The sequence below is a fragment of the Reyranella sp. genome, from assembly GCF_965229815.1.
Taxonomy (GTDB): domain Bacteria; phylum Pseudomonadota; class Alphaproteobacteria; order Reyranellales; family Reyranellaceae; genus Reyranella.
Genome location: NZ_CBDDJN010000002.1, coordinates 1,175,913 through 1,232,630 on the forward strand (window position 1 = coordinate 1,175,913; position 56,718 = coordinate 1,232,630).

50 protein-coding genes and 1 tRNA gene (1 of these 51 cut by a window edge) are annotated in these 56,718 nt (G+C 69.8%); 19 read left to right on the top strand and 32 right to left on the bottom strand.

Going from position 1 to position 56,718, the window contains the following annotated elements; all coding sequences use genetic code 11:
- Window positions 1-94: 94 nt before the first annotated feature.
- Together ACO073_RS06090 and ACO073_RS06095 are read right to left on the bottom strand one after the other, a co-directional pair.
- Window positions 95-2,128 carry a M10 family metallopeptidase C-terminal domain-containing protein gene (locus ACO073_RS06090; RefSeq protein ID WP_421996261.1) on the bottom strand — a complete coding sequence of 678 codons (2,034 nt, stop codon included), beginning with the start codon at window positions 2,126-2,128 and terminating at the stop codon, window positions 95-97.
- A gap of 120 nt (window positions 2,129-2,248) precedes the next feature.
- Window positions 2,249-2,791: an NADAR family protein gene (locus ACO073_RS06095; protein WP_421996262.1), complete on the bottom strand. Its 543-nt coding sequence runs from the start codon at window positions 2,789-2,791 to the stop codon at window positions 2,249-2,251.
- 155 nt (window positions 2,792-2,946) lie between these two features.
- Here ACO073_RS06095 and ACO073_RS06100 point away from each other — a divergent pair, with 155 nt between their 5' ends.
- Both ACO073_RS06100 and ACO073_RS06105 read left to right on the top strand, forming a co-directional pair.
- A complete protein-coding gene (locus tag ACO073_RS06100) occupies window positions 2,947-3,987 on the top strand; it encodes a thioredoxin family protein (RefSeq protein ID WP_421996263.1) in 1,041 nt (346 codons plus the stop codon).
- Window positions 3,988-4,026: 39 nt separating this feature from the next.
- Window positions 4,027-5,124, top strand: coding sequence for a hypothetical protein (locus ACO073_RS06105; RefSeq protein WP_421996264.1), 1,098 nt, complete (start codon window positions 4,027-4,029; stop codon window positions 5,122-5,124).
- 9 nt (window positions 5,125-5,133) lie between these two features.
- Here the strand turns inward: ACO073_RS06105 and ACO073_RS06110 are convergent, their stop codons facing one another.
- The 10 genes from ACO073_RS06110 to ACO073_RS06155 form a co-directional block, all read right to left on the bottom strand.
- Window positions 5,134-5,682: a hypothetical protein gene (locus ACO073_RS06110; protein WP_421996265.1), complete on the bottom strand. Its 549-nt coding sequence runs from the start codon at window positions 5,680-5,682 to the stop codon at window positions 5,134-5,136.
- Window positions 5,683-5,881: 199 nt separating this feature from the next.
- Window positions 5,882-6,544, bottom strand: a complete 663-nt coding sequence (locus ACO073_RS06115) for a CoA transferase subunit B (protein ID WP_421996266.1) — start codon at window positions 6,542-6,544, stop codon at window positions 5,882-5,884.
- 26 nt (window positions 6,545-6,570) lie between these two features.
- On the bottom strand, window positions 6,571-7,272 hold the full coding sequence (locus ACO073_RS06120; protein ID WP_421996267.1) for a CoA transferase subunit A: 702 nt from the start codon (window positions 7,270-7,272) through the stop codon (window positions 6,571-6,573).
- Between the two features lie 51 nt (window positions 7,273-7,323).
- Complete coding sequence (locus ACO073_RS06125) at window positions 7,324-8,139, bottom strand: alpha/beta hydrolase (protein ID WP_421996268.1); 816 nt, start codon at window positions 8,137-8,139, stop codon at window positions 7,324-7,326.
- Window positions 8,140-8,176: 37 nt separating this feature from the next.
- Window positions 8,177-9,052 carry a DMT family transporter gene (locus ACO073_RS06130; RefSeq protein WP_421996269.1) on the bottom strand — a complete coding sequence of 292 codons (876 nt, stop codon included), beginning with the start codon at window positions 9,050-9,052 and terminating at the stop codon, window positions 8,177-8,179.
- A gap of 129 nt (window positions 9,053-9,181) precedes the next feature.
- The gene (gene gltB, locus ACO073_RS06135; protein ID WP_421996270.1) at window positions 9,182-13,726 is read right to left on the bottom strand and encodes a glutamate synthase large subunit; all 4,545 of its coding nucleotides are present in this window, start codon (window positions 13,724-13,726) and stop codon (window positions 9,182-9,184) included.
- A gap of 117 nt (window positions 13,727-13,843) precedes the next feature.
- On the bottom strand, window positions 13,844-14,026 hold the full coding sequence (locus ACO073_RS06140; protein WP_305192414.1) for a 4-oxalocrotonate tautomerase: 183 nt from the start codon (window positions 14,024-14,026) through the stop codon (window positions 13,844-13,846).
- 17 nt (window positions 14,027-14,043) lie between these two features.
- The gene (locus ACO073_RS06145) at window positions 14,044-14,655 is read right to left on the bottom strand and encodes a glutathione S-transferase family protein (protein WP_421996271.1); all 612 of its coding nucleotides are present in this window, start codon (window positions 14,653-14,655) and stop codon (window positions 14,044-14,046) included.
- A 5-nt stretch (window positions 14,656-14,660) separates the two neighbouring features.
- Entirely contained in the window at window positions 14,661-16,097 is a 1,437-nt protein-coding gene (locus tag ACO073_RS06150; protein WP_421996272.1) for an NAD(P)-dependent oxidoreductase, read from the bottom strand.
- 253 nt (window positions 16,098-16,350) lie between these two features.
- Window positions 16,351-17,301 carry a complex I NDUFA9 subunit family protein gene (locus ACO073_RS06155; RefSeq protein WP_421996273.1) on the bottom strand — a complete coding sequence of 317 codons (951 nt, stop codon included), beginning with the start codon at window positions 17,299-17,301 and terminating at the stop codon, window positions 16,351-16,353.
- 109 nt (window positions 17,302-17,410) lie between these two features.
- Here ACO073_RS06155 and ACO073_RS06160 point away from each other — a divergent pair.
- The 4 genes from ACO073_RS06160 (at window position 17,411) to ACO073_RS06175 (ending at window position 20,527) form a co-directional block, all read left to right on the top strand.
- Window positions 17,411-17,495 (top strand) — tRNA-Leu (locus ACO073_RS06160).
- Window positions 17,496-17,521: 26 nt separating this feature from the next.
- Window positions 17,522-18,133, top strand: coding sequence for a ribonuclease D (locus tag ACO073_RS06165; RefSeq protein ID WP_421996274.1), 612 nt, complete (start codon window positions 17,522-17,524; stop codon window positions 18,131-18,133).
- A 270-nt stretch (window positions 18,134-18,403) separates the two neighbouring features.
- A complete protein-coding gene (rpoN, locus tag ACO073_RS06170; RefSeq protein ID WP_421996275.1) occupies window positions 18,404-19,942 on the top strand; it encodes an RNA polymerase factor sigma-54 in 1,539 nt (512 codons plus the stop codon).
- 114 nt (window positions 19,943-20,056) lie between these two features.
- Window positions 20,057-20,527 carry a PTS sugar transporter subunit IIA gene (locus tag ACO073_RS06175; protein ID WP_421996276.1) on the top strand — a complete coding sequence of 157 codons (471 nt, stop codon included), beginning with the start codon at window positions 20,057-20,059 and terminating at the stop codon, window positions 20,525-20,527.
- Between the two features lie 40 nt (window positions 20,528-20,567).
- On the opposite strand, the gene ACO073_RS06180 is transcribed toward ACO073_RS06175, so the two are convergent.
- Window positions 20,568-20,786, bottom strand: coding sequence for a hypothetical protein (locus tag ACO073_RS06180; RefSeq protein ID WP_421996277.1), 219 nt, complete (start codon window positions 20,784-20,786; stop codon window positions 20,568-20,570).
- 20 nt (window positions 20,787-20,806) lie between these two features.
- Window positions 20,807-21,274, bottom strand: coding sequence for an Hsp20 family protein (locus ACO073_RS06185; protein WP_421996278.1), 468 nt, complete (start codon window positions 21,272-21,274; stop codon window positions 20,807-20,809).
- Window positions 21,275-21,463: 189 nt separating this feature from the next.
- On the opposite strand from ACO073_RS06185, the gene ACO073_RS06190 reads away from it, so the two are divergent.
- Window positions 21,464-23,215: a heparinase II/III family protein gene (locus tag ACO073_RS06190; protein WP_421996279.1), complete on the top strand. Its 1,752-nt coding sequence runs from the start codon at window positions 21,464-21,466 to the stop codon at window positions 23,213-23,215.
- Window positions 23,216-23,345: 130 nt separating this feature from the next.
- Here the strand turns inward: ACO073_RS06190 and trpS are convergent, their stop codons facing one another.
- The gene (gene trpS, locus ACO073_RS06195) at window positions 23,346-24,410 is read right to left on the bottom strand and encodes a tryptophan--tRNA ligase (protein WP_421996280.1); all 1,065 of its coding nucleotides are present in this window, start codon (window positions 24,408-24,410) and stop codon (window positions 23,346-23,348) included.
- A 310-nt stretch (window positions 24,411-24,720) separates the two neighbouring features.
- Between trpS and ACO073_RS06200 the strand changes: the two genes are divergently transcribed.
- From ACO073_RS06200 to ACO073_RS06215, 4 genes are read left to right on the top strand one after another with little or no spacing between them, the layout of a single operon-like run.
- Window positions 24,721-26,511 carry a peptide ABC transporter substrate-binding protein gene (locus ACO073_RS06200; RefSeq protein ID WP_421996281.1) on the top strand — a complete coding sequence of 597 codons (1,791 nt, stop codon included), beginning with the start codon at window positions 24,721-24,723 and terminating at the stop codon, window positions 26,509-26,511.
- Window positions 26,512-26,554: 43 nt separating this feature from the next.
- Window positions 26,555-27,250 (top strand): HAD family hydrolase, encoded by a 696-nt coding sequence (locus ACO073_RS06205; protein WP_421996282.1) that lies wholly within the window; start codon window positions 26,555-26,557, stop codon window positions 27,248-27,250.
- 25 nt (window positions 27,251-27,275) lie between these two features.
- A complete protein-coding gene (locus ACO073_RS06210) occupies window positions 27,276-28,124 on the top strand; it encodes an SMP-30/gluconolactonase/LRE family protein (RefSeq protein ID WP_421996283.1) in 849 nt (282 codons plus the stop codon).
- A 36-nt stretch (window positions 28,125-28,160) separates the two neighbouring features.
- On the top strand, window positions 28,161-29,102 hold the full coding sequence (locus ACO073_RS06215; RefSeq protein ID WP_421996284.1) for a succinylglutamate desuccinylase: 942 nt from the start codon (window positions 28,161-28,163) through the stop codon (window positions 29,100-29,102).
- On the opposite strand, the gene murJ is transcribed toward ACO073_RS06215, so the two are convergent.
- From murJ to ACO073_RS06255, 8 genes are all read right to left on the bottom strand, one after another.
- Entirely contained in the window at window positions 29,071-30,654 is a 1,584-nt protein-coding gene (gene murJ, locus ACO073_RS06220) for a murein biosynthesis integral membrane protein MurJ (protein WP_421996285.1), read from the bottom strand. The genes ACO073_RS06215 and murJ overlap by 32 nt on opposite strands.
- 159 nt (window positions 30,655-30,813) lie before the next feature.
- Window positions 30,814-32,064: a flavin-dependent oxidoreductase gene (locus ACO073_RS06225; RefSeq protein WP_421996286.1), complete on the bottom strand. Its 1,251-nt coding sequence runs from the start codon at window positions 32,062-32,064 to the stop codon at window positions 30,814-30,816.
- Window positions 32,065-32,071: 7 nt separating this feature from the next.
- On the bottom strand, window positions 32,072-32,488 hold the full coding sequence (locus ACO073_RS06230; protein WP_421996287.1) for a gamma-butyrobetaine hydroxylase-like domain-containing protein: 417 nt from the start codon (window positions 32,486-32,488) through the stop codon (window positions 32,072-32,074).
- Entirely contained in the window at window positions 32,485-32,703 is a 219-nt protein-coding gene (locus ACO073_RS06235; protein WP_421996288.1) for a Trm112 family protein, read from the bottom strand. Before ACO073_RS06235 ends, ACO073_RS06230 begins: the two co-directional genes overlap by 4 nt.
- Before the next feature lie 61 nt (window positions 32,704-32,764).
- Window positions 32,765-33,478, bottom strand: coding sequence for an LON peptidase substrate-binding domain-containing protein (locus ACO073_RS06240; RefSeq protein ID WP_421996289.1), 714 nt, complete (start codon window positions 33,476-33,478; stop codon window positions 32,765-32,767).
- 13 nt (window positions 33,479-33,491) lie between these two features.
- Window positions 33,492-34,421, bottom strand: coding sequence for a thioredoxin (gene trxA, locus ACO073_RS06245; protein ID WP_421996290.1), 930 nt, complete (start codon window positions 34,419-34,421; stop codon window positions 33,492-33,494).
- 105 nt (window positions 34,422-34,526) lie between these two features.
- On the bottom strand, window positions 34,527-34,922 hold the full coding sequence (locus ACO073_RS06250; RefSeq protein ID WP_421996291.1) for a VOC family protein: 396 nt from the start codon (window positions 34,920-34,922) through the stop codon (window positions 34,527-34,529).
- Between the two features lie 47 nt (window positions 34,923-34,969).
- Window positions 34,970-35,302, bottom strand: a complete 333-nt coding sequence (locus tag ACO073_RS06255; RefSeq protein ID WP_421996292.1) for an Mpo1-like protein — start codon at window positions 35,300-35,302, stop codon at window positions 34,970-34,972.
- 164 nt (window positions 35,303-35,466) lie between these two features.
- Between ACO073_RS06255 and ACO073_RS06260 the strand changes: the two genes are divergently transcribed.
- Together ACO073_RS06260 and ACO073_RS06265 are read left to right on the top strand one after the other, a co-directional pair.
- Window positions 35,467-36,138 carry a hypothetical protein gene (locus ACO073_RS06260; protein ID WP_421996293.1) on the top strand — a complete coding sequence of 224 codons (672 nt, stop codon included), beginning with the start codon at window positions 35,467-35,469 and terminating at the stop codon, window positions 36,136-36,138.
- Entirely contained in the window at window positions 36,116-39,187 is a 3,072-nt protein-coding gene (locus ACO073_RS06265; protein WP_421996294.1) for a cytochrome P450, read from the top strand. The genes ACO073_RS06260 and ACO073_RS06265 overlap by 23 nt, the downstream gene beginning before the upstream one ends.
- A 438-nt stretch (window positions 39,188-39,625) precedes the next feature.
- On the opposite strand, the gene ACO073_RS06270 is transcribed toward ACO073_RS06265, so the two are convergent.
- The 4 genes from ACO073_RS06270 to ACO073_RS06285 form a co-directional block, all read right to left on the bottom strand.
- Window positions 39,626-42,895 (bottom strand): adenylate/guanylate cyclase domain-containing protein, encoded by a 3,270-nt coding sequence (locus tag ACO073_RS06270; RefSeq protein ID WP_421996295.1) that lies wholly within the window; start codon window positions 42,893-42,895, stop codon window positions 39,626-39,628.
- Window positions 42,896-43,052: 157 nt separating this feature from the next.
- A complete protein-coding gene (locus tag ACO073_RS06275) occupies window positions 43,053-43,442 on the bottom strand; it encodes a VOC family protein (protein ID WP_421996296.1) in 390 nt (129 codons plus the stop codon).
- A gap of 6 nt (window positions 43,443-43,448) precedes the next feature.
- Window positions 43,449-44,666: a CaiB/BaiF CoA transferase family protein gene (locus tag ACO073_RS06280; protein ID WP_421996297.1), complete on the bottom strand. Its 1,218-nt coding sequence runs from the start codon at window positions 44,664-44,666 to the stop codon at window positions 43,449-43,451.
- Complete coding sequence (locus ACO073_RS06285; protein ID WP_421996298.1) at window positions 44,663-45,874, bottom strand: CaiB/BaiF CoA transferase family protein; 1,212 nt, start codon at window positions 45,872-45,874, stop codon at window positions 44,663-44,665. Before ACO073_RS06285 ends, ACO073_RS06280 begins: the two co-directional genes overlap by 4 nt.
- A 121-nt stretch (window positions 45,875-45,995) precedes the next feature.
- Here ACO073_RS06285 and ACO073_RS06290 point away from each other — a divergent pair, with 121 nt between their 5' ends.
- From ACO073_RS06290 to ACO073_RS06305, 4 genes are all read left to right on the top strand, one after another.
- Window positions 45,996-47,396 carry a sulfatase-like hydrolase/transferase gene (locus tag ACO073_RS06290; RefSeq protein ID WP_421996299.1) on the top strand — a complete coding sequence of 467 codons (1,401 nt, stop codon included), beginning with the start codon at window positions 45,996-45,998 and terminating at the stop codon, window positions 47,394-47,396.
- A gap of 20 nt (window positions 47,397-47,416) precedes the next feature.
- Window positions 47,417-48,391: a Bug family tripartite tricarboxylate transporter substrate binding protein gene (locus tag ACO073_RS06295; RefSeq protein ID WP_421996300.1), complete on the top strand. Its 975-nt coding sequence runs from the start codon at window positions 47,417-47,419 to the stop codon at window positions 48,389-48,391.
- Between the two features lie 155 nt (window positions 48,392-48,546).
- Window positions 48,547-49,560, top strand: a complete 1,014-nt coding sequence (locus tag ACO073_RS06300; protein ID WP_421996301.1) for an aspartate-semialdehyde dehydrogenase — start codon at window positions 48,547-48,549, stop codon at window positions 49,558-49,560.
- Window positions 49,561-49,630: 70 nt separating this feature from the next.
- The gene (locus ACO073_RS06305; protein ID WP_421996302.1) at window positions 49,631-51,055 is read left to right on the top strand and encodes a tetratricopeptide repeat protein; all 1,425 of its coding nucleotides are present in this window, start codon (window positions 49,631-49,633) and stop codon (window positions 51,053-51,055) included.
- Here the strand turns inward: ACO073_RS06305 and ACO073_RS06310 are convergent.
- From ACO073_RS06310 to pdxY, 5 genes are read right to left on the bottom strand one after another with little or no spacing between them, the layout of a single operon-like run.
- Window positions 51,045-51,641: a TIGR04282 family arsenosugar biosynthesis glycosyltransferase gene (locus tag ACO073_RS06310; protein WP_421996303.1), complete on the bottom strand. Its 597-nt coding sequence runs from the start codon at window positions 51,639-51,641 to the stop codon at window positions 51,045-51,047. The two genes, ACO073_RS06305 and ACO073_RS06310, sit on opposite strands and share 11 nt — an antisense overlap.
- Window positions 51,638-52,327 (bottom strand): TIGR04283 family arsenosugar biosynthesis glycosyltransferase, encoded by a 690-nt coding sequence (locus tag ACO073_RS06315; protein ID WP_421996304.1) that lies wholly within the window; start codon window positions 52,325-52,327, stop codon window positions 51,638-51,640. Before ACO073_RS06315 ends, ACO073_RS06310 begins: the two co-directional genes overlap by 4 nt.
- Entirely contained in the window at window positions 52,324-53,262 is a 939-nt protein-coding gene (locus ACO073_RS06320) for a radical SAM protein (protein ID WP_421996305.1), read from the bottom strand. Before ACO073_RS06320 ends, ACO073_RS06315 begins: the two co-directional genes overlap by 4 nt.
- Before the next feature lie 60 nt (window positions 53,263-53,322).
- Entirely contained in the window at window positions 53,323-54,018 is a 696-nt protein-coding gene (locus tag ACO073_RS06325) for a LysE family translocator (protein ID WP_421996306.1), read from the bottom strand.
- Window positions 54,019-54,024: 6 nt separating this feature from the next.
- Window positions 54,025-54,888 carry a pyridoxal kinase PdxY gene (pdxY, locus tag ACO073_RS06330; protein ID WP_421996307.1) on the bottom strand — a complete coding sequence of 288 codons (864 nt, stop codon included), beginning with the start codon at window positions 54,886-54,888 and terminating at the stop codon, window positions 54,025-54,027.
- A gap of 68 nt (window positions 54,889-54,956) precedes the next feature.
- Here pdxY and ACO073_RS06335 point away from each other — a divergent pair, with 68 nt between their 5' ends.
- Both ACO073_RS06335 and ACO073_RS06340 read left to right on the top strand, forming a co-directional pair.
- A complete protein-coding gene (locus ACO073_RS06335; protein WP_421996308.1) occupies window positions 54,957-55,838 on the top strand; it encodes an HpcH/HpaI aldolase/citrate lyase family protein in 882 nt (293 codons plus the stop codon).
- A protein-coding gene (locus ACO073_RS06340; protein WP_421996309.1) for a MaoC family dehydratase crosses the window boundary here: on the top strand, window positions 55,835-56,718 show its 5' portion. The gene runs 181 nt beyond the window's last position; the window shows 884 of its 1,065 coding nt (coding positions 1-884); it begins with the start codon at window positions 55,835-55,837; its stop codon lies off the right edge, out of view. Before ACO073_RS06335 ends, ACO073_RS06340 begins: the two co-directional genes overlap by 4 nt.

The window sequence follows — 56,718 nt, forward strand, 5'->3', positions numbered from 1 at the left end:
AAAGTGTGTCCGAGCGCCTTGCAAACGGCGGACCATGCGGTGAGACCACGACGCGCGCGAGCGTGCGCCGGCAGGTCTGTCGGGCCGTACCGGGTCAGACGAAGAAGACGTCGTCGCGGCTCGCGAGGACGGTGAGCAGCACGTCCTGGAAGTCGTTGTCGCCCGTGCCCGCCGGCAGGTCCTCGAAGCCGAGTTGCAGCACGCGCCCGCCGGGTGCGGTTCCCGACAGGACCTGATCGGCATGCCCGGGATTGAGGTCCTGGAAGGAGTGGAAGACGACGGCATCGAGGATGCCGCGCGTGGCGCTCTGCAGGACCAGCGGCAATCCACCGAAGGCGTTGCCGGGCGTCAGCGATCCCTGGTTCAGGAAGGAAAGGTCTTCCGGCAAAGCCCCGAAGCGATCGAAGCCGTCCTGGATCAGGAAGAAGCCGATCTGCTCGCCGGAGGCCGGAATGCCGAGGCTGATCGTCGTCTGGCCGGGAGCGTGGGCGTTGGCGAACAGGATGTCGACGCCACGGATCGTGCCGTCGGCGGCGACCGTGTACCAGCCCACCGTGTTGTTGAAGGAAGAGATCCCGCCGTTCAGGGTTGCCGAGAACCGGACCAGGCCATCGCCGGTCAGGAAGGACTGGTTGGCGATGCCGTTGACGGCCTGTGGCGCGACGCTCACGCCTTCGAACAACGTAGGCAGGAAGGGCTCGAAGGTGATCTCGGTGTGCAGTCCAACGCCGGACGCGCGGGCAACCGCCATGAAATCGCCGCCGGAGTAGACGCCCTCCAGCAGCATTTCGGTCTCGCCCATGGTCAGCGTCGTGCTGCCGCCGGACTGCGCAACCCCGAGCTGAAGGCGGCCGATCAGCGCACCGGCGACGTCGATGGTCGTGCTCTGGCCGAAATCGAACACGGTGTCGCCGTCCATGTTCTCGAACGTGTCGCGCAGCACGTTCAGCCCGCCGCCGGGATGCAGCGTGTCGGGATCGGCGCCGCCGGTCAGGATGTCGTTGCCGAGTCCTCCCCGCAGGTCGTCGCTTCCGTCGCGGCCGTCGAGCGTCGAACCGACATCGGAAGCGATGATCCTGTCGTTGCCGCTGCCCCCGATGCCGGTCTCGATGACGGTGCCGAAGGCGATGCCGATGTTGTTGGTCTTGCCGCCGGCGCTCGAGAACGTGCCCGCGTTGAGGTTGATGAGCGCATCGTCCGAGAAGCCGGACAGGTCGAGCGTGTTGCCGCGGCCGCTCTCCCAGATCGTGACGATGGGATTGTGGTTGAGGTTGAAATCATAGAACTGCCCGATCGGGCCTTCGATATTGGCGTTGAATCCGAAGACGTGACCGCCACCCGTCAACGGCCCGGTGGTCGCGGCACCGTAGAGGCGCTGGATCGCCAGGATGTCGAGCATCATCGGGGTCAGCGGCTCGTAGTGCTTGCCGGTGGAATCGGTCCCCCAGCTCGTGCCCGTGACGGGATAGCTCTCGGCGTAGCGGCCGTCCTCGTGCGGCTCGAAGTAAGACATGATCGACCACAGCGTCATGTCGTAGGGCGAGAACTGTTGCGACGCGACGTTGTTGGAGTTGTACGGCCCGGCATGGCCGAGGCCGAGCATGTGCCCAAGCTCATGGATCAGCGTCGAATAGGCGCCGTTGGCCTTCGAACCGATATCGGGACCGAGCGTGCCGAACGACGACGGCTGGTAGGAGATCTGGAGCTTGTCGCCGTCGCTGTCGAGGGGCGGCGGCGAGGTGAGCCTGTCGCCGCCGATCGGCACCGGCGTCGGGCTGCCCGGCGTCCAGAATGCGCCGTCGGTTCCGCGCACGATCAGGAAGTCGGAGGCCGCGGCGCTGGCTGCCTCCGTGATGCTGACGTTGGCGACGGCCATCCAGAGGGCCATGCAGGCTTCGAACGCGCCTTGCTCGTCCGGCGTCCAGCCCGAGTTGTCGTCGAACCAGTAGGTGACAGAGCCTGAGGTGCCAGGCAGCGTGTCGCCCCATTTTGCCGCCGTCGACGATGTCTCGTTGTACTCGGCAGGGTTCGTGCGACTGAGCCAGGTCCGGAAGGCCGTGGCTGCGATGCGGTCGTTTTCGTCCACACCACTCAGGAACGCGACAACGGACTCGTAATCGGACGACATGGGAACCAGATTTTACTGACTTATTCTGGCCTTCGATGCCGTCGCTGGCAATGGTTGTCAGGTCGAGGCGACAGGTCTCGCGCGTGCCCCGAAGGTCCGCCGGCACTCGCGCCGCGGCCGTCACGCTCGCTGCAATCCTCCATCCGATCGAAGCTGGCTCCGGACCTCCATCAGAACCCGCCCGGCCCAGTTGAGGCCGGCGCCGTCCGGCCCGGTGCCCCAGAACGGCTCGCCGGGCGAATCCTCGACCAGCTCGGCGTCGCCGGTCGCCAGCAGCAAGGCCGCGAGGTCCGGATTCTGCGCAAACTTGGCGTGGTCGGCACGACGCATGATGTCGAGCTTCACCTCATGCCAGTCGGGGCGCGGCTGCTCGCCGTGCCGGCGGAACCATGAGTCCCGCGAGATCCGGCGCGGCGCCGCCGGCGGCGCGGCAAGGCGCTTGGCCAGACCGGGATGAACGGCCGCCCGGATGGCCGCCCCGTATCGAGGATCGGCCGATTTCTGTGCCTGATAATGGTGCTCGACCGTGGGCCAGCCTTCGCCGTCGAGGGTGATCGGGCTGTGATAGAAATGCGAGAGAAAGCCGAACCGGGCGCGATCCCGACCGAAGTAGAGGATCCGGTTGTCAGGTGGGACAACGACGTCTGGGGTATGGATGACCATCGCGCGAAGACCGGGTCATGGGCTTTGCACCTTCGCGGTGCATGGGGGATAGTCTTTCAACCCTATCGCTGTCGAGGTCGTCGATGAAGCGTGCGTTCCTGATCGCGCTTTTCTGTCTCTCGGGATTGTCAGGGGCCTTTGCGCAAGGCCTTGCGATGTACGACGTCGCGGGAAGCGATTTTGATCGAAAGGTGATCGCGGAATCGGCCAATCAGCCGGTGGTCGTGATGTTTCGCAGCGACAGTTGCCCACCCTGCAACAAAATGGTCGTCGAGGCGCCCCAGATGGCCTTTGCCGCGTTCGCCGGCAAGGTGAAATTCTACACGGTCGATGTCGGGGTCGAACGTGCGCTGGCCGCGAAGTACCAAGCCACCGATCCGCCGCGGGTCGTCGTCTTCCGGAACGGCGAGCCCGTCGCCTCGATCGCCGGGGCGCAGGACAGGATGCCTCTGTTCCAGTTCTTCGCGGCCCAGGCCGGCCCGGGGGCGAGGCAGGCCTACCAGAAGCCGCCGGCCGCCTTCGAGGTCAAGCGGCCGCCCGGCGCCGAGCTCAAGATGATCGGCAGCTGGACGATCGAGCGCAGCGGCGACGGCATCGCCCACGGCCTGCGGGCCGACAGGTACCTGCGCCGGGTCGACGAGGCGACGGCCGGACGATGGACGGTGTCGGGTTCGGCCGCGCTGTCGCTGGGCTACGACGTCGGGAAGCGGGAGACGATCTGCTACGTCGGCTATTCCCAGGAGATCACGCGACCCGCGAGCGCGGGCGACAAGGGCTTCGACTTGCAGAAGCAGGGCGCCAAGGTCGTCGTCGAGCATCCCGGTGGTCCGGTGTTCATGAAGCTCGACGGCGAGCAGGTGGCAAAGCTGCCTGACCCGCTGACCCTGCAGGCCGCCGAGACGGCGAAAGCCGTCGACACGGGCCGCACCCTGCAGATCGCGCCGTTGCAGGGCAGGTCCCGCTTTCACTCGGTCGTCGCCAATCAATACCTGGCGGGCATCGGCGGCATGACGCCGAAGCGGTTCGAGGAGCTCCTCGTCAAGGCCCGGTCCGCCTCGTTCTCGATCGTCGTCGACGGCCATAGCGTGGTCCTGAGCGAGATCGCCCTGGAGGACACGCAGAAGGCGCTCGCCTATCTCAAGGCGGAGCGGGCCTATGCGGCGCAGCGGCAGAACGCCATCGGATTGCCGCGCTGAGGAAGGCTTCGGCGAGCCGGGTCGCCTGGGGAGAGTCGCATGATCCTTGGAAACCGCCGCATCGCGGCCTTCGTTTCACTGCTCCTGTCGTCCGCCGCGGCGGTTCCGGCCAGCCACGGGCAGGGCAGGGGCGACTACGACAGCAGCAAGCAAGTCCAGCCGCCCCGGGAAGCCCCCCAGAAGGTGCCTCTGGACATGTCGAAGGAGCGCCAGCGATGGCTCTTCGCCCGCGCGTGCGACTCCAGCGTGTCGACCTGGGAAGGCGGCGGGGACTGGGTTCTCTGCACGGGGTTTGCCGGCGACGGGACGCCGGCGGGGAAAGGCCATCTGTTCCTGGCGGACCGGGCGATCGCGGCCGGACCCGGCAAGACGATCAAGGACGCCAGCACCGCCGGCGCCGTCTGCGAGCTCGACATCACCTATATGGAGTCCGCCGGCGTCCGCCCCGTGCTCGTGTGCGAGTTCCTCGGCGCCGATCTGGCGAAGCAGCAGATCCGCATCCTGGCAGACGGGGCGGATGTCGCCCGGTTCACGCCCACCGCGAAGGTCGAGAGATACGAGCTCGCTGCGGCCTTCGGAGGGGACGGCCGGCGGATGGCCGCCCTCCGCAACATCGAGGTCGTCCTTATCGCCGGCGGAAAGAGCGTGACGATTCTCAAGGCGCGGGTCTCGGATCTCAGGGCCGGCATCAGCACGATGATCCGCGCGGTGAACGATCAGGATGCCCTTGCCGCCCTGGCCGCGCCGGCCCCCGGCTCGCGCCGTCAGGACAAGAGCTGCTTCCTGACGGAGGCCTGCTGTGCGGAGGTGGGTTTGACGGACGACTGCTTCGAGCTGACCGCCCTTCGGCGCTACCGCGATCGCGTGCTGGCCCCGAGCCCCGGCGGCGCTGACGAGATCGGCCTCTACTATGCGCTGGCGCCGGTGTTCCTGCCCGCGCTTCGCAGCGAGCGACACCGGCGGACCCTGCTGCGTCTCTACTTCACGCACATCCTTCCCTGCGCCCTGCTGGCGACGCTTGGGCTGAACGACGCCGTCCACCGCCGATACAGGGACATGCTGGTGCGTCTGTGCACGCGCCTGGCGCCGGCCTGGCTGCCGCCGGTGCAGCAAGTGGTGCAGCGCGCCCGGCGATAGGATCCTGGCCTACTGCTTCTGCATTTCCTTGAGCAGTTCCCTCGTTCCCCCCGCGGGCCGGCAGGTCGTGCCCGTCCAGGCGCAGCCGAACAGGCCGCCGGTGCACGCTTCCTTCGTGAGCCCGGTGCAGCTCGTGGCGCGGTTGTGCTGGTAGATGCCGAACTGGGTGCAGACCGGCGAGTACTTGGCCGCACAGGCATCCGCGATCTTCGCGCGCATCTGCGCGGGATCGTCCGCGGGCTGCTGGCCGAGGGCGGACAGCAGGAAGGCCTTGAACTCGGCCCAGGGGATGAGGTTGGCCTTGGCCGTCTCGACCTCGGCCGGTGACGGCGGGGTCGGCGCCGGCTCGACGCCGCTCTGCCTGCCGAGGACGTAGGCGACGAGGTCGCTCAGCCCGACATCCAGCACCTTCTCGATCCCGCGCTCGATCACGACGCACGTGATGAGGACCTTCATCGAGCCGGCGCAGCCCTTGATCTCCTTGTAGACTTGAGCGTGGGCGCCGGCGGAGCTCAGCGACAACAGCGCACCCAGCATCACTGCAGCAACGTATCGCATGACCGATCGCTCCCGACTGCCCCCGGAACGGGAGAGGCCGGACTCTGGCACCACCCGATCTCGGGAACAACCCTTTGGGACGATGGGTCCGCTTTCGCCTTGGCGAAAGCGACGAGCGGCAGCGTGGGAGATGTGAAATGCCTGCTGACGGCGCGCCGCGAGTGAGGCCGCCAGAGAAGTGGCAGCCGCGCCCAGTTTCCTACGCCGGCACTTTCACGCCGGCGCCGATCGCGAGCTTTGCCTTGGTCTTGGCCTTGACCTCGTCGACGGTGACGCCGTCGGCCAGCTCGACCAGGGTCACGCCGCCGTCGCCCGTCTTGTCGATGGTGAAGACGCCGAGCTCCGAGATCACCATGTCGACCACGCGCCGGCCCGTGAGCGGCAGCGTGCATTCCTGGAGGAGCTTCGAGGCGCCGTCCTTGGAGACGTGCTCCATGGTGACGATCACCTTGCGCACGCCGGCCACCAGGTCCATGGCGCCGCCCATGCCCTTCACCATTTTGCCGGGGATCATCCAGTTGGCGAGGTCGCCGTTCTCGGCCACCTCCATGGCGCCCAGGATCGACAGGTCGATATGGCCGCCGCGCACCATCGCGAAACTGTCGGCCGACGAGAAGTAGGACGTGCCCTTGAGCTCGGTCACGGTCTGCTTGCCGGCGTTGATGATGTCGGGATCGACCTCGTTGTCGAGCGGGAAGGGGCCGACCCCCAGCATGCCGTTCTCGCTCTGCAGCGTGATGTCGACATCCTCGGGCACGTAGTTCGACACCAGGGTCGGGATGCCGATCCCGAGGTTGACGTAGAAGCCGTCCTTCAGCTCCTTGGCGGCGCGCGCCGCCATCTGCTCGCGGGTCCAGGCCATGGTCTTGGCTCCTCTCGTCGCGCCGGTCAGGCCTTGCGCGTGGTCCGTTGCTCGATCTTCTTGTCGTACGGGGCGCCGCACAGGATGCGGTTCACGAAGATGCCGGGCGTATGGATATGGTCGGGGTCGAGCGCGCCGACCGGCACCAGCTCCTCGACCTCGGCGACGCAGACCTTGGCCGCCGTCGCCATCATCGGATTGAAGTTCCGCGCCGCCTTGCGATAGACGAGGTTGCCGGCGGCATCGCCCTTCCACGCCTTGACCAGCGCGAGGTCGCCGACCAGACCGCGCTCCATGACGTATTCCTGGCCGTCGAAGACCTTGGTCTCCTTGCCCTTGGCGACCTCGGTCCCGACTCCGGTCTTGGTGTAGAAGGCCGGGATGCCGGCGCCGCCGGCGCGGCAGCGCTCGGCCAGCGTGCCCTGCGGGTTGAACTCGATCTCGAGCTTGCCCTCGAGGTAGAGCTTGGCGAAGGTCTTGTTCTCGCCGACGTAGGACGAGATCATCTTCTTGACCTGCCCGGTCTCGAGCAGCAGCCCCAGCCCCTCGCCGTCGATGCCGGCATTGTTGCTGACGCAGGTCAGGTCCTTGACGCCCGCGTCGCGCACCGCGCGGATCAGCTTGTCGGGGATGCCGACCAGGCCGAAGCCGCCGCACATCACCATCATGCCGTCCGCCAGCACGCCCTCGAGCGCCGACCTGGCATCCTTGTAGACCTTGTTCGCCATCGTCTCCGGCCCTGCAAATCCTGTACCGCCCGCATATCAATCGGCGGCGGATCAGTCCAGCAAGAGGGGAAGTTGCCGCGTCAGCACGCCGTCGGGATCGCGCAGCTCGTGGGTAATGGTGAAGTGGTCGGCGCCGGCGACCGGGATCAGCGGCCCCGGCAGGTGCTGGGCCGAGCGCTTGGCGTGCAGGGCACGGCTGTCGCCCACCAGCGGCGGCAGCTCGGCCGTGCCGTAGGTGATGGCGAGCGGCTTGGGCACCATCGGCAGGCGCAGCGGCGACAGGGCGGCGAGCTCGCCGTCCGTGAGCTGCAGCTTGTCGTTGAGGTAGGTGTCGCGGATCGGGCCGAGCTCGAACACGCCCGACACCGCCATGCCGGCGCTGACGCGACGATGGCCGAGGCACTGTGCCGTCAGGTGTCCGCCGGCCGACCAGCCCGACAGCACGACCTTGCCCTCGATGCCGTGAGCAGCGCCGTTGGCGGCCAGCCAGTCGAGCGCGGCGTCGATCTCGGCCACGATCTCGGTCAGGGAGGCATCCGGCGCCAGCGTGTAGCCGGGCAGCGCGCCCGCCCAGCCATGGGCATGGATGCCGGCGATCAGGCTGGCGAACTGGTCGCGGCTGTTGCGCTGCCAATAGCCGCCATGGATGAAGACCAGGCACGGCGCGTTGCGGTCCTTGGCCGGGAAGAGGTCCCAGACGTTGCGCTCCTTCGGCCCGTAACGCAGGTCGAGATGGCGGGGGTGCTTCTCGCGGAAGGCGGCGGAGGCGGCGATGCGCTGGTCGTTCAGCGCCGGGCTGTTCTTGACCGCGTCGCTGTTGTTGTAGGCCGCGTCGCGCTCGGCCCTGGTCATCATTCCCCAGTTCATCGCTCCCGCCTCCATCACGCACTCCTCCGCACTGGATTCAACGGTTCCTGTCCAGGACGACGATAGCAATTCCCGCGATCACCAGCGCGGTTCCCAGCACGAGGCCGGGCGTGATGCGCTCGCCGAACAGCGCGGCAGAGGCGGCGATGCCGACCAGCGGCGTGCCCAGCATGCCGAGCGAGCCGGTGACGGGCGGCAGCGTGCGGGCCACCGAGACCGCCGCCCAGGTGCCGACCGGCCCGGCGAAGGTGCCGATGTACAGCAGGGCGATCCAGAGGTCGGCACTGGCGGGATCAAGGTGGCCGTGCGGCTCCAGCAGCAGGGCGAGCGCCCACAGGAGGCCGGCCGCCACCGCCATCTGCCACGGCAGCACGTCGAGCGGCGTGCCGCGCCAGCGATGGCGGCGCGCGTGCAGGATGGCGATCGCCCAGGAAAAGCCGGCCAGCAGCAGCCAGAAATGGCCGGCGACGACGGCGCGATCGGACCAGTCGAGACGGGCCGGGTCGATCAGCACGGCGACTCCCGCCATGCCCAGCGTGACGCCCAGCAGGCCGCGCCAGCCGACCCGTTCGCCGACCAGCAGCGACAGCGGCACCATCCACAGCACCGCGGTGTAGCTGAGCACCCCCGAGCGGCCCGGCGGCACGACCTGGACGCCCATGTTGGCGAGCGCGAAGTAGATCGTGAGCTGGAACACCCCGACCGACAGCACGACGGGCCAGTCGCCGCGGTGCGGCCAGGCGAGGCGGCGCAGGATGGCCAGCAGCGCGAAGGCGCTCAGCGCCGACAGCGAGGCCCGCGCGGCGGCCAGCCAGACCGGCGTGCTGGCCGTGAGCCCGATCTTGAGCACCGGGAAGGCCAGCCCGAACAGCAGCACGGCTGCGACGAGCTGGAGGTAGGCGATGCGATTCACGTCAGGGCTTAGGTTCCTCTCCCCCGCTAGGGGGAGAGGCTAGGAGAGGGGGCCAGGCCTGTCTGCAACCCCCTCTCCCAACCTCTCCCCCTAGCGGGGGAGAGGAGGATGAAGGGGAGAGGTCGTCGTCTACGCCCGCTTCGCCTCGGCCGAGGACAGCGGCACCGGCAGGCGGGACAGCATCTCCTTGGGCACAACCTGCCAGAAGCGCTCGACCTCGCGGTTCCAGTCGTTCAGCAGGCGGGCGCCGAGCGGCGACTTGGTCTCGGCGACATGCTCCTCGACCAGCGCCTTCACGACGCCTTCCCAGTGCGGATGGTCGATGCGCTGCCAGCTCACCGACTCGGGGTTGACCTTGAGCGTGAAGGCATTCTCGGGATCGTAGACGAAGGCCATGCCGCCGGTCATGCCGGCGCCGAAGTTGATGCCGAGCGCGCCCAGGATCACCGCCGTGCCGCCGGTCATGTACTCGCAGCCGTTGGAGCCGACGCCCTCGACCACCGCATCGGCGCCGGAGTTGCGGACCGCGAAGCGCTCGCCGGCGCGACCCGAGGCGAACAGCTTGCCGGCGGTGGCGCCGTAGAGGACCGTGTTGCCGATGATGGCGTTGGCCTCCGGCACCAGCGGGCTCGACACGGTCGGCTTGACCACGATGGTGCCGCCGCTCAGCCCCTTGCCGACATAGTCGTTGGCGTCGCCGAACACTTCGAGCTTCATGCCGCGCACGGCGAAGGCGCCCAGCGACTGGCCGGCGGTGCCGCGCAGGCGCACGGTCACCGTGTCGGGCTGCAGCCCGGACATGCCGTACTTGCGGGTGATCATGGCGGCCAGCCGCGTGCCGACGGCGCGGTGCGTGTTCCGCACGCTGTACTGAAGCTGCATCTTCTCGCGGTGAGTGAACAGCGGCTGGGCGTCGCGGATCATCTGCGCGTCCAGCGTGTCGGGCACCTCGTTGCGGCCCACGACCGTGCAATGCACCGTCTCGCGCCCGCCGTCGGCCCGCGTCAGCAGCGGGTTGAGGTCGAGGTCGTCGAGGTAGCGGGCGCCGCGGCTCACCTGCTTCAGCAGGTCGGAGCGGCCGACGATCTCGGTCAGCGAGCGGTAGCCGAGCTGGGCCAGGATCTCGCGCACCTCCTCGGCGACGAAGCTGAACAGGTTCACGACCTTCTCGGGCGTGCCCTCGAACTTGGCGCGCAGCTGGGGGTCCTGCGTGCAGACGCCGACCGGGCAGGTGTTGGAATGGCACTGGCGCACCATGATGCAGCCCATGGCGATCAGCGAGGCGGTGCCGATGCCGTACTCCTCGGCGCCCAGCATGGCGGCGATCACCACGTCGCGGCCGGTCTTGATGCCGCCGTCGGTGCGCAGCAGCACCTTGTCGCGCAGCCGATTGAGCGTCAGCACCTGGTGGGTCTCCGACAGGCCCATCTCCCAGGGGATGCCGGCATACTTGATGCTGGTCTGGGGCGAGGCGCCGGTGCCGCCGGAATGGCCGGAGATGAGGATCACGTCGGCCTTGGCCTTGGCGACGCCGGCCGCGACCGTGCCGATGCCCGAGCGGGCGACCAGCTTCACCGTGACCCGCGCCTCGGGATTGATCTGCTTCAGGTCGTAGATGAGCTGCGCCAGGTCCTCGATCGAGTAGATGTCGTGGTGCGGCGGCGGGCTGATCAGGCTGACGCCGGGCGTCGAATGGCGCAGGCGGGCGATCATCTCGCTGACCTTGAGGCCGGGCAGCTGGCCGCCCTCGCCGGGCTTGGCGCCCTGGGCGACCTTGATCTCGAGCTCGCGGCAGTTGTTCAGGTACTCCGCCGTGACGCCGAAGCGGCCCGACGCCACCTGCTTGATGGCCGACGAGGCGTTGTCGCCGTTGGAGCGCGCCGTGTAGCGCGCCGGATCCTCGCCGCCTTCGCCGGAATCGGACTTGGCGCCGATGCGGTTCATGGCGATCGACAGCGTCTCGTGCGCCTCGGGGCCGAGCGCGCCCAGCGAGATGCCGGGGGCGACCAGCCGCTTGCGCAGCTCGGTGATCGATTCGACTTCGTCGATGGGGATCGGCGCGCGGTCGGTGCGGAAGTCGAGCAGGTCGCGCAGGTTGATCGGGGGCAGGCGGCGGACCTGCTCGCTGTACTTGCGGAACTTCTCGTAGGACTCGGTGTTCACCGCGTCCTGCAGCATGTGGATGAGGTTGCCCTCGAAATTGTGCCGGTCGCCGCCGTGGCGCGTCTTGTAGAAGCCGCCGATCGGCAGGGCGATCACGTCCTCGTCGAAGGCGCGGGCATGCTGGCGGGCGATCTTCTCCTGGATGCCGCGCAGGCCGATGCCGGACAGGCGCGAGGGCATGCCCGGGAAGAATTCCTGGACCAGCGAGCGCGACAGGCCGACCGCCTCGAAGTTGCAGCCGCCGCGGTACGACGACAGGACGGAGATGCCCATCTTGGACATCACCTTCAGCAGGCCCTCGTCGAGCGCCTTCTTGTAGTGGGCCAGGCACTGGGCGAGCGTGAGCTTGCCGAAAAGGCCGCGGGCGTGGCGCGCGGCGATCGTCTCCTCGGCGAGATAGGGGTTCACCGTGGTCGCGCCGACGCCGATGATGACCGCGGCATAGTGCACGTCCATGCACTCGGCCGAGCGCACGTTGAGCGAGGTGAAGGTGCGCAGCGACTGGCGCACCAGGTAGGAATGCACGCCGCCCGCCGCCAGGATCATCGGCAGGGCGATCCGGTCGGGGCCGACATTGGCGTCGGTCAGCACGATGTGCAGGCAGCCGCGGCGCACCGCCTCCTCGGCCTCGCGGCAGATCCGCTCGAAGGCCTGGCGCATGTTGCCGTCGCCCTGGCCGGGATCGAACGTGCAGTCGATGCGCGCGGCGCTCTCGCCCATGTAGCGCCGCATCGCCTCGAACTCGGCGTTGAGCAGGATCGGCGACTGCAGGGACAGCATCTCGCTCTGCTGCGCGCTCTCGTCGAGGATGTTGCCGAGATTGCCCAGGCGCGTGCGGATCGTCATCACGTTGCGCTCGCGCAGGGAATCGATCGGCGGGTTCGTCACCTGGCTGAAGTTCTGCCGGAAATAGTGGTGCATGCCGCGATAGGTGTCCGACAGGACCGCCAGAGGCGCGTCGTCGCCCATCGAGCCGACGGCCTCCTTGCCGTCCTCGACCATGGGATGGAGGATCATCTCGAGATCCTCGACCGACCAGCCGACGGCGAACTGTCGCCGCCGCAGCTCGTCCGGCGCGAAGCGCTCGACCGCCGGCGCGTCCTGGCGGATCAGCGAATCGAGCTCGACGGTGCGGGTCGTCCACTGCGCATAGTCGTGCGTGGCGGCCAGCATGTCCTTCAGCTCGCCGTCCTTGTAGAGCCGCGGCTGCTCCATATCGACGGCCAGCATCTCGCCCGGGCCGAGGCGGCCCTTCTCGACGATGCGGCTCTCGTCCTGGGGCACCATGCCGGCCTCGGAGCCGGCGATCAGCAGCTCGTCGGCGGTGCGCACGTAGCGCAGCGGCCGCAGCCCGTTGCGATCGAGGCCGACCAGCGCCCACTTGCCGGCGACCGCGGCGATCGCCGCCGGACCATCCCACGGCTCCATGACGCCGTTGACGTAGTTGTACATGGCGCGGTGATGCGGCGGCACGGTCGGGTTCGAGGCCGAGGCCTCGGGGATCATCATGGTCTTGACCATCGGCAGGTTGCGATGGCCGCGCACCAGCAGCTCGAAGACATTGTCGAGCGCCGACGAATCGGAGGCCTCGGGCTGGATGATCGGCTTCAGGTCCTCGATGGCGCGCCCGAAGCTGTCGTGCGCCAGCCGCGCCTCGTGGCTCTTCATCCAGTTGACGTTGCCCAGGATGGTGTTGATCTCGCCGTTGTGGGCCAGCACGCGGAACGGCTGGGCGAGCTTCCACTGCGGGAAGGTGTTGGTCGAGTAGCGCTGGTGGAAGATCGCGAAGCGCGAGACGAAGCGCTCGTCGAGCAGGTCGGGGTAGAAGGCCGACAGGTGCTCGGCGAGGAACATGCCCTTGTAGACGACCGAGCGGCAGGACAGCGAGCAGACGTAGAACTCCGGGATGTTCTCGGCGATCGCCGCCTTCTCCATGCGCCGGCGCAGGATGTAGAGCTGCTTCTCGAACTCGCGGTTGTCGAGCGCGGGGTTGCCGCGGCCGATCAGGATCTGCTCGATCTCCGGCCGGGTGGCGTTGGCCTTCTCGCCGATCACCGAGATGTCGACCGGGACCTGGCGCCAGCCCAGGATCGAATGGCCGAAGCGCAGGATCTCGGTCTCGACGATGGTGCGGCAGCGCTCCTGGGCCTGCAGGTCGGTGCGCGGCAGGAACACCATGCCGACGGCGATGCGGCCGACCTCGGGGTCCTCGCCGCTCTGGTCGCGCACGTGCTCGCGGAAGAAGTCCTGCGGGATCTCGACATGGATGCCGGCGCCGTCGCCGGTCTTGCCGTCGGCGTCGACGGCGCCCCTGTGCCACACGGCCTTCAGCGCATCGATGCCCGCGGCGACGACGTCGCGGCGGCGCTTGCCGTCCAGCGCCACGACCAGGCCCACGCCGCAGGAGTCCATCTCCCGGGCGGGGTTGTAGCCGTAGGCGTCGGTCAGCCTGGCGGTGCCGCTCTGATAGTCGCGGACGAACTGCTGTGCATCGAAAGGACGTGCGGACATGACGTAGTTCCCTTTGCCGTCATCCCGACCGGAGCGCCGCAGGCGCGGAGCGGAGGGACCTTTCATGAAAGGTCCCTCGACTGCGCTGCGCTCCGCTCGGGATGACGGCTTTGTTGATCAGTCTGAAAAGAGCTTCCCGGCCTCGGCCCAGTTCTCTTTCTTGATGTCGGTCAGGATGATCTGCACCGCGTCGGGGGTGCAGCCGAGCGCGCGGCAGGTGCCCTCGGTCAGCTCCTTGGCGAGCTTGCGGCGCTGCTCGAGCGTGCGGCCCTCGAACATCTGGACGTTGATCATCGGCATGGCTGTTTCTCCCTCTGTCAGTTCCTGCGGTCGATCGACACGTCGCCCGCATGGCCGGCGACCCGCGCCATCCAGGCGTTGACGTGCGGGAAGGCGTCGAGATTGAAGCCGCCCTCGCCCGCGACGTGGGTGTAGGCATAGAGCGCGATGTCGGCCAGCCCGAACGTCCCCGAGACGAAGTAGGGATGGCGGGCGAGGTGATGCTCCATGACGCCGAGTGCGGCGTAGCCCTTCTCCATGCGTCCGGGCAGCTCCATCTCCTGCAGCGGCGACAGCCGGGGCAGGAAGTGCTTCCAGAAGCGCACCGTCGCGATGAACGGCTCGTGGCTGTACTGCTCGAAGAACATCCACTGCAGCGTTTCGGCCCGCGCCCTGCGGTCCGCCGGCGCGAGCACGGTGCCCTCGGCCAGGTACCAGATGATGGCGTTGGATTCGAAGAGATGGCTGCCGTCCTCGAGTTGCAGCGTGGGAATGCGGCCGTTCGGGTTGCGGGCGAGGAACTCCGGCGTGCGGGTCTCGCCCTTCAGGATGTCGCATTCGACCAGCCGGTAGGGCAGGCCGAGATGCGCCAGCACGAGGCGCACCTTGTATCCGTTGCCCGATCCCATGAAGTCGTAGAGCGTCAACATGGCGCTTACGCCGCCGCGGCCGCCGGCCGCGCCTTGGCCGAGAGATAGCCGTGGATGCGCTCGGCCGCGTCGCGGCCGTCGCGCACCGCCCACACGACCAGCGAGGCGCCGCGCACGATGTCGCCGGCGGCGAACACGCCGTCGAGGCTGGTCGCCATGCTCCGCCAGTCGATCTTGAGCGTGCCCCAGCCGGTGACGGCGAGGTCGGCGGCGTCGAACGCGGCCGGCAGATCCTCGGGGTCGAAGCCCAATGCCTTCAGCACCAGGTCGGCCTCTACGTTGACGTGGCTGTTCGGGATCTCCTGCGGCGTCTGGCGCCCGGTCGCGTCGGGCATGCCGAGATGGATGCGCACCGAGCGGACGTGGCTCACCGCCTCCTTGCCCAGGAAGGATTGCGGCGCCGTCAGCCAGACGAACTCGACGCCCTCCTCCTCGGCGTGCTTCACCTCGCGCTGCGAGCCCGGCATGTTGGCGCGGTCGCGGCGGTAGAGGCACTTCACCGACTTCGCGCCCTGGCGCACCGCGGTGCGCACGCAGTCCATCGCCGTGTCGCCGCCGCCCAGCACCACGACGTGCTTGCCCTTCGCGTCCAGCGCGCCGGAGTCGAAGTCCGGCACCTCGTCGCCCAGTCCCTGGCGGTTGGAGGTGGTGAGAAAGTCCAGCGCCGCGACGATGCCCGGCAGTCCGACGCCCGGCGCGGCGATGTCGCGCGCCTTGTAGACGCCGGTGGCGATCAGCAGGGCGCCATGGCGGGCGCGCAGCTCGGCCAGCGACACGTCGCGCCCGACCTCGCAGTTCAGCACGAAGGTCACCTTCGACTGGCGCAGCAGCGCCTCGCGCCGCTGCACGATCTCCTTCTCGAGCTTGAAGTTGGGAATGCCGTAGATCAGCAGGCCACCGACCCGGTCGTAGCGGTCGTACACCGTCACCTGGTAGCCCTTGCGCCGGAGCTGCTCGGCGGCGGCGAGGCCGGCCGGGCCCGCCCCGACGATGCCCACGCTTTCCGGGCGCTCGCGGCGCGGCGCGATCGGCTTCACCCAGCCTTCGTCCCAGGCGGTGTCGGTGATGTAGCGCTCGACCGACCCGATGGTCACCGATTCGAAGCCCTTCTCGATGACGCAGTTGCCCTCGCAGAGCCGGTCCTGCGGGCAGATGCGGCCGCAGATCTCGGGGAAATTGTTGGTCGCCGAGGAGAGCTCGTAGGCCTCCTCGAGGCGGCCCTCGGCGGTGAGCTTCAGCCAGTCCGGGATGTTGTTGTGCAGCGGGCAATGGATCTGACAGAACGGCACGCCGCACTGCGAGCAGCGCGACGCCTGCTCGGCCGCCTTGTCGCGCGCGAAGTCGGCGTAGATCTCGTCGAAATCCCGGCGCCGCTCGGCCGCCGGCCGCTTGTCCGGCAGCGCCTGCGGCGTGGCCACGAACTTCAGCATTCTCTCGGTCACGACGGAATCCTGTCGGGGGTTACGTGAAATATAATTACGCAAGAAGCGAGCCGAAGGCGCCAAAGCTGCGTCTTCAGCCGCTATTCAGCATGGTTCGGCAGATAAGTCAATATATCTGACCTAATTTGAAGACGGTCGGCGGTTGATCGATACATCATTTCTGTTTGCGAATCATGACGATCTTCAAAAAGAACCGAAAAGGGACTAATTGGAAAGGCCAAGCAAGAGCACCGGTCCTCGACGGGCCGACGAATCAGGCTGGCGCGTGCTGGTTGTAACGGCCTCCAGCGCGATAGCGATCGAGGTAGGTCGGCAGGATGACCTCGGCCGCCACCGGCTCGATCCCGAGATCGGCCAGACCCTTGGCGCCGCCGCGCACGACATTGTCGTGAACCATCAGCTCGACCTGGTCGGGGGTCAGGGGCGGCACCGGCAGGAATTGGGCGAACCAGCCGCCAATGCGCATCAGGCCGGCCGGAATGCCGATGACGGGCTTGTCGCGGTCGATCTCGCGCAGGGTGAGCGCGGCGATCTCGCGGTAGGTGTAGACCCTGGGGCCGCCCAGCTCGAAGACGGTGCGCACGGTGTCGGGCCGGGACAGGACGGCGACCGCCGCCGCCGCGACATCGCCCACGAAAACCGGCTGCACCCGCGCCTTGCCGTCGCCGGCGACGGGCATGAAGGGCGCGATCAGCGTCGGCAGGGCGGCAAACTTGGCCATGCGATTGAAAAGCGCATCCTCGGGCCCGAAGACGACGCTCGGCCGCAGGATGGTCGCGTCCGGGAAGCCCGCGACGATCGCATCCTCGGCGTCCACCTTGGAGCGCACGAAGGCGTTCCTCGAGGACCGGCTGTCGGCGCCGATGCCGGAGACGTGGACCAGCCGCCGGACGCCCGCGGCGCGGGCCGCCTCGGCGATGGCGCGCGCACCCTCGACATGGACCGCGGCATAGCGCTGACGGCCGCGCTGGAAGGGGATGCCCGCGGCGTTGACGACGGCCTGGCTGCCGGCAATGGCGGCGCCGACCGAGTCCCGCATCCGCAGGTTGGTCCGCATCAGCGTGATCTGGCCGACGTCGCCCGCCGTCTTGACGCTCTCGGCGAGCTCGATGCGCCGGCAGGCGACCCGGACCAGCATGCCCTCCGCCGCCAGGGCGCGAGCGATGGTCCGGCCGATGAAGCCGGAGCCTCCGAAAACCGTCACTTGGCGGATGTCGTCCATGGCTGCTGCCTATAGCTCATTGCCGGCGCGGCGCAAGGTTGACATCCGCTCGGCCCGGCCGTAACTCACCGCCCTCTAGCCCGCATGCCGTGCCCAGGTGGCGGAATTGGTAGACGCACTAGTTTCAGGTACTAGCGCCGCGAGGCGTGGAAGTTCGAGTCTTCTCCTGGGCACCATGCGAGGCTTGAGAGGCACCCCCTAGATGGCCATCACCCTTCACCGCGGCGACCTTCCCGCCGGCCTCTCGCTCGGCCCCGTGATCGCCGTCGACACCGAGACGATGGGCCTCAACCCGCATCGTGACCGGCTGTGCCTGGTGCAGCTCTCGGCCGGCGACGGAGACGCCCATCTGGTTCAGATCCCGCGCGGCCCGGCGAACGCCCCCCGTCTGTCGGCGCTGCTGTCCGATCCGGCGGTGCTGAAGCTCTTCCATTTCGGCCGCTTCGACATCGCCTCCATCGAGAACGCGCTCGGCATCCGCTGCGAGCCGGTCTACTGCACCAAGATCGCCGCGCGGCTGACCCGCACCTTCACCGATCGGTGGGGCCTGAAGGACCTGTGCCGGGAGCTGCTGGGGGTCGATCTGTCCAAGCAGCAGCAGACCTCCGACTGGGGCGCCGACCGGCTCACCGACGAGCAGCTCGCCTACGCGGCCTCCGACGTCCTTCACCTGCATGCGCTGAAGGCCAAGCTGGATGCCCTGCTTGAGCGCGAGGGCCGCACGGAGCTGGCGGCGGCGGCTTTCCGGTTCCTGCCGACGCGCGCCCGTCTCGACCTCGCCGGCTGGCCCGACGTCGACATTTTCGAGCACTGATCGGCCGACCCTTTCCCGGCTTCCCCTGGTGCGCCGTCGGGAGGCTCATTCGCTGCTTTCCGACATGCTCCTGGGCGGGGTAGCCTGCCGCCTTGCGGGCTTCGCGACGATGAGCGGGCGACAGCGCAAGGACTGCCGGGGGCAACGATCGCCGGAGTCAATGCCGGAAGACGCTGAGACCTGCATTTCCGGCGCTTGATTTTTTATTTGGCATGGTTTTTGCTCTCTCTTGCTTTGGGGAGGTCTTGGTAATCTTCCGGGTGGGGGAATATGCGTATCGGTCCGAGTCTCATCCTCGCCTCGCGTCAGACGCTGGCGATGACCCCGCAGCTGCAGCAGGCCATCAAGCTTCTGCAGTTCTCTCATCTTGAGCTCGCCGCCTTCATCCAGCAGGAGCTCGAGAAGAATCCCCTCTTGTCTGAAGGCGCCAGCGACGACGGGCCCCTTTCCGAGCAGGAATCGCCTGTTCCCGACGCGCCGTCGGATACCGCCGAGGCCCTTGCGGCGGCGGCTCCCGCCCTGGCCGATGCCGACGAGCGCTGGACACGCGAATTCGCCGACCGCGGCGGCGACGGCACGGCGAGCCGCGCCGGCCAGCGCGAGGACGCGCCGACGGCCCTGGATTTCGTCGCCGAGCGACCGGTCTCGCTGGCCGTGCACGTGCTCGAGCAGATCGAGCTCACCATTGCCGATCCGGCCGCGCGGCGCATCGCCCTGAAGCTGGCCGAGGGCCTCGACGAGGCCGGCTATTGCCGCCTCGAGGCCGCCGGCGTCGCCGAGGCGCTGGGCGTCGATATTGCCCAGGTCGAGGCGGTCTGGGCGCGCCTGCGCCAGATCGAGCCGGCCGGCCTGTTCGCCCGCACGGTCTGCGAGTGCCTGGCCGCGCAGCTCGCCGAGCGCGATCGCCTCGACCCGGCGATGAAGGCGCTGCTCGACAATCTCGACCTGGTGGCGGCCGGCGAGCTCGGCCAGCTGCGTCGCCGCTGCGGCGTCGACGACGAGGACCTGCGCGAGATGCTGAGCGAGCTGCGCACGCTCGATCCGCGGCCGGGCCAGGCCTTCGACTTCGAGCCCATCCAGCCGGTGGCGCCCGACCTGTTCCTGAGGCCGGCCCGCGATCCCGACAGCGGCGAGGAAGGCTGGTACATCGAGCTCAACACCGATGCGCTGCCCAAGGTGCTGGTCGACCGCAACTACCACGCGACGCTGATGAAGGGTACGCGCGTCAAGTCGGACCGCGACTTCGTGGCCGAGCGCTTTCAGTCGGCGAACTGGCTGGTGAAGACGCTGGAGCAGCGCGCCACGACGATCCTCAAGGTCGCGCGCGAGATCGTGCGCCAGCAGGATGCGTTCTTCCGCCAGGGCGTGAGCGCGCTGCGGCCGCTGGTGCTGCGCGACATCGCCATCGCCACCGAGCTGCACGAGAGCACGGTGAGCCGCGTCACCTCCAACAAGTACATCGCCACGCCGCGCGGCATCTTCGAGCTCAAGTACTTCTTCACCTCGGCGCTGCCGGCGCGCACGCCGGGCGTCGTCGTCTCCTCGGAAGCGGTGCGCTCGCGCATCCGCCATCTGGTCGGCGGCGAGAACGCGCACCAGCCGCTCTCCGACGACCGCATCGTCGACCTGCTCAAGGGCGAGGGCATCGAGATCGCCCGTCGCACCGTCGCGAAGTATCGCGAGGCCATGCGCATTCCCTCTTCCGCCGAGCGCCGCCGCCTGGGGCGGCTGGGTCTGGGCCGCTCGATGGCGCCATCCCTGCCGTCCGCCGCCATCGCGTCCCAGGCGCTCACCGGTCCCGCCGACTGAACCCTCCCGGGTTGTCGGCAGGAGCAGCTTGACCCGCCCGGACGGGCCGCCTATAGGGGCGCCGTCGTTCCGGGCGACCCTCTGGCCTGCGCCCGTTAACCCGTTGGTGACATTGTGGAAATTGCCGATTTGCTGCCCGGCCCGGACGCCGTCCTGGCCAGCGCGAAGGCGCCCGGCAAGAAAGCCCTGCTGGCCGAGCTGGCGGGGCGCGCCGCCCACCTCTACAGCCTCGACGAGCGCCGTCTGTTCGACCGGCTGCTCGAGCGCGAGCGTCTCGGGTCGACCGGGATCGGCGGCGGCATTGCCATCCCGCACGGCCGCATGAGCACGCTCGTCCAGCCGCGCGGCCTGTTCGTCCGGCTCGCCCAGCCGATCGATTTCGATTCGATCGACGAGCGCCCGGTCGACCTCGTGTTCCTGCTGATGGCGCCGGAGGGCGCCGGCGCCGACCATCTCAAGGCGCTGGCGCGAGTCTCGCGCCTGCTGCGCGACCGCAGCCTGCTGGAGAAGCTGCGCGCCACCGAGAGCGCCGAGGCGCTCTATGCCCTGCTCGTCGAGCCGGTGCAGGCCCAGAGCGCCGCCTGAGCGCGACCGGCGCGCCGGGTTCAATGAGTCTCGGTATGCCTCAGTGCACCAGGGCCGGCTCGAGATCGTGCTGGCGGATCAGCGCCTGCGCCAGCTCGACCGAGGGCGCGGTCGCCATTGCCTGGCCGTCGGCCGAGAAGATGCCGATGGCATGCTTGCCGTCCGGCAGGTCGACCGCCTTCACGTAGGCGATCTGCTGCGCGCCCAGGCTGAGAAATGCCTCGTCGGCGAGCGGAAAGAAATTCTGCGTGTTCTCCATGATACCCTCCGTGCCCCGCCTCAGCGCGTTCCCGCGCGGCGTGCCGCGATGTCGATCGTGTTGCCCTCGCTGCCGGCCGGGCGGCCGGCGTCGATGCGGATGGTGCGGATGCGCGGCTCCTGCACGGGCCGCATGAGGTCGATCGACAGGAGCCCATTGTCGAGTCGGGCGCCCGTCACCTCGATGCCGTCGGCCAGCATGAAGGTCCGCTGGAACTGGCGCGCGGCGATGCCGCGATGCAGGTACACCCGGTCGCCGTCGTCGGCCTGGCGGCCGCGGACGCTGAGCTGGTTCTCGACCAGCTCGATGGCAAGGTCCTCGGTGGTGAATCCTGCGACGGCCAGCGTGATGCGCAGGCCGTTCTCGCCGATCCGCTCGATATTGTAGGGCGGATAGCCTTCGGCGTTCTTGGCCAGGCGATCCAGCGTCCGTTCGAGCTGATCGAACCCCAGCAGCAGGGGTGAATTGAACATCGGTACACGACTCATGGGACCCCCCTCCGAGGAGCGAGTGGCCGGGAATCCGTGAAGGCCTTCCCGTGACAAGGATTTGGGGGTGCCGCGAGGGCCGTTCAAGGGGCGGTCCTGCCCCATCGCCACGGCGCTTCGCGTCGGGTAAAATGACCGACCCCTCAACCGCCCGGTGGAACCAACCGGCGGGCCAACGAACAGAAGCAAATGACGCTGGTTGCCTCAGACGTGCGCCGGTCGGGAGAGCCCTTGGTGGCCGGCGCCCGCCCTCCGCGCTCCGCTCCTTCCCGTCCGGCCGCCGCGCGGCGCGGCGCCTCCCGTCCCGCCGGCGGCTGGCTGCTGGGATCGGGCCTCTACTCGATGACCCTGGGCTACGGCTCGCCGCGGAGCTTCTTCGCCGTCGCGCCCGACAGCTGGCCGGGCGACACCGCGATCGGCCAGCGCCTGATCCTGGGCGAGTACCTGGCGCGCGGCATCGCCGGCGCCGTGATGCCGGAGTCCGACGATCCGCCCTGGCGCCGCGAGGGCGCACCGGTCCTCTGGCTCGAGGCCCTGAACGGCTTCTCCTGGCTGCGCGACCTGCGCGACTGCGGCGACCCGTCGGCGGCGCTGCTGGCGGCGCGGCTGGTCGACGACTGGAGCAATCGCGAATGGCGGTGGTCGCCGCTGGCGTGGCGCCGCGACGTGCTGGCCGAGCGCATCGTGTCGTGGATCCGCCACTACGACTGGCTGGCGACGGCCGCCGATCCGGGCTTCGGCTCGCGCTTCGTGTTCGCCCTCGCCCGCCAGCGCGCCCATCTCCGGCGCACGCTGCGGGGCGGGCTGGTCGGGCACGAGGCAGTGGCGGCCTTCAAGGCGCTGATCTTCGCCGACCTCGCCTTCCTGCGCGACGGCAAGCGCTTCGAGAAGAGCCTCGATCAGACCCTGTCGCGGCTGGCGCGCTTCGTGAAGCGCTACGTCCTGCACGATGGCGTGGTTGCCGAGCGGGCGCCCCATCTCCAGCTCGCGGTCCTGCGCCATCTGATCGACGTGCGCACGGCGCTCGCCTCGGCCGAGCGCCGGGCGCCGGCCGAGCTGGTCGCCGCCATCGACCGCATGGCCCCGCTGCTGCGCTTCTTCCGCCACGGCGACGGCGGACTGGCGCTGTTCAACGGCGCCTGGGAGGGCGACCGCACGCTGGTCGACCTCGTCCTGGCGCGCTCGGGCTCGGGCGACGGCCCGCCGATGATGGCGCTGGTGAGCGGCTTCCAGCGCCTGTCGGCCGGAACGTCGCTGGTGATCGCCGATGCCGGCAGCCCGCCCGGCCGCGGCATGGATGGCATCGCCCATGCCGGCACGCTCAGCTTCGAGATGAGCGCCGCGCACGAACGGCTGATCGTGAACTGCGGCACCCATCCCGGCGCACCGCGCGAATGGCGGCACTTCATGCGCTACTCGGCGGCGCATTCGACCGCGATCGTCGACGACACCAACTCGACGGAGATCACCGACCACGGCTCGCTGGAGTATCGCGCCGGCAATGTCGTGGTCGACCGCGCCGACAGCGACGGCGCGCAGTGGCTCGACATGATGCACGACGGCTATCGCTCGCTGTACGGCATCATTCACCGCCGCCGCCTGTGGCTGTCGCCCGACGGCGGCGACCTGCGCGGCGAGGACACGTTCGCCGGCTACGAGGGCCGTGCCGTCACCGTGCCCGACCGGCGGTTCATCGTGCGCTTCCACCTCCATCCCTCGGTCAAGGCGACGCTGGCCCAGAGCGGCCAGGCGGTGCTGATGCGCCTGCCGAGCGGCCGCGGCTGGCGGCTGCGCGCGTCGGGCGCCGGCATCGGCCTGGCCGAGAGCATCTATCTCGGCGAGGAAGGCCGCGTGCGCCGCACCGAGCAGATCGTCCTGGTCGGCCAGGTGCCGGCGGAAGGCACCACCGTGAAGTGGGCGCTGACCCGGATGGAAGGCTGATTGACGTTTCGGGCCTTCGGCCCGTTTCCGATCTGTCGTCCTGAGCGAAGCGAAGGACCTTATCGCCGCTCGCAACCGGCATGAGATCCTTCGCTGCGCTCAGGATGCGCTGGAGCCTTCGCCCCCAGCGTCACGGCTTCAGGAAGCCAACCGTCGCGTAGACCTCGGCCAGGATCGGATCGGCGAGCGCGCGGGCGCGGGCGGCGCCGTCGCGCAGCACGCTATCAACATGGCCCGGATCCTTCATCAGCCGCTGCATCTCGGCGCCCACCGGGCCGAGCTTGGCGACGGCGAGCTCGGTCAGCGCCGCCTTGAACTCCGAGAACTGGCGGCCGGCGAACTCGGCGATCACCTCGGTCTTCTCGCGGTCGGCCAGGGCGGCGTAGATGCCGAGCAGGTTGTCGGCGTCCGGCCGCTTCTCGGCCTCGGCCTCGTTCTCGGGCAAGGGCAGCGGGTCGGTCTTGGCGCGGCGGATCTTGAGCGCGATCGCGTCGGCATCGTCGGTCAGATTGATGCGCGACTGGTCCGAGGGATCGGACTTGCTCATCTTCTTGGTGCCGTCGCGCAGGCTCATGACGCGCGTCGCCGCGCCGAAGATCAGCGGCTCGGTGATCGGGAAGAAGTCCGGCACGGCGAAATCGTTGTTGAACTTGAGGGCGATGTCGCGCGTCAGCTCGAGATGCTGCTTCTGGTCCTCGCCGACCGGCACGTGCGTCGCCTTGTAGATCAGGATGTCGGCGGCCATCAGCGCGGGGTAGGCGAACAGGCCGAGCGAGACGTTCTCGCGGTCCTTGCCGGCCTTCTCCTTGAACTGCGTCATGCGGCTCATCCAGCCCATGCGCGCCACGCAGTTGAAGATCCAGGCGAGCTGGGCGTGCGCCGGCACCATCGACTGGTTGAAGATGATCTGCTTGGAGCCGTCGACGCCGGCCGCCAGGAAGGCCGAGGCGATCTCGCGCGTCTGGGCGGCAAGCAGCTGGGGATCTTGCGGCACGGTGATGGCGTGCTGGTCGACCACGCAGTACAGGCACTCGTAGTCGCTCTGCAGGCGGGCGAAGTTGCGGATGGCGCCCAGATAGTTGCCGAGATGGAGATTGCCGGTCGGCTGCACGCCGGACAGGATGCGGCCCTTGAGGCCGCGGTTCTCATAGGGCGCCAGATGGGGATTGAGCGCCGCGGTCGTGACGTCGGGCATGGGATGTGGACTCCGCTCAGGGTGGAAGGCGCGGGGTTTGGACCTCCGCGCACCCCGCCGGTGGAAGGCGAGGGCGCAGCGGTATGGCCGACCGGACCGGCGGAATCAAGGTCGCCGGGTGCGAGCGACGCAGCTCACGTCGCCTTCACGGCAGGCGAGCTGGTCCTCGAATTCGTTGAGGAGGGCGTGGGCCACGGCGATGGGCTGATGCCGCGACTGGGCAGACGTTGACGGTGGCGGTCGAGCCTGTTTCCATTGATAGTTGCACGTATATTGCACGGCGGCAGCAGCGTTCCAGGAGGATTTTTCGATGAACGAAGGTCGCTTGCGCCATCTGATCGGCCAGGTGAAGTCAGGCAAGGTGTCCCGACGGGCATTCTTGCGCCGGATGGCGGCGGCCGGCTTTGCCGCGCCGCTGGCGAACCAGCTCCTGGCCTACTCGGGCGTCGCCATGGCCCAGTCCAAGCCGGTCTACAAGCCGACCAAGCGAGGCGGCGGCGGCGTGCTGAAAGTGCTTTGGTGGCAGGCGCCGACGCTGCTCAACCCGCACTTTGCAACGGGCACCAAGGACCAGGACGGCTCGCGCCTGTTCTACGAACCGCTGGCCGGCTGGGACAAGGACGGCAACCTCCGGCCCCTGCTCGCCGAGTCGATCCCGAACCGCGAGGACGGCACGCTGGCCGCCGACGGCAAGTCGGTGACCTGGAAGCTGAAGAAGAACGTCAAGTGGCACGACGGCCAGCCCTTCACCGCCGACGACCTCGTCTTCAACTGGCAGTACTCGCGTGATCCCGCGACCGCCGCGGTCACCAGCGGCGTGTACACGGACATCACGGTCGAGAAGGTCGACACGCACACCATCGTCGTGAAGTTCAAGGAGGCGACGCCGTTCTGGGCCGAGGCCTTCGTCGGCGCGGCCGGCATGATCATTCCCAAGCACCTGTTCGCCGACTATATCGGCGGCAAGTCGCGCGAGGCGCCGAACAACCTGAAGCCGGTCGGCACGGGTCCCTACCTGTTCAAGGACTTCAAGCCGGGCGACATGGTGTCGGGCGTCATCAACCCCAACTATCACCAGGACAACCGGCCGTACTTCGACGCCATCGAGATGAAGGGCGGCGGCGATGCGGTGTCGGCGGCGCGCGCGGTGCTGCAGACCGGCGAGTTCGACTTCGGCTGGAACATGCAGGTCGAGGACGAGATCCTGACGCGCCTCGAGAAGAGCGGGAAGGGCCGCGTCGTCATCAACAATGCGGGCTTCATCGAGCACATCCAGCTCAACCAGACCGACCCGTGGACCGAGGTCGACGGCGAGCGCTCGAGCCTCAAGACCAAGCACCCGACGCTCAGCGACCCGGCGGTCCGCCAGGCGCTGGCGCTGCTGGTCGACAAGGATTCGGTCGAAAAGCACATCTACGGCCGTACCGGCCGGGCATCGGCCAACTTCATCTACAATCCGGAACGCTTCCGCTCCAAGAACACCAAGTACGAGTTCAGCGTCGACAAGGCGGTCGACGTGCTGGAGAAGGCCGGCTGGAAGAAGGGCGCCGACGGCATCCGCGAGAAGGACGGCAAGAAGCTGAAGTTCCTCTACCAGACCTCGATCAACCAGCCGCGCCAGAAGAACCAGGCGATCGTCAAGCAGGCCTGCCAGAAGGCCGGCATCGACGTCGAGCTGAAGTCGGTGACGGCCTCGGTGTTCTTCTCGTCCGACGTCTCCAATCCCGACACCTATCCGCACTTCTATGCGGATCTGCAGATGTACAACAACGGCCCGCAGCAGCCGGATCCGGCGGTGTTCCTGCGCCAGTTCTGCTCGTGGGAGGCGGCCACCAAGGCCAACAAGTGGCAGGGCCGCAACATCACGCGCTGGCAGAGCAAGGAATACGACGAGATCTTCAAGGCGGCGCAGGGCGAGCTCGACCCCGTCAAGCGCGCGGCCATGATGATCGAGATGAACGACATGGTCGTGAACAACCACATCGTGATCCCCGTCGTTGCCCGGCCCGTCGTCAGCGCCGTCAGCAACAAGCTCGTGGTCGAGCTCACCGGCTGGGACAACAACACCTGGGATCTGGCGAACTGGTATCGCGAGGGCTGAGCCCTCGCCCCGCGGCGCGGCCGTCGGCTATAAGCCGGCGGCCATGTCTCCTCTGATCATCTTCGACTGCGACGGCGTGCTGGTGGACAGCGAGTTGCTGGAGCATGGCGTGGACGCCCAGCTCCTGGGCCGCTTCGGTTGTCACGCCGACGCCCACGCGCTGATGCACCGCTTCGTCGGCATCGCCCGCACCGACATGTACGACGTGGTGTTCGCCGAACTGGGACGCGAGGTGCCGGCCGGCCTGCTCGAGGAGCGCGAGCAGCTTGTCTGGCGGCTCTGTCGCCAGGATCTCCGCGCGATACCGGACGTCGCGGCGACGCTGGAAAGCCTTCGCGGCCGACCGAAATGCGTGGCCTCGTCCAGTCTGCCCGACAAGCTGGCGATGAAGCTGGAAGCGACCGGGCTTGCCCCGCATTTTGCACCCCACATCTTCAGCACGGCCCGGGTGGAGCGCGGCAAGCCGGCGCCCGACATCTATCTGCATGCCGCCGACGCCGTGGGCCATGCCGCCGCCGACTGCATCGTGGTGGAGGACTCGCCCCATGGCGTTGCCGGCGCGCGCGCCGCTGGCATGGTCGCCATCGGCTTTGCCGGCGGCAGCCACGCCACGGCAGCGCTGTCGCGGGCGTTGAGCGATGCGGGGGCAGCGCTCGTCATCGACCGCATGGCCGATCTTCCGGCAGCCTCGGCCAGCTTGCCGAGCGGAACCAGAAGCGTCGACGACCCTCGCGCCTGAAAAGGCGAGGCTCTACACTGAATGGATGATATTCGGTGGACGGCTGCAACCCGTTCTAGGTGGAGGCCGCTATTTCGAGGCGCCGCGCTGGCAGGCAGGGCGACTCTGGCTGGTCGATGCGGCCGCCCGGACGCTGATCGTGGTCTCGCCGGAGGGCGCGGCGAGCATCGCCTGCCACCTGAAGGGCACTCCCGCCGGGCTGGGCTTCCTGCCGGACGGTACGCCTGTCGTCACCGACATGCACGGTCGGGCGCTCGTGCGCTGCGACGGTAGCGAGCCGAGCGTCCACGCCGATCTCTCGGCGCTGACCGGCACGATCGACGACATGGTGACCGACGGCAGCGGCCGGGCGTTCGTCGGCGACCTGGGCTTCGACCTCAAGACGGGCATCGCGCGCGGCCCGTTCGGGCGGCTGGTCCTGGTCCAGCCGGGCGCTGCGCCGCGGATCGTGGCGGAGGGGCTCGACTTTCCCAACGGCATCGCCCTGTCGCCCGATGGCCGCCTCCTCGTCGTGGCCGAGACCAATGGCGATTGCCTGGCGCGCTTCGCCGTCCGCGACGATGGCGGCCTCGATCTGCTGGGCCGGGTCGGGTCGATCCGGGCACCGGACGGGGTCTGCCTGGACCAGGAGGGCGCTGCCTGGGTGAGCCTGCTCGACGAGTCGGCGTTCGTGAGGCTGGCGCCCGACGGCCGCGTCCTCGACCGCATCGCGGTGCCGGGATGGCGCGGCGTGGCATGCGTGCTGGGCGGCGAGGATCGGCGGACGCTGTTCTGCATCAGCATGCGAAACGACCCGGAGGCGTCCGCGGAGCGGCGAACGCAGTCGCGGCTCGACGCGGCGATTGTCGAAGTCCCCGGGGCAGGCTACCCCTGAGCCTCGACCAGAGGCTCAAGCGGCGGACCTGCACGGATGTCTGATCTTCCCCCGATCGAATACGCCTTCCCCGACATCAGCCGGTGGGAGAAGGGCGACGCGCCGTTCATCCACGTCTTCGACAGCGGCGTGCCCGGGCCGACCGTCATGGTGGCGTCGCTGACGCACGGCAACGAGGTGTCGGGCGCGGTGGTGGTCGACGCGCTGCTGGACCGCGGACTCCGGCCGCGCCGCGGCACGCTGATCTTCTCGTTCAACAATTTCGAGGCCTACCAGCGCTTCGACCCGAAGAACCCGTTCAAGTCGCGCATGGTCGACGAGGACTTCAACCGCACCTGGGGGCGGCTCGATCGGCCGGCAACGACGCTGGAGACGCGACGGGCGCAGGTGGTGAAGCCCTATGTCGAGCGCGCGCATTTCCTGCTCGATCTCCATTCGATGCACGACGATTGCGTGCCCCTGATGCTGTGCGGTCCGCTCGAGCGCGGCATGGAGCTGGCGCGGCGGCTCGGCGCGCCGGCCGACATCGTGCGCGACCGCGGACATGCCGCCGGCATGCGGATGCGCGACTATGGCGCCTTCGGCGATCCCGGCAGCGACCGCACGGCGCTGCTGATCGAGACCGGCCAGCACTGGCGGGCCTCCTCGGTCACCGTGGCCAAGGACGTCACCTGGCGCTTCCTGGTCGAGACCGGCATCGCCGATCCGGCCGACCTGCCGGCCGACTGGAAGCAGCCGGCGCCCGGGCGGCAGCGCGTCGTGCAGGTGACGCAGGCGGTCGCCACCAAGCGCGGCAACTTCACCCCGGTGCGGCGCTTCGAGGGGCAGGAGGTGATCGCCAAGGCGGGCACGGTTCTGGGCCACGACGACGGCGAGCCGGTGGCCACGCCCTACGACGATTGCGTGCTGGTCATGCCCGCCGTGAATCGCCCGCTGAGGGCCGGGGTCACGGTCGTTCGGCTGGGTCGGCTGGTGTGACGGCGGCCGACCGGCGCACCAGGGCGCGGAGTTCCGACGGCCGCACGATGCCGAGAAGGGCGCCGAACCCGGCATAGGCGAGGGCGCCGACGGCGCACAGGCCCGCCAGGCCGAGGCCGCCCAGCCAGCCGGGATGGGCGACCACAGGCCCCAGGAGGCGCAGCGCCAGCCACAGCGCCGCCGCCATGCCCAGCGTCGCCAGCAGCATGCGCAACGTCCGCGACACGAGGCGCTCGTCCGCCACCCAGTGCCGGCGCTTGACCAGGATCGTCGCCAGCAGGGCGGCGTTCAGCCAGCCCGACAGGGAGGAAGCGAGCGCGATGCCGACCTGCGCCAGCGTCGTGCCGTAGAGGAAGACGACGTTCAGGACCACGTTGACCGCGATGGCGCCGGTTGCCACCCACAGCGGCGTGCGCGTGTCCTCGCGGGCGAAGAAGCCCGGAGTCAGCGCCTTGACCAGCACGAAGGCGGGCAGGCCGATGGCGAAGGCGGCCAGCGCGGCGGCGGTGCGCAGCGTGTCGTCGGGCGTGAAGCGGCCGCGCTCGAACAGGATGCGGATGATGGGCTCGGCGAGCAGCCACAGCGCGACGGCCGCCGGCAGGCTGAACAGCAGGCCGAACTCGAGGGCGCGGTTCTGGTTTGCCATCGCCGAGCCGGTCTGGCCGGCGCGCAGCTGGCGGGCCAGCAGGGGCAGCAGCGCCGTGCCGATCGCGATGCCGACGACGCCGAGCGGCAGCTGGGCGATGCGGTCGGCATAGTACAGCGTCGAGATCGTGCCCACCGGCAGGAGCGAGGCCCACACGACGTCGAGCATCGTGCTGATCTGCTGGACGCCGCCGCCGATGGCGACGGGCGTGGCCAGCGTGACCAGCCGCGACACGCGGGCGGTCCAGCGTGGCCGGACCAGGCTCAGCTTCACCCCCTCGCGGGCGCAGGCGACCAGCAGCCACAGCCATTGCAGCACGCCCGCGATCGCGACGCCGATCGCGGCGGCATAGCCGCCGTTGGGCAGGAACGGCGTGAGCCCCAGCACCGCGCCGATCAGCGCCAGGTTGAGCAGGATCGGCGTGGCCGCGACGTGGGCGAAACGGTCGAGGCTGTTCAGCACGCCGCCGTAGAGCGAGGTGAGGGAGATGAACAGCAGGTAGGGGAAGGCGATGCGGCCCAGCGTGACGGCCAGGTCGAAATCGGGTTCGTCGCGCAGGCCGGGCGCCAGCACCGACACGACCAGCGGCATGGCAAGGATGAGCAGGACGGTGAAGGGGAGCAGCACCAGGAGCAGGGCGGCGTGCGCCTCGCGGGCGAAGGTCACGGCCGCGTCTCGCCCGCGCTCGTGGAGCTCGCCGGAGAACAGGGGAACGAACGCGGCCGAGAAGGCACCCTCGGCGAACAGGCGGCGGAAGAAGTTCGGCAGCTTGAACGCGACGAAGAACGCGTCGGCGATGCCGCCGGAGCCCAGCACCGCCGAGAGCACGATGTCGCGCACGAAGCCGACGATGCGGCTGAACAGCGTGAAGCTGCCGACGGTCGCGACGGCCCGGCCAAGGGTCATCGACCGTCGTCCCGGGCGGAGCGAAGGACCTCGGGATGATCGGCTCTCACTGCCATAATCCTGTCACCGATGGATGCCATATTCTCTTCTGGTGGCGGCCGGCGATGTAATGGCCGGGACAAACCGCTACCACGGCCGGTCCTTCGCGGGACCGGTTTTTTATTGCCGCTCCGCCAGCTTGAGCAGCGTCTCCCGGTCCTGGATGGCGAGCTTCTTGTAGTCGGCGACGATACGATCGAGCTCGTCGGCCGGCAGCACGCTGTCGAGGTCGGTGAATCCGCCGGGCGCGCGCTGCTCGACCAGATCGAGCATCACGTCGATGCCCTTGCGGCGGTTGCTCTCGACGATGCGCGCGGTCGGCGGCAGCCGGCGCTGCTCGTAGCGCTGCAGGGCGGCCTCGGGATCGTCGCCCGCCGAGAGTTCCTGCGCGATGGCCTCGCCGTCGAAGATCGCCTGCGAGGCGCCGTTCGAGCCGATCGGATACATGGGATGCGCCGCGTCGCCCAGCAGGGTGACGCGCCCGTGGCTCCACCGCGGCAGCGGATCGCGGTCGACCATGGGGAACTCGAAGATCGCGTGGGCCTTGCGGATGACCGACGGCACGTCGAGCCAGCCGAAGTTCCAGCCCTCGAAGCGCGGCAGGAAGTCCGCCAGCCGGCCGGGCCTGTTCCAGTCCTCGCGCGGCGGCGTGGCGCCGTCCCCCATGTGGAGGTCGCAGATCCAGTTGATCAGCGCCTCGCCGCGCTCGGCATGGGCGCGGCTGATCGGGTAGCAGACGAACTTCTGGGTATGGTGGCCGGCCTGCACCATCGTCGCGCCGCCGAGGAACGGCGGGCCGACCGTGACGCCGCGCCACATCATGATGCCCTGCCACTTCGGCGGGCCCTCGTCGGGAAAGAACTGGGCGCGGACCGCGGAATGGATGCCGTCGGCGCCGATCAGGATGTCGGCCTCGGCCGTGTCGACGACGGTGCCGGCGCGGTCGATGAAGCGCGCCTCGACCTTGTCGCCCTTCTGCTCGAAGCCGGCGAGGCGGCGGCCGAAGCGGATCGCGCCGGGCTTCAGCATGCCGACCGCGGCCTGGTGCAGGATCATCTGCAGCTCGCCGCGATGGATCGAGAATTGCGGCCACGGCAGGCCGGCATGGCGGCCGCGCGGATCGGCCCAGATCGTCTGGCCATGGCGGTTGGCGAAGCGCAGCTCGCGCGTCTCGATGGCGCTGGCCGCCAGGGCGGGCTCCAGCCCGAGGCCCGACAGCACGCGCACGGCGCCGGCCTGGATGTTGATGCCGACGCCGAGCTGCCGCAGCTCGCCCACCGCCTCGAAGACCTCGACGTCGAACCCCGCGCGGCTGAGGCACATGGCGGCGGTCAGCCCGCCGATGCCGGCGCCGGCGATGGCGATCTTCATGTCCGGTCTACCGATCCCTGCTGAGGCCGCGCGCGGCCAGCGCGGCCTCGTAGGCGGCCCAGCGCTGCGGCCGGGTGTCGCCGAGCTCGCGCAGGTAGGCCCAGCTGTAGATGCCTGTGTCGTGGCCGTCGTCGAACAGCAGGCGGATGGCGTAGTGGCCGACCGGCTCGATCTCCGTGATCTTCACCCGGCGCCGGCCGGTCACGAGCTGCTTCTGGCTGGGGCCATGGCCCTGCACCTCGGCCGACGGGCTCTCGACCCGCAGGTACTCCGCCGGCAGGGCATGGGTGACCCCGTCGGAGAACTCGACCTCGAGCCGTGCCTCGTCGCGGATCAGGCGCAGCTCGGTCGGCCACGGCGCCGATTCCGACTCGTAGCCGCCGCCGTCGGGCGTTGCCTTGGGGAAGCGGTCGGCCGCCGTCACGGCACGTCCCGCAGTTGACGCGCCTCGCTCACCAGCATGATCGGGATGCCGTCGCGGATCGGATAGGCGAGGCCGGCCTTGCGGCTGATCAGCTCGCCGGCCTCCGCGTCGTACTCCAGCGGACCGTGCGTCGCCGGGCAGACCAGGATTTCCAGCAGCTTGGGGTCGACGCCGCCGCGGCGCGGGGCCGCGGGCTCGTCCGATGGAGGGTTCATCGCTGGGGCCACGCGTTTCGTCTGTCGTCGGCGCCGCTATAGCACGCCGCGGCGGCGGCCGTCAGTTGGCCCGCCGGGGCGGCGTCTCGCCCTCGGCGCCGAAGGCGGCCATCTCCAGGAAGGCGACGAGCAGCTTGGCGCGGGCCGTCGAATCGCGGGCCTCGAGCAGGGCCTGCTTCTCGGCCGGGCCGAACGGCAGGACCATCGACAGCGAGGTCACGAGATTGGAATCGGCGGCCTTCTTCACGGCTTCCCAGTCGGTCGACAGGTTGCGCGCCCGGAAGTAGGCGGCGAGCGCCGCCATCAGCCGCTCGCGGTCGAGCTCGACCGGCTCGTCGGCATGATCGAGATCGGCACGGTAGGGCGAGAACAGTGACGAGACGCGGCGGTAGCCGCCCTGCGCGGGGTCGAGCTCGCGCACGATCTCGAAGCGGCAGACGCCGGTCAGGCTGAGCAGCAGGCGCCCGTCCTCGGTCTCGCTGAAGCTGGTGATGCGGCCGGCGCAGCCGATCCGCTGCACCGGGGGCGGGCCGCCGTCGGTCGGCAGCCCGTCGCCGGCGTAGCCGCCGGGCTGCGTCGGCTGCACCATGCCGATCATGCGGTGTCCCGCCAGGGCGTCGAATATCATGGCGAGGTAGCGCGGCTCGAAGATGTTGAGCGGCAGCTTGCCGCCGGGCAGCAGAAGCACGCCCGACAGCGGGAAGATCGGCAGCGTCTCGGGCAGCTGCTCGAAGACCGCGGCGAACGGATTGCGGACGGGCATCTGTTCGGTCATGCCCGCGCCGCGATCAGGAGAACAGGATGGTCGACAGCCGCTTGCGGCCGTCGACGGCCAGCGGGTCGGTGAAGCCCAGCGCCTCGAAGAACTTGAGCAGCTGCTGACGCGCCGCCTCCTCGTTCCACTTGCGGTCCGCCTTGATCATGGCGAGCAGCTCGTCGATCGCCTCCTGGCGCTGGTTGCCGGCCCAGTAGGCCATGGCGAGATCGAGCCGCGCCTGCATGTCCTTGGGATCGGCCGCCGCCTTGCTCTTGAGGTCGTCGATCGGACCGGCTTCCTTGGCCTTCTCGGCGAGATCGATCGAGGCCTGCACCGCCACGACCTCGGCATTGGTCTTGTCCTTGGCCTCGACCTGGCCGAGCAGCTCGCGGGCCTGCTCGAGGTCGCCGGTCTGCACGTGGTAGCGCGCCAGTCCCGCCAACGCCGTGACGTTGGTCGGGTCGACGCCGAGGATCTCGCTGAAGACGCGCGCCGCGAGGTCCTGGTCGTTCTGCGCCAGCGCCGCCTTGGCATGCTCGAGCAGCTCGGCGATCTCGTCGCCGCCCTCGACGCCCGCGCCGCCGGCGGCCTGGACCAGCCGGTCGACGAACTGCTTGATCTGGCTTTCCGGCACCGCGCCCATGAAGCCGTCGACCGGGCGCCCGCCGAAGAAGGCATAGACGGCCGGAATCGACTGGATGCGCAGCTGCTGCGCCAGCATCTGGTTCTGGTCGATGTTGATCTTGACCAGCTTCACCGCGCCCTTGGCGGCGGTGACGACCTTCTCGATCATCGGCTGGAGCTGCTTGCACGGCCCGCACCACGGCGCCCAGAAGTCGACGATCACCGGCACGGTGCGCGAGGCTTCGAGCACGTCCTTTGCGAACTGGGTCTGATCACTGTCCTTGATGAGGTCGGCGGGGGCAGCCTGCGGCGCGGCGCCCTTCAGCATCGGTTCCATGGATCCTCGAACGGGGGAATTTTGCGTCGAAACGCAATGTGGCCCCCGCATCCCGTAGACGCAAGGGGTGGCGGCAGGCGGTGGGGCGAGCCGAAATCGCCGGATTCAGCGGGTCCAGGCGGCCCGCTGCAGCACCACGCGGTAGCCGTCGGGATCTTCGAACGTCAGCCCGTCGCGATCCCAGTAGGGATTGAAGGCGGGAACGGCCGCGAAGCCCGCGTCGCGCATTCGCGCCACCGCGGCCGTCCATTCCTCCTCGTCCGGGAAGTAGAAGACCAGCAGGTTGTCGGACGTCGGCGCGCGGCCGGCCGCATGTCCGTGGGCGCGGGTGAACTCGAAATGGTAGGGCGCGCTTGCGTGCCCCAACATCACGCCGTCGAAGCCGTCATGGTCCTCGAAGCGATAGAGGACCGTGAAGCCGAGGCCCTGCTCGTAGAACGGCAGCAGCGCCTCGATGTCGTCGCTCGGACGGGCGACGCGCAGGACGGGAAGTGATTGCATCGGCGACGAGAGTACACGCTGCCGGCCCGTGGGCCAGCGACTGGCGCTCAGCCGCGGATCTGGTGCTTCGTCAGCTCGTGGCCCAGGCGGCCGGTCAGGAACAGCCAGCACATGCGGTAGTCGCTCATCAGCGACCACAGGGGCGCGCCGAATGTCGCCGGTTTGTTCCGCTCGACGAAGAAATGGGCGAACCAGGCGAAGGCATAGCCGGCCACCGGAACGGCGATCAGCCACCACCAGCTCTGGGTCGCGATGGCCCAGGCCAGGACCACGATCGACAGGATGGTGCCGACGTAGTGAAGCACCCTCGTCTGCGGCTTGCTGTGCTCCCGCAGATAGAAGGACCAGAATTCGTCATACGATCGATAGGGACTTGCCATGGCCACCTGCCTCCCCGAAAAACGTGGGCCGCGACACCGCCGGCCGCAACCGCAAATTCACGCGAGCGGCCGGGCGTTGCCTCCGGCTTCGATTGACAGGGGAAGGCGCCGGCGAAGAGTATCCGGCCGCATTCGCAACTTGAAGTAGACTCGCGGGGGCACGCATGGAGTGGGCCAGATCCACGTCGATCGGTCGGGCGACCGAGGTCACCCTTTTTACGCCCATCACGCCGGGGCTGGTGCCCGGCGAAGGGCGCACCTACGAGCAGCGCCTGGCGTCGGCTCTGGAATCGGTGCAGCGTCGGGTGCTGGACCACGTGCCGACCCCGATCGGCCGCATGCCGACGATCCATTTCGCGCGCTGGCTGATCCTGCGCCCGGCCCAGTACCTGCAGAACTCGAACGTCGATCCGGCCAACCCGACGCTGCGCTCCTGGTTGTTCTTCACGTCCAACTTCGACGGCGACGTGAAGGACTATCTGCGCGAGTTCTCCGTGTTCCTCGGCGACGATGTCGATCGCATCTGGGGCAACTGCGAGCACTGGCCCGAGGGCGGCGCCCGCAGCTTCGAGACCTACTGGGACTACGCCAAGCAGCACCAGATCCCGACACACGCCTTCTACGCCGCCTATCCCGAGCTGACGGTCGGCCGCATCCGGCAGCTCCAGCGCTTCAAGCGTGCCTTCGACGCCTTCGTGGCGCAGACGCGCCAGCCCGACGGCTCGACCGTTCCCGACGTGGCCGGTCTGCTCGACGCCTTCCTGGCCGAGAACTCGGTCTATCCCACCGACTTCCCGCACGAGGGAGGGATCTATGCCCGCGCCGAAGGAAACTAGGACGATCCCCGCCGCCGACGCGGCGCCGCCGGCCGGCTGCCCGGCCCATCCCGCCGCCGGAGAGGTGGTGCTGTTTTCCCCGACGGCGCGCCGCTCCCCGGCGCGCCCGGGGGAGGAACCGGCGCCCGCGCGCGTCGCCGATGCGCGCGCGTCGGCTGCCGGTGACACGGCGGGCGAGGCCTCCGCACCCTTCACGCCGGATGCCGTTCAGTCCAACGTCATCCGCAGCGTCAACCCGCACCAGGCGCACTACTTCTTCTTCCGCATCACCGACGCGCCCGCCTTCCGCCGTCTGGTCGGCAGCCTGGTCGAGCCGCCGGCGGCGTCGGGCGGCGCGGGCGAGGGCCTGCTCGGCCTGCCGCCCGAGGCCCGCCGCTTCTGGTCGGAGGCCGAGGCGCACCGCTACGACGAGCAGGGCAACCGCAGCGTCACGCCGGCCAGCTGGAACATCGCCTTCACCTGGCCCGGCCTGCGGGCGCTCGGCGTCGACGCCAACACCCTGGCGAGCTTTCCCGAGGATTTCCGCGACGGCATGGCGGCGCGCGCGGCGCGGCTGGGCGATGTCGGCGCCTCGGCGCCCGAGCACTGGGACGGCTGGCTGGGCAACCGCGAGGTCCATGGCGTCCTCATGGTGAGCCTGCAGTCGGCGCCGGAAGGCGACGACCTGCCGGCGCGGCTCGGCATGGGACTGTTCGACGGGATGACGCCCGGCGGGCTGCCCAGGGGGCCGATCGGCGAGCTTCTCGAGAAGCTGCCGGGTTCCGGCCTGCGCATCCTCCACACCGAGCTGGGCGAGCGCATCCCGAGCCCGCTCAATCCGCGCCATCGCATCGAGCATTTCGGCTTCCGCGACGGCATCAGCCAGCCGTTCGCCGGTGCCGATCTCGGCGCGCCGCGCCTGCCGCCGCCCGGCGGCGGCACGCCGCGACCCGACGGGACATGGGATCCGATCGCGCTCGGCGAGCTGCTGCTCGGCCATCGCGACGAGGACGGGCTGGTGCAGGCGCGTCCGGCCCATCCCGAGCTGCGCCAGGACGGCACCTACATGGTGTTCCGCAAGCTCGAGCAGGATGTCGCGGGCTTCCGCCGCTATCTCGTGCAGCAGGCCGGCCGGACAGGCGGCGAATCGCTGCTGGCGGCCCAGATGATGGGCCGCTGGCCCGACGGCGCGTCGCTGGTGACGTCGCAGCGCTGGCCGACCGAAGTCGGCGACGATCGGACCATCAACGACTTCCGCTATGCCGACGCCGATCCGCTCGGTGCGTCCTGCCCGCTCGGCGCGCATGCCCGCCGCGTCAATCCGCGCGACACCAACCATCGCGACGAGGCACGGCGGCACCGCCTGTGGCGGCGCTCGATCACCTACGGCGACTTCCTGCCGTACGACGCGCCGGCCGACGGCCGCTCGCGCGGCCTGCTCTTCGTGGCCATGTGCGCGCGCATCGACCAGCAGTTCGAGTTCCTGCAGACGCGCTGGCTGAACGTCGGCGAGTTCATGGGCCAGGCCGGGATCGGCCGCTGCCCCGTCACCGGCGCCAACGAGGGCGACCTCGAGGATACGTTCGTGGCCCCCGGACGGGTCGCGCCCTACACGCACGTGCCGCGCTTCGTGAAGGTGCTGGGCGGCGACTACTTCTTCGTGCCGTCGCTGCCGGCCCTGCAGAAGCTCGCCGACGGCGAGACCTTCCCGACCCCGCCGGATCCGGTCGCGGTCAATCCCAGCCTCGACCGGACGCCGAAGATCGACCTCGAGGCGCTGGTGCAGTTCGGCCGTGCCGCGCTCCTGCCCGATGGCAGGCCGGCCTGGATCCGGCCGCCGTCGCTGCCGCAGCTCGTGCTGGTCGGCCGCCACAAGTACGTGCAGCGCGTGCTCGCCGACGACCGGCGCTTCGCGCTGAGCGACATGGACCGTCGCATGCGCCAGATCTGCGAGGGCGAGCAGCTGATGCTCGGCATGCCGGAAGGCCATCCCGAGCGGACGACGCGTCTGAAGATGTGGGCCGAGGCGGCCCATCGGCACGGCCGGCCGTCCTGGTCGGTCATCGCCCAGCAGGCGATGCGCGCCATCCTCGCCCGCCACGGCCCGGCGGGTGCGCTCGACGTGGTGCGCCACGTCTCGCTGGTCGTGCCCATGGCCGTCGCCCAGGGCTACTTCGGCGTGACCGGACCGAGCTGGATCTCGCCGGCGTTCGTCGCCTCGCAGTTCGCCCGGGCGGAGATCAGCGACGTTCCGCGCGACTGGCTGGCGACATTGCCGCCGGTGCCGCCGCAGGACGTGCCGTTCACCACGCTGCAGGCCTGGGCGCAGACCGCGTTCACCCACGTCTTCTCGAACATCGTCAACGCCGGCGAGCTGGCGGGACTGGCGCGCCGAACGACCGCCGAGTTCTTCCGCCATCTCGACGGGCTGATCGCCGGGATCGGGCCGCGCAATCCGCGGCAGACGCTGCTGCAATGCCTGATGTCGCTCGACCCGACGGCCTACGGGATGACGCCCGAGCGTTTCGCCACGGTCGTCCGCCTGATCGTGGCCGAGCTGATCGTGGGGTCGGCCGGGACGCTCGCCCAGGCGGCGCCCAACGTCATCGACTACCTGCTCGACCATCCGGACATCGTCGATCCGTCGCGGCGCTACGACGATGCCGCGCTCGACGCCATCGTGCGCGAGACGCTGCGCTTCAGCCCGGTCGCGCCGGCGGTGTTCCGCCAGTGCACCGCCGACACGCTGCTGGGCGGCCAGGTCATCCCCAAGGGATCGACCGTGGTGGTGCTGCTCAAGACGGCGATGTTCGATCCGCGCGTCTTCCCCGAGCCCGATCGCTTCCTGACCGACGCGGCGCAGCGCGACCCGGCGAACTACCTGGTGTTCGGCGCCGGACCGCACGAATGCAAGGGCGCCTCGATCGGCGCGCCGGTCGTGCGCGAGATGGTGCGGCCGCTGATCGGCCTGCGCGATCTGCGCCGCGCCGCCGGCGTGCCCGGCACCGACCGCGACCCGCTCAACCGCTGGACCCGGCTCAGGATCCGGTTCGCGCCGGTCGCAAACTGAAGCGTGATGACATTGGATCGGCTCATTGCCGGGGGCGCGCCACTTCAGGCGGAGTAGTCTCCGCCGCTAGTGGCGCGTCTTTGCAACGACAGCCCATGAGCGCCGCGGAGAAGTTGGAAGCTATCGGAGCGCGGACCTCCAGGTCCGCTCAGGATGCGGACCTGAAGGTCCGCGGTCCAACGACGCGCCACGGAGAGCACGTGAAGTTATGGGAGCGGGCGCGCCATCCGGCAGCGAAAGAGCGCTTTCTTCCTCATGCTCCTCTCCCCCGTGAGGGGGAGAGGTGGGGTGAGGGGCTGCGGGCAGCTTTCTCCCCCCTCACCTAGCCTCTCCCCCTCACGGGGGAGAGGAACCCGATTGTCACTGCTCGGACGTGCTCCGATAGCTTCACATCCACGGAGTGGCGCGCCCCTGGCGGGTTGATCTCAGCTCGTCGCGCTAGCGCGGCAGGACGAGGCCGAGTTCGTCGTTCAGGCGGCTCGCCTCGGCCTCGTGGGTCGCTGCCGTCGCGTCGTCGCCGGCCCGGGCACTGCTGCGGGCCAGGCCGACGAGGGCGGTCGCGATCAACGGCCTGAGGCCGCGCGGGCGCGCGATCTCGATGGCGCGGCGGTAGCAGGCCGCGGCGGCCTGCGGCAGGGTCGCCGGATCGGCCGCCTCGATGGCGCCGCGGATGCAGAGGGCGGAGGCGAGATGGGCCATCTCGCCGGTCTCCTCGGCGATCTCCTCGGCGCGCGAGATGGCGGTGTAGGCCGCCGCGAGATCGCCGACCGCGAGATGGGCCTGGGCCAGCGCCGAATAGTGGTGGATCGAGTTGTAGAGGCCGCCCGAGCGGTAGGCGCTCTTGCGCTCGGCGTCGAGCAGAAGGGCCAGCGCGTCGGTCGCCCGGCCGCCCTGCACGTAGGCCGCGCCCAGCCAGGCCGTGGAGATCGGCAGCACGATGTCGGCCTGCTGGGTGATGCGATGGGCCGCCTCGAAGGACTCGATCGCCTCGGCCGCCTTCCCGACCGCCGCGAAATAGAGGCCCTGGCCCATGTAGGCATAGACCATCGAGTAGGGCTCGCGAACGCGGTCGACCAGCGCCATCGCCTCGTCCTTGGTCCGGCGCGCCCGCTCGAAGTCGCCCAGCGTGACCAGCGACCAGGTGAGCAGGCCGCGCGACAGCACGCTCGGAATTCCCGGCCAGCCGAAGCGCTTGAGCTGCAGCTCGCCGGGCAGGCTGTCGATGATCTCGCCGTAGAGTCGCGCGGCATCGCCGATCTCGCCGGTCGCGTGCAGCAGGTTGGCCTGGTTGAACCGCGCCGACAGGCGCAGCACGAAATCGTCCAGCTCGTTGGCCAGCCGCACCGCCTCCTCGGCCGAGCGCAGGCCCGTCGCATGCTTGCCGGCGAGCCACAGCGCGCTCGCGAGCTGGCTGGTGGTGGCGGCCATGCGCCGCTTGTCGCCGAGCTCGTGGGCCAGCGCCGTCGCCTGGTGCATGACCTCGACCAGGCGCTCGATCTGGCCCAGCGCCAGCAGCGGGCTGAAGACGTGCAGGCGGGCATCGACGGCCGGCGCCGCCGAGGCGGACGGCGGCAGCTGCTCGAGCGCCTTCAGCGTGCGGTCGTAGAGCGCCACGGCCTCGTGGTTCGCCGAGCTCCTGATCGCCTGGTCCAGCGAGGCGATGAGATAGCGGGCCGCCTTGTCCCAGACCTCGCCGCGCTCGGCGTGGGAGGCCAGCACGGCCAGCCCGGCGCCGGCCGACAGCCAGTCCTTGTGCTTCTCGAAATGGGCCAGCACCGTGCCGTGCAGGCGCCGCTTCTCGCTGTTGAGCAGGCCGCCATAGGCTGCGTCCTGCACCAGCGCATGCTTGAAGGCGAGGATCTTGTCGTTGCCGCGTTCGGCCTCCTGCAGGAGGCCCGCGCCGACCGACCGGTCGATCATGGCGCGCAGCTCGGCATCGTCGCAGCCCGAGACGGCCTGCAGGTCGGCGACCGCGAACTGGCGGCCGAACACCGAGCCGACCTGCAGCAGCGGCTTGGCCTCGGCCAGCTTGTCGAGCCTGGCCGCCAGCAGCGCGTGCAGGCTGGTCGGCACCTCGCGCAGCTCGGGCGACTGGCCCGATTCGATCAGGGTGAGGGTGAGTTCCTCGAGATAGAGCGGCACGCCCTCGGCGCGGGTCGCGATGCCGGCCTGTACGGCGTCCGAAAGACGGTCGCCGGCGATGGCGTGGATCAGCCGGCGGCTGTCGGCGCCGCTCAGCCGGTCGAGGCGAAGGTCGATCGTGTGGCCGGCGACATGCCAGCGCGACGAGAAGGGATCGCGGCTGGTGGCGAAGAGCATCGCGCGCGACTGGCCGACGCTGCGCTGGATGTCGATCAGCAGGTCTTCCATCGTCGGGTCGATCCACTGGACGTCCTCGACGATGGCCAGCACCGGGCCGGTGCGGGCCAGGCTGAAGAACTGGCGCGACAGCATCGCGACCATGCGCTCGCGGATCTGGCGCGGCGCGACGCCGGAGAGCCGGTGCGCCGGCGAGTCGATGTTCAGCAGATGGCAGAGGAGGGGCAGGTCGTCGCCGGGCTCGAGGCCGGAGGCGTGCAGCCAGGCGACCACCCGGGCGACCTTCTGCTCGGGCGTCTGCTTGCCGTCCAGGGCGACGGCGCGGCTCATCTCGTGGACGACCGGGAACAGCGCCATGTCCTGATGCAGCGGCGAGCACTGGTAGCTCAGCACGGTCGCGTTGCCGATCCGCTCGCGCATCGTCTGCAGCAGCCGCGACTTGCCGATGCCGGCGTCGCCCGACAGCAGCACGACTTGGCCTTCCGAGGCGTTGGCGCGCCGCCAGCGGCTCAGCAGCAGCTCGACCTCCTCGCTGCGGCCGACCAGCGGCGCCGTCGAGCGCGCCCGCAGCGCCTTGAAGCGGTTGAGCGACGAGCGCGCGCCGCTGACCTCGAAGATCTCGATCGGCGCCCCGATGCCGCGCAGCTGGCGCTCGCCCAGGCTGCGGTAGCGGAACGAACGGCCGGCCAGGCGCGCCGTCAGCGGCGAGACGACCATGCCGTTGGGCGCGGCTTCGCCCTGCAGGCGGGCGGCGATGTTGGGCGTGTCGCCGGAGATGCCGCCGTCGCCGCCCTCGACGCCGTAGCCGATCGCCACCAGCCCGGTGGCGACGCCGACGCGCACCGCCAGCGTCTCGCCCTCCTGCGTCGGCAGGCGCGACACCTGCTCGATCAGCTCGAGGCCGACGGCGACGGCGCGCTCGGCATCGTCCTCGCGCACGGTCGGCCAGCCGAACAGCGCCATCACGCCGTCGCCGAGCAGCCGCGCCACATGGCCGCCCATCTGGCGCACCGTCTCGCCCGCCGTCGCGTGGTAGCGGTCGATGATCGGGGCCAGCTCCTCGGGGTCGAGGCGCGAGGCGAGCTCGGTCGAGCCGACCAGGTCGCAGAACAGCACGGTGACCTGGCGCCGCTCCGCCTGGTGGCGGCCGCGCAGGCTGGACTGCAGCGATTCGAGGCCGACGATGAAGTTGTCGATGCGCGGCTGCTGCCGCGCCGCGACGGCGTTGAGCAGCCGCTTGCGATGGCCGAGCGCCGTCACGCCGAGGGTGACGAGGTCGGCGTCGGTGAGGTCGCCGACGATGTCGAGGTCGATCGCGTTCGCCGCGAAGGTCGCGGCGTACTGGCCGAGCCCGAGTGTGTCGAGCCAAGATTCGATGTCCGTCGACATGCGCCTGTCCGTCAGCGGCAAGGGCGGGAAAGCCCGCCATGATAGCAACGAAAGCGAGGATCGGTGGGGCCGGTCCGCGGCGGCCGACCCGGCCCCGGCGAGCTACCCCAGGGCGCCCGGCCAAGGCAAGGCCCCTGTTCCGGTGCGCCTGCGATCGTCAGGCGCCGAGAAGGTCCCACTTGTTCCCCGCGATATCGAGGAAGACCGCCACCCGCCCATAGGATTCGGTGCGCGGCGGGGTCACGAAAGTCACGCCCGCTTCCGTCATGCGCTCGTAGGCGGCGCCGAAATCGTCGACCTTGAGGAAGAGTCCGACGCGGCCGGCGAACTGGTTGCCGACGTGGCGGGCCTGCTCTTCGCCGTCCGCCCGGGCCAGCAGCAGTCCCGTCTCGGCACCCGGCGGGCGCACGACGACCCACCGCTTCGGCTGCCCCCGGTTGGTGAGCGACGGGACGTCCTCGACCAGGTCGAATCCCAGGATGCGGACGAAGAAGTCGATCGCGGGGTCGTACTCCTTCACGATGAGCGAGACGAGGCCGAGCTGCATGTGCCCTCAGCCCAGCGCGCCCGACTTGCGGATCGCCTCGACGTCGCCGGCGCTGAAGCCTGCTTCGCGCAGCACCTCCTCGCTGTGCTCGCCGACCGCCGGCGGCGCGCCCGGCCGGCGCGGCTCAGCGAAGCCCAGACGGATCGGGTTGTTGACGGTGCGCGGGACCTCGGGATTGTCGGTCTCGGCGAAGATGCCGGCGTGCCCGGCCTGCTCGTCTTCGACCACGTCGGCCAGCCGGCCGATGACGCCGAACGGGATGCCGGTGCCGGCGAAGGCCCGCTCCCAGTCGGCATAGTCCCGGGCGGCGAAGACGGGGACCAGCTCGCCGGCCAGCGCGAGCGCGTGCGTGCGCCGGTCGGGCCGGGAGCCGAAGCGGGGATCGGTGGCGAGGTCGGGACGCCCGATGGCGGCGCACAGCGCCGGCCACAGCCGGTCGTCGCGCACCAGCAGGAGCTGCAGCCAGCGATCGTCGCGGGTGCGATAGAGGTTGGTCAGCGCGTTGCGCGGCCGGTCCGGGGACTGGCGCGGCGGCAGGGCGGCACCGACCAGCGCCCCGGCGGCCGAGGTGCCGTTGGCCCATACGCCATTGGCGTAGAGCGACGTGCCCACCCAGCAGCCTTCGCCGGTGCGGTCGCGCTGGCGCAGGCCGAGCAGGATGGCGGCGACCAGCGTCATGGCGGTGGCGCGGTCGCCCTGGGCCGGCAGGGACAGGCCGGGCGGCCCGTCCTCGTAGCGCGCTGCGTCGAGGATGCCCGAGCGGCCGAAATAGGCGGTGACGTCGAAGCCCGGCCGGTCGCGGTCCGGTCCGGTCTCGCCGTAGCCGGTCAGCGAGCAGTAGACGAGCCGCGGGTTGAGCGCCTGCACGTCCTCCCAGCGCAGCCGCAGCCGCTCGCGCGCCGGCGGCGGGAAGTTGACGATCATGACGTCGGCCCAGGCGATCAGCCGCTCGAGCACGGGACGGGCGGCATCGTGCTTGAGGTCGAGCGCGATCGACCGCTTGTGGCGGCCGTCGAGCTGCCAGGGAAAGTTCCGGTCGCTCTGCGGGTAGCTGGCGTTGCGGAAGCTGTTGCGATGGGGGTCGCCGTCGCCCGGCGGCTCGACCTTGATCACGGCGGCGCCGAAATCGCCCAGCGCCGCCGCCGCCGCGGGCGCGGCGATGAACGAGCTGATGTCGAGGACCTTGAGGTCGGCGAGCGGCCCGTCCGACGGCTCGCCGCTCATCGCACTGCACCGCTCTGGCGCAGCGCCGCGATCTCCCCGGCCGAGAGGCCCGCCTCGGCCAGCACCTGGTCGCTGTGCTCGCCGAGCGCCGGCGCCGGCCGGGCCGCCTTCTGCTCGGCGAAGCCCAGCCGGATGGGATTGCTCAGCGTGCGCGGCATGTCGGGGATCGCCGTCTCGACCACGGCGCCGCAGGCGACGGCCTGCTGGTCGTCGGGAATGTCCTGCGGCCGGCTGATGACGCCGAAGGTGATGCCGTGCGCCGCCATCGTCCGCCGCCAGTGCTCGTAGTCCCGGCCGGCGAAGGCGTCGCGCAGGATGGCGGCCAGCTCGCCGGAGCGCCGGCGGCGTTCCTCGAGCGTGGCGAAGCGCGGATCGGTCTCCAGCTCGGGTCGCTCGATCGTCTGGCAGATGCCGGGCCACATCCGGTCCTCGCGCACGATCGTGAGCTGCAGCCAGCGGTCGTCGGCGGTCCGGTAGATGCTGCCCAGCGCCGAGCGCGGCCGGTCGAGCGGCGGCCGCGGCGGCAGGTAGGCGTCGACCAGTGCCGCCTGGGCGACCACGCCGCACGACCACAGGCCGTTGCCCAGGAGCGAGGTGCCGACCCACGAGCCCTCGCCGGTCCTGGCGCGCTGCATCAGGCCCATGAGGATGGCCGACACCAGGGTCATGGCGGTCGCGCGATCGCCCTGGGCGGGGACAGGCACGCCGGGCGGCCCGTCCTCGTAGCGCTGGGCGTCGAGCAGGCCCGAGCGGGCGAAGTAGGCGGTGACGTCGAAGCCCGGCCGGTCGCGGTCGGGACCGGTCTCGCCGTAGCCGGTGAGCGAGGCGTAGATCAGCCGCGGGTTGACCGCCTTCACGTCGTCGTAGCCCAGGCGCAGCTTGTCGCGGACCGGCGGCGGGAAGTTGCAGATCAGCACGTCGGAGACGGCGATCAGCCGGTCGAGCGCCGCGCGCGCGGCGGGCTGCTTGAGATCGAGCACGATCGAGCGCTTGTTGCGCGAATCCATCTGCCACGGATAGTTGACCGCGCCCTTCGGGTAGTTCGACGAATCGAGCATGATGCGGCGGTTGGGGTCACCGTCGGGTCCCTCGACCTTGATGACGTCGGCGCCCCAGTCGCCCAGCACGACCGCCGCGGCGGGAGCGGCGATGAACGAACTCACATCCAGCACGCGCAATCCTGCCAGCGGCAGGCCGGACTCGGTCATTGATGGTCCCCGACTGTGGTTCGGGCGATAAGGGCGCGACGCTCTGGCGTCCGTCAAGGCCGGCCGGTAGCTTGGTTTCGGCACGCGGCGTGCTTGGCAATGCAATGGTGTGGGGGACTCTGTGGCTGGGAAGCGCAAACCGAATTTCATCATCGTCCTGATCGACGACCTGCGGTTCGACGAGGTCGGGATCTGCGGCCATCCGTTCATGAAGACGCCGCACATCGACCGGATCGCGCGCGAGGGGGCGATGTTCACCTCGGCGTTCCACACGACGCCGCTGTGCTCGCCCAACCGCGCCTCGATCATCACGGGCCAGTACGCCAGCCGCCACGGCATCATCGACAACGTGGCGCGCGACGCGCACAGCCACCGCCTGCCGAACTATCACGGCATCCTGCAGAAGCTGGGCTACGAGACGGCCCATGTCGGCAAGTGGCACATGGGCAACTCCGGCGGGCCGCGGCCCGGCTACGACCGCTGGGTCAGCTTCCCCGGGCACGGGTCGATCGTCGACCCGGTGCTGAACATCGACGGCAAGGAGCGCCAGCACAAGGGCTACATCACCGACCTGCTGAACGCCCATGCCGTCGATTTCCTGAAGCAGAAGCGCAGCAAGCCCTTCGCCCTGTTCTTCGCCCACAAGGCGGTGCATCCCGACGCCTTCCAGGCGCCGGACGGCACGATCGATCTCAGCAAGGGCGGCTATCGCGTGCCCGAGCGGCACGCCGACCTCTACAAGGGCGAGCACTTCCCGCGCCGGCCCAACGCCCTGCCGCTGGCCGAGGTGGTGAAGGACAAGCCGGCCTGGAAGGAGGCCTTCGACCTCAAGGGCAACGCGGCCTCGCGCAAGGTCCTCGACGGCATCAAGGCGGGCTCCGACGAGGAGATCCGCCTGCGCGCCGCCATGATGGCTTCGGTCGACGAGGGCGTGGGCCAGGTGTTCGCCGCGCTGGAGGAGACCGGGCAGCTCGACGACACGTTCATCCTGTTCCTCGGCGACAACGGCTACTTCTTCGGCGAGCACGGGCTGGGGCCGGAGCGGCGCTTTGCCTACGAGGAGGGCATCAAGTCGCCGTTCCTGGTGCGCTATCCCGCCTGGTTCAAGCCGGGCACGGTGAGGGACGACCTCGTGCTGGCGCTCGACATCGCGCCGACCGTCGTCGACCTGGCCGGCGGCAAAAAGACGGACGTCGAGCACATGCAGGGCCTGTCGCTGCGGCCGCTGTCGAGGCCCGGCCGGCGGACCGGCTGGCGTTCGTCCTTCATGTGCGAGTATTTCAGCGAGAACGCCATGCCGTGGCTCATCGGCATGAGCTACAAGGCGATCCGCACGCGGCGTCACAAGTACATCCACTGGACGCAGAAGTCGCTCGACGGCGTGGAGTGCGACGAACTCTACGACCTCAAGGCCGACCCCTACGAGATGCACAACCTGATCGGCAAGCGCGGCGAGCGCGGCACCGTCGCGCGCCTGCGCCGGCAGCTGGCGCAGCTCGTCGCCCGGTCGGTCGGACTTTGAACGGACGAAGGAGCAGGAACATGTTGACGAAACGGGCATTTCTCGGCGCGACGCTGGCGGCGGCGGCAAGCGGCGGGGCGCGCGCCGACGCCTGGCCCTCCAAGTCGATCCGGATGATCGTGCCGCTGGCCCCGGGCTCGACGGCCGACATCGTCGCCCGCATCTTCGCCGACGAGCTCGGCAAGTCGGTCGGCCAGACGGTGGTGGTCGACAACAAGACCGGCGCCGGCGGCACCATCGCCACGGCCGAGGCGGCGCGGGCGCCGGCCGACGGCTATACCTTCGCCCTCGTCTCGCAAGGCACGATGGTCTTCAACATGGGCCTCTACAAGACGCCCGGCTACGATTCGCTCAAGGACCTGAAGCCGGTCGCGGTGAGCGGCGGCGTGTCGAACGTGCTGATCGTCCATCCCGACAATCCGGCCAAGACTGTCGCCGACCTGCTGGCGCAGGCGCGCGCCAAGCCGGGCGAGCTCACCTACTCGTCGGGCGGCGTCGGCACCAGCCACCACATGTCGGGCGTGCTGCTCGAGATGCGCACGGGCGTGAAGCTGCAGCACGTGCCCTACCGCGCCACGCCCGCCGGCATCCAGGGCGTCGCCAACGGCGAGGTCGTGATGGGCATGTTCAACACGCCGACGGTGATCGGCCTGATCAAGGGCGGCAAGCTGAAGCCGCTCGCGGTCACCAGCGCCACGCGCTCGGAGCTGCTGCCGGACGTGCCGACCATGATGGAAGCGGGCGTGAAGGACTATGTCGTGAACACCTGGATGGGCTTCGCGGTGCCGGCCGGGGTGCCCGCGCCTGTCCTCGACAAGTTCAACGCCGAGCTCAATCGCATCGCCGCCCAGCCGCCGGTGCGCGAGAAGATGAAGGCCCAGGGCATCGACATGCTGCCGCCGCTCACGCCCGCCGCCGCCGAGAAGCTGGTCAGCGACGACCTGACGCTGTGGCTGCCGATCATCAAGACGTCGGGCGCCTCCTCGGACAAGTAGGGTCGGATTTCCCCGTCTTTCCTGTTCCTCTCCCCCGCCAGGGGGAGAGGTCAGGTGAGGGGGAATCGACGGGTGCAACCCTCTCACCCAGCCTCTCCCCCTAGCGGGGGAGAGGAGCATGAGGTATCTCCCGGGCTCCTTCAAAAAGGTGAGCCATGGGCTACAGAGTCGCCGTCGTCGGCGCGACCGGCAATGTCGGGCGCGAAATGTTGCAGATCCTGGCCGAGCGGAACTTCCCGGCCGATGACGTCGTCGCCCTGGCGTCGGCCCGGTCGGCCGGCAAGCAGACCTCGTTCGGCGACAAGGCGGTCCTGAAGGTCCACGACCTCGCCAAATTCGACTTCAAGGGCATCGACATCGTGCTGAGCTCGCCGGGCGCCAAGGTGTCGGCCGAGCACAGTCCGCGCGCCGCCAAGGCGGGCGCCGTGGTGATCGACAACACCTCCTACTGGCGCATGGATCCCGACGTGCCGCTGGTTGTGCCCGAGGTCAATGCCGAGGCGATCGCCGGCTACAAGGGCCGCGGCATCATCGCCAATCCCAACTGCTCGACCATCCAGATGGTCGTGGCGCTGAAGCCGATCCACGACGCCGCAACGATCCGGCGCGTCGTGGTCTCGACCTACCAGTCGACCTCCGGCGCCGGCAAGGAAGCGATGGACGAGCTGCTGAACCAGACCAAGAGCTTCTTCGTCAACCAGACGCTGGAGCCGAAGAAGTTCACCAAGTCGATCGCCTTCAACGTCATCCCCCACATCGACACCTTCATGGACGACGGTTCGACCAAGGAGGAATGGAAGATGGTGGTCGAGACCAAGAAGATCCTCGACCCGAAGATCAAGGTCCACGCGACCTGCGTGCGCGTGCCGACCTTCATCGGCCACGCCGAGGCGGTGAACCTCGAGCTCGAGCGGCCGCTCGACGAGCACGAGGCGCGCCGCGTGCTGGCCGCCCAGCCGGGCATCCTGGTCGTCGACCGCCGCGAGGCCGGCGGCTACGTGACGCCGCAGGAAGTGACGGGCCAGGACGGCGTCTTCGTGAGCCGCGTGCGCACCGACCCGACGGTCGACAACGGCCTCTCCCTGTGGGTGGTCAGCGACAATCTGCGCAAGGGCGCGGCGCTCAACGCCATCCAGATCGCCGAGGAACTGGTCCGCAGCTACATCTAGCGGATCCTTCCGTTCTGATTTGCCTTCATCGGCAGATGTTTGGCTGGCGTCTTTGAGGTAATATGGAAGGGTGAATGACACTTCGTCATTTTCCCCTCTGAACACCGCCGCGCGGGCCTCCGCCGCGGCGCCGACTCCGCTGTTCGGCAGCGAGGCGGACACGTTCGTCCAGCAGATGCGGCTCGCCGCCCAGGCCCATCGCGCCGGCCGGCTCGACGAGGCCATCGCCTCCTACCTGCGGCTGCTGGCGGTGCGGCCGGGCCATGCCGAGCTGCACAACAATCTCGGCGTGGCGCTGCGGCTGGCCGGCAAGCTCGACGCCTCGGTCTGCCATCATCGCCTGTCGCTCGCCGCCGACCCGGACAATCCCGCGCTCCATTCCAATCTCGGCAATGCGCTGCGCGCCACCGGGGACCTCGACGAGGCGGTGAAGCACCATTTCCGGTCGATCTCGCTCAGCCCCGACTATGCCGAGGGCTTCTTCAACCTGGCGCTCTGCCTGCGCGACCTCGACCGGCTCGACGAGGCGGTGGGCTGCTTCGGCCGGGCGCTGACGCTCGCACCCGCCAACCGGCGCGCCCGGGTGGAGCTCGCGCTCGCGCTCCTGATGCGCGGCGAGCTGGCCGAGGGCTTCGCCGCCTACGAGGCGCGCAAGCGGCTGCCCGAGACGCCGGTGCCCGACTTCCGCCAGCCCGCCTGGGACGGCGGTCCGGTCGCGGGCCGCCGGATCCTGCTCTATCCCGAGCAGGGGCTGGGCGACGGGCTGCTGTTCGTGCGCTTCGCGCGCGAGCTCAAGCGGCGCGGCGCCACAGTGATCGTGCTGTGCCAGGCGCCGCTCAAGGCGCTGCTGGCCGGTGCCGACTATATCGACGCGGTCGTGGCCGAGGGCGAGAAGCTGCCGGACTTCGACCTGCATGCCTCGATGGTCTCGCTGCCGCATCTCTGCGCCGCCGATGTCGCGGCGCTGGCGTGCGAAGGACCCTATCTCGGCGCGCCGCAGGACGGTCGCATCACGCTCGGCCGCGTCGAGGGCGTGCGGCTGCGCATCGGCATCTGCTGGGCCGCCATGCCCGGCCGGCCGCAGGACCGCCAGCGGTCGATCCCCTTCGCGCGCTTCCTGGCGCTGGCCGGCGATCCCGAGCTGCTGCTGTTCAGCCTGCAGGGCGGCCAGCCGCAGAAGGACATCCAGCAGGCGGGCGCCGGCGGCGTGGTCCACGATGTCGGTCGCGGCATCTTCGATTTCGCCGAGGCCGCCACGGCGCTGTCGCAGCTCGACCTGCTGATCTCGATCGATGCGCCGATCGCCCATCTCGCCGCCGCCATGGGCCTGCCCACCTGGGTGCTCTCGCCGGCGGCCGCCGACTGGCGCTGGCGGCTGGGCGGCGACGGCGCGCCCTGGTACCCCTCGGTCCGCCTGTTCCGCCAGGACCGGCCGGGCGACTGGGACCCGGTCTTCGCCCGCGTGCGCCGCGAGCTCGACCGGCTCAAGGGCTGAGCGCGCGCCGCAGTCCCGCACCATCGTCGACATCGTCCAGCGTGTCGGCCAGCGCCGCCGACCAGTGCGCCGGGATCGTCGCCAGCGTGTCGGCCAACGCGTGTTCCGTCGACCAGCGCACCCCGGCGAACAGGCGGGCCGGCAGCGGGCGGCTGCGGCGCGCGCCGATCAGCCAGAAGCCGCCGTCGCCGGCCGGCCCGAAGACGAGGTCGTGGCGACCGAGCAGATCGAAGGCGTGGGCGATGTGGCGCGGCGCCAGCGCCGGTATGTCGCTGCCGACCAGCGCCAGCGGGCCGGGCGGAAGGTCGCGGAACGGCCGCAGCATGCGCCGGCCGAGATCGCCCCGCCCCTGGGGGCGGCGCCGTCCCGGCGCGAGGCCGCGGAAGGCGGGATGGCCGAGCGCGCCGTCTGGGGTGGCGCAGAGCCAGACGCGCCAGCGCCCGTCGCGTTCGAGACGCCGGATCAGCGCCTCGAGCGTCCGCCGATGGAAGGCGAGGGCGGCCGCCGGGCCGACGTCGCGGGCCAGCCGGCGCTTCACCTGCCCGCGCTGCGGCGCCCGGGCGAAGATCACGACCTGGCGGATCATCGTCCGTAGAGCCGCTGCACGACCGGCAGCGGCGCGCCCGCCAGGTAGAGCGTGAGGCAGGTGAGGTTGCGCAGCGGCCGGCGGGTCCAGCCGTCGCGCTCGTAGCGGCGCGGCGAGGTCACGGCGTCGGCCGGCAGCGCGACCAGCCGGCGCCGTCCGATGCGGCGCACGAGGTCGACATCCTCCATCAGCGGCAGCGGACGAAAGCCTCCCGTCTGACGGTAGAAGGCGCGCGCGATCAGCAGTCCCTGGTCGCCGTAGGGCAGGCCGAGCGCGCGGCTGCGCCATGCCGCCAGCCGTTCGACGCGGCGGGCGCGCCGGTCGGTCGTGTCGAAGCGCAGCCGGAAATGGCCGGCGCGTGTCGCATTGTCCGGCTCGTCGACGAACTGCCGCACGGCATCGCACCACCCGTCGCCCAGGACCGTGTCGGCATGCAGGAAGAGCAGCCAGGGCGCTTCGCCCGCCGCGGCGCCGGCCGCGAGCTGGCCGCCGCGACCGGGTTCCGTGACGATCACGCGGGCGCCGCTCCGTCGCGCGATGTCCGCGGTGGCATCGCTCGACCCGCCGTCGCTCACGGTGACGTCGAGGGCGAGGCCGCAGCCGGCGCCGGCGAGCCCGGCCAGCGTCCGCGGCAGGGTGGCCGCGGCATCGAGGGTCGGGACGACGACGTCGATGCGCGCCGTCACTGGCTGCAGGAGGCTCCGCCCAGGACGCAGAACCGGGCGCAGTGCGGGTGGTTGAGCCGCACCGGACGGCGGCTCTCGGCCAGGGTCGCGCCGAGCTCGAACTGCGGATCGTAGGGCAGCAGCGTGCAGGCGACGACGGCCGGCGCCGCGGCGTCCCGGCGCTTCACCACCATGCGCGCGGTGGCGCACATGACGCTGTCCGGCGACTTCTTCAGGATGCCCCAGCAGGCCGTCGTGATCTCGGGCACGTCCGCCGCGGCATCCATCTCGGGGAACAGCACGAGCCGGCCCGGGTCGCCGGCATCGATCGCCACGCCGAGCCGCTCGAACAGGCGGGCATAGCCCGTCCGCACCTCGTCCTCCGTCTCGTCGGAGAAGCGTCGGCCGGCGACATGGACGTCGAAGCCCGACTGCGCCAGCCACACCAGGCCCTCGACGGTCGGCTTCCAGGTTCGGGCACCGCGCTCGGCCTCGTGCAGGGCGCGGCCGTAGTGGTCGAGGGAGACGCGCAGCGTCAGCCGCGCGCCGTGGCGCGCCAGCAGGCCGAGCAGGGCGGGCTTCGCGTGGTGCATCGGCTTCATGGCGTTGGTCAGCACGATGGCCCGCAGTCCGCGCGACAGCACGTCGTCCAGCATCGCGGGCAGCTCGCGGTTCATGAACGGCTCGCCGCCGGTGAAGCCGATCAGCGTCGTGGCATGCCCGTCGCGCTCGATCTCGTCGAGATAGGCCGCGACCTCCGCCGCCGACAGCCAGGCCAGCCGGTCGTTGCGCGGCGAGGATTCGATGTAGCAGTTGCGGCAGGTGAGGTTGCAGAGCGTGCCGGTGTTGAACCACAGCGTCTCGAGCGCGCGCAGCCCGACCTCGGCGCGTTCCTCGCCGCGCGCGGTGACCAGCGCATCCCTGAACTTGGCGGAATCGAGCGGGAGGGACAGCATCAACGGACCTCGGCGACGATCGCGGCACTATAGGACAGTTCGCGGCGCGGCCGGCCTTCGTTACAGGCGGAGCGCATGGCCGATGGCGCGCCACGGCAGCGGCAGCAGCGAGACCAGCGCCGCCACGCCGAAGCCCAGGATGACCATGCCCGAGCCGCGGTTGAGCCACAGGAGGCCGGTCCCCGTGAAGCGGTGGCGCAGCGACACCGACGCCGTGCAGATGATCGTCCACCAGGCGAGCGCGCCGCAGAAGACCGCGGCCACCAGGAGCGCCGCGTCGGGCAGGCTGCTGCTGACGCCGGCGAGGTTGCGGCCGGCGAAGGCGGCGCCGAAGGCGATGACCGTGAGCGGGTTGAAGACGGTGATGAAGAAGCTGGACGTGGCGTAGTGGAAATGCGTCGCCACCTGGTGCTCGCGGTCCTCGGCGACCGGGTCGCCCACGGTGCGCGGGCGGTGGCGCATCGTCGCCCATCCCATGATGATCAGCCCGATGCCGCCGATGCCGAGCAGCCAGGCCTCGCGCTCGGCCACGAACTGCTCGACGATCGACAGGCCGAAGGCCGCCACGGCGCCGAACACCGCGTCGCCCAGCGCCGCGCCTATGCCGGTCATGTAGCCCGCCATCGCGCCGACGGTGATCGAGCGGCGGATGCAGAGCACCGCCGCCGGCCCGACCGGCACGGCGATCAGGAAGCCGATGGCGGCCCCCTCGATGGCGATCATGATCGGATTGAAGATGAAGCCGGGAACCGTCATTGCCCGCTACAGCTTGTGGGCGACGAAGGAACGGGGCGGCGCGACCAGCCGGTCCTGGGCGACGACGAGCTGCAGCTCGCGCTCGCCCATGGCCAGCGTGACCTCGAGCACGGCGTAGACGGCGGAGGCGGCGCGGCCAAGCGCCGCCGCCACGTCGCCGCCGGCGATCCAGTGCGCGGCGAACAGCGCGGCCACCATGTCGCCGGTGCCGTTGGGCGCGATCTCGAAGCCGATCAGCGGCGTCACGACGCGCCATGCCGCCTCGCGGCTGACGGCGAGCATCTCGACCTGGTCGGCCGGTCCGTCGGCGCGGCGCAGGCTGGTGACCAGCGCGAGGCGCGGCCCCTGGGCCCCGCGACCGAGCAGGCCGCGGGCGGCCACGACCGCATCGTCGAGCGTCGCGACCCGCCGGCCGGTGAGATGCTCGAGCTCGAAATGGTTGGGCGTGATGAGATCGGCGGCCGGGATGGCGCGCTCGCGGAAGAAGGCGTCGATGCCCGGCCGGACATAGATGCCGGTGTCGACGTCGCCCAGCACGGGGTCGCAGCACCAGATGGCGCGGCCGTTGGCCGAGCGCACGCGGCCCGCCGTGTCGAGCACGACGTCGGCCAGGGCGGCGTCGCCGACATAGCCGGTCAGCAGCGCGTCGCAGCGCGGCAGCAGGCCGAGCGCCTCGATGCCGGCCACGATCTCGGCGACCTGCTCGGCCGGCGCCGTGCGCCCACGCCAGGCGCCGTAGCCCGTGTGGTTCGAGAATTCCACCGTGTTGACCGCCCAGACCTCGTGGCCCAATCGTTGCAAGGGGAACGTCGCAGCCCGGTTGCCCACGTAGCCGTAGGCAACATGGCTCTGAAGCGAAAGGAAGCGCATGGCCGCAGCCACCTTGCCACAAGGAGGCTCGCCATTATAGTCCGCCGCGTTTTCCGGGAGCCCGTCCAATGTCGAACAAAGTCCGCCCGCGTCGCAGCGTTCTCTACATGCCGGGCGCCAACACCCGCGCCCTCGAGAAGGCGCGCACGCTGCCTGCGGATGCGCTGATCTTCGACCTCGAGGACGCCGTCGCGCCCGAGGCCAAGGAGGCGGCGCGCACCAACGTCGTGCTCGCCGCGGAGAGCAAGGCCTACGGCAAGCGCGAGATCGTCATCCGCTGCAACGGGCTCACCACGCCGTGGGGCCCGGCCGACATCGAGGCGATCGCCGGCTCGGGCGCCGACGCGGTCCTCGTGCCGAAGGTCGAGAGCGCCGCCGAGGTGACGCACGTCGTGTCGCTGCTCGACACCGCCGGCGCGCCGACCACGATGCAGGTCTGGGCGATGATGGAGACGCCCAAGGGGATCCTGCGCGCCGAGGAGATCGCCGGCGCCCATCCCCGGCTCGCCGTGTTCGTCATGGGGACCAACGACCTCGTGAAGGACATGCGGGCGCGCCACACGCCGATGCGGCTGCCGATGGTGACGGCGCTCGGCATCGCCATGCTGTCGGCACGCGCCCACGGTCTCACGATCCTCGACGGCGTCTACAACGACATCCAGGACGCCGACGGTTTCCGCGCCGTCTGCGAGCAGGGGCTGGAGATGGGCTTCGACGGCAAGACGCTGATCCATCCCAGCCAGGTCGAGCCCTGCAACCAGGCCTTCGCGCCGTCGGACAAGGAGCTCGAGATGGCCGGCCGGATCGTCGCCGCCTTCCGGCAGGCGCAGGCCGAGGGCAAGGGCGTGGTCACGGTCGACGGCCGCATGATCGAGAACCTGCATGTCGAGCAGGCCGAGCGGGCGCTCGCGCTGGCGACCGCGATCAAGGAACTGCAGGCGGCGGCATGAGCGACAAGGCGAGCGCCGGCGCCGGCAACTTCTTCGAGGATTTCCAGGTCGGCCAGGAGTTCCGCCACGCCACGCCGCGCACGCTGACCGAGGCGGACGCGGCGCTGAACGTCGGGCTCTACGGCTCGCGCTTCGCCGTCAACTCGTCGGACGAGTTCGCGCGCGCGATCGGCCTGCCCCGGGCGCCGCTGGACGACCTGCTGGTCTTCCATGTCGTGATCGGCAAGACGGTGAACGACATCTCGCTGAACGCCGTCGCCAACCTCGGCTACGCCGAGTTCCGCTGGGGCGTGCCGGTCTATCCCGGCGACACGCTGCAGGCCCGCTCGACGGTGCTCGGCCTGCGCGAGAACTCGAACAGGGCGAGCGGCGTGGTCTGGGTGCGCTCCACCGGCACCAACCAGAAGGGCGAGATGGTGCTGGACTACGTGCGCTGGGTGATGGTGCACAAGCGCGACCCGCGGGCCGAGGTGGCGGCGCCGTCGGCGCCGAAGACGGCGCCCTCGGTCGCGCCCGCCGACCTGATCGTGCCGGAGGGGCTGCGGCTCGGCGCCTGGGACGATGCGCTGGCCGGCTCGCCGCACCGCTGGGAGGACTACCGGCCGGGCGAGCGCATCGACCATGTGAGCGGCATCACGCTCGAGGATTCCGACCACATGTTCTCGACGCGGCTCTACCAGAACACCGCGCGGGTCCATTTCGACGCCTTCCAGGGCAAGAACACCCGGTTCGGCCGGCGGCTGGCCTATGGCGGCCACATCATCTCGGTGGCGCGGGCCCTGTCGTTCAACGGCCTGGCCAACGGTTTCCGGCTGGCCGCCATCAATGCCGGCAGCCATGTCGGGCCGACCTTCGGCGGCGACACGATCTATGCCTGGTC

Coding starts and splice junctions, on each gene's coding strand:
- ACO073_RS06090 (WP_421996261.1), bottom strand. CDS start 2,128: ATGTCGTCCGATTACGAGTCCGTTGTCGCGTTCCTGAGTGGTGTGGAC.
- ACO073_RS06095 (WP_421996262.1), bottom strand. CDS start 2,791: ATGGTCATCCATACCCCAGACGTCGTTGTCCCACCTGACAACCGGATC.
- ACO073_RS06100 (WP_421996263.1), top strand. CDS start 2,947: ATGTACGACGTCGCGGGAAGCGATTTTGATCGAAAGGTGATCGCGGAA.
- ACO073_RS06105 (WP_421996264.1), top strand. CDS start 4,027: ATGATCCTTGGAAACCGCCGCATCGCGGCCTTCGTTTCACTGCTCCTG.
- ACO073_RS06110 (WP_421996265.1), bottom strand. CDS start 5,682: ATGCGATACGTTGCTGCAGTGATGCTGGGTGCGCTGTTGTCGCTGAGC.
- ACO073_RS06115 (WP_421996266.1), bottom strand. CDS start 6,544: ATGGCCTGGACCCGCGAGCAGATGGCGGCGCGCGCCGCCAAGGAGCTG.
- ACO073_RS06120 (WP_421996267.1), bottom strand. CDS start 7,272: ATGGCGAACAAGGTCTACAAGGATGCCAGGTCGGCGCTCGAGGGCGTG.
- ACO073_RS06125 (WP_421996268.1), bottom strand. CDS start 8,139: ATGAACTGGGGAATGATGACCAGGGCCGAGCGCGACGCGGCCTACAAC.
- gltB (WP_421996270.1), bottom strand. CDS start 13,726: ATGTCCGCACGTCCTTTCGATGCACAGCAGTTCGTCCGCGACTATCAG.
- ACO073_RS06140 (WP_305192414.1), bottom strand. CDS start 14,026: ATGCCGATGATCAACGTCCAGATGTTCGAGGGCCGCACGCTCGAGCAG.
- ACO073_RS06145 (WP_421996271.1), bottom strand. CDS start 14,655: ATGTTGACGCTCTACGACTTCATGGGATCGGGCAACGGATACAAGGTG.
- ACO073_RS06165 (WP_421996274.1), top strand. CDS start 17,522: ATGGCCATCACCCTTCACCGCGGCGACCTTCCCGCCGGCCTCTCGCTC.
- rpoN (WP_421996275.1), top strand. CDS start 18,404: ATGCGTATCGGTCCGAGTCTCATCCTCGCCTCGCGTCAGACGCTGGCG.
- ACO073_RS06180 (WP_421996277.1), bottom strand. CDS start 20,786: ATGGAGAACACGCAGAATTTCTTTCCGCTCGCCGACGAGGCATTTCTC.
- ACO073_RS06185 (WP_421996278.1), bottom strand. CDS start 21,274: ATGAGTCGTGTACCGATGTTCAATTCACCCCTGCTGCTGGGGTTCGAT.
- ACO073_RS06190 (WP_421996279.1), top strand. CDS start 21,464: ATGACGCTGGTTGCCTCAGACGTGCGCCGGTCGGGAGAGCCCTTGGTG.
- trpS (WP_421996280.1), bottom strand. CDS start 24,410: ATGCCCGACGTCACGACCGCGGCGCTCAATCCCCATCTGGCGCCCTAT.
- ACO073_RS06200 (WP_421996281.1), top strand. CDS start 24,721: ATGAACGAAGGTCGCTTGCGCCATCTGATCGGCCAGGTGAAGTCAGGC.
- ACO073_RS06205 (WP_421996282.1), top strand. CDS start 26,555: ATGTCTCCTCTGATCATCTTCGACTGCGACGGCGTGCTGGTGGACAGC.
- ACO073_RS06210 (WP_421996283.1), top strand. CDS start 27,276: ATGATATTCGGTGGACGGCTGCAACCCGTTCTAGGTGGAGGCCGCTAT.
- ACO073_RS06215 (WP_421996284.1), top strand. CDS start 28,161: ATGTCTGATCTTCCCCCGATCGAATACGCCTTCCCCGACATCAGCCGG.
- murJ (WP_421996285.1), bottom strand. CDS start 30,654: ATGACCCTTGGCCGGGCCGTCGCGACCGTCGGCAGCTTCACGCTGTTC.
- ACO073_RS06225 (WP_421996286.1), bottom strand. CDS start 32,064: ATGAAGATCGCCATCGCCGGCGCCGGCATCGGCGGGCTGACCGCCGCC.
- ACO073_RS06235 (WP_421996288.1), bottom strand. CDS start 32,703: ATGAACCCTCCATCGGACGAGCCCGCGGCCCCGCGCCGCGGCGGCGTC.
- ACO073_RS06240 (WP_421996289.1), bottom strand. CDS start 33,478: ATGACCGAACAGATGCCCGTCCGCAATCCGTTCGCCGCGGTCTTCGAG.
- trxA (WP_421996290.1), bottom strand. CDS start 34,421: ATGGAACCGATGCTGAAGGGCGCCGCGCCGCAGGCTGCCCCCGCCGAC.
- ACO073_RS06250 (WP_421996291.1), bottom strand. CDS start 34,922: ATGCAATCACTTCCCGTCCTGCGCGTCGCCCGTCCGAGCGACGACATC.
- ACO073_RS06255 (WP_421996292.1), bottom strand. CDS start 35,302: ATGGCAAGTCCCTATCGATCGTATGACGAATTCTGGTCCTTCTATCTG.
- ACO073_RS06260 (WP_421996293.1), top strand. CDS start 35,467: ATGGAGTGGGCCAGATCCACGTCGATCGGTCGGGCGACCGAGGTCACC.
- ACO073_RS06265 (WP_421996294.1), top strand. CDS start 36,116: ATGCCCGCGCCGAAGGAAACTAGGACGATCCCCGCCGCCGACGCGGCG.
- ACO073_RS06270 (WP_421996295.1), bottom strand. CDS start 42,895: ATGTCGACGGACATCGAATCTTGGCTCGACACACTCGGGCTCGGCCAG.
- ACO073_RS06275 (WP_421996296.1), bottom strand. CDS start 43,442: ATGCAGCTCGGCCTCGTCTCGCTCATCGTGAAGGAGTACGACCCCGCG.
- ACO073_RS06280 (WP_421996297.1), bottom strand. CDS start 44,666: ATGAGCGGCGAGCCGTCGGACGGGCCGCTCGCCGACCTCAAGGTCCTC.
- ACO073_RS06285 (WP_421996298.1), bottom strand. CDS start 45,874: ATGACCGAGTCCGGCCTGCCGCTGGCAGGATTGCGCGTGCTGGATGTG.
- ACO073_RS06295 (WP_421996300.1), top strand. CDS start 47,417: ATGTTGACGAAACGGGCATTTCTCGGCGCGACGCTGGCGGCGGCGGCA.
- ACO073_RS06300 (WP_421996301.1), top strand. CDS start 48,547: ATGGGCTACAGAGTCGCCGTCGTCGGCGCGACCGGCAATGTCGGGCGC.
- ACO073_RS06310 (WP_421996303.1), bottom strand. CDS start 51,641: ATGATCCGCCAGGTCGTGATCTTCGCCCGGGCGCCGCAGCGCGGGCAG.
- ACO073_RS06320 (WP_421996305.1), bottom strand. CDS start 53,262: ATGCTGTCCCTCCCGCTCGATTCCGCCAAGTTCAGGGATGCGCTGGTC.
- ACO073_RS06325 (WP_421996306.1), bottom strand. CDS start 54,018: ATGACGGTTCCCGGCTTCATCTTCAATCCGATCATGATCGCCATCGAG.
- pdxY (WP_421996307.1), bottom strand. CDS start 54,888: ATGCGCTTCCTTTCGCTTCAGAGCCATGTTGCCTACGGCTACGTGGGC.
- ACO073_RS06335 (WP_421996308.1), top strand. CDS start 54,957: ATGTCGAACAAAGTCCGCCCGCGTCGCAGCGTTCTCTACATGCCGGGC.